Source organism: Streptomyces sp. NBC_01288, from assembly GCF_035982055.1.
Classification (GTDB): domain Bacteria; phylum Actinomycetota; class Actinomycetes; order Streptomycetales; family Streptomycetaceae; genus Streptomyces.
Genome location: NZ_CP108427.1, coordinates 1,774,930 through 1,832,600, shown reverse-complemented (window position 1 = coordinate 1,832,600; position 57,671 = coordinate 1,774,930). Strand labels below are relative to the sequence as shown.

48 protein-coding genes and 2 pseudogenes (2 of these 50 only partly in view) are annotated in these 57,671 nt (G+C 70.5%); 27 read left to right on the top strand and 23 right to left on the bottom strand.

The genetic code is table 11. The features are described from left to right. Window positions 1–775 carry the end of a DUF5107 domain-containing protein gene (locus tag OG194_RS08075; RefSeq protein WP_327400168.1) on the top strand. It extends 1,187 nt beyond the left edge of the window, so 775 of the gene's 1,962 nt are visible here — the last part of the coding sequence; the start codon falls outside the window, past its left edge; the stop codon is at window positions 773–775. 21 nt (window positions 776–796) lie between these two features. On the opposite strand, the gene OG194_RS08070 is transcribed toward OG194_RS08075, so the two are convergent. Both OG194_RS08070 and OG194_RS08065 read right to left on the bottom strand, forming a co-directional pair. Next, a complete protein-coding gene (locus OG194_RS08070) occupies window positions 797–1,144 on the bottom strand; it encodes a VOC family protein (protein WP_327400167.1) in 348 nt (115 codons plus the stop codon). A gap of 33 nt (window positions 1,145–1,177) precedes the next feature. Beyond that, window positions 1,178–2,196, bottom strand: a pseudogene (locus OG194_RS08065) (IS5 family transposase). Window positions 2,197–2,362: 166 nt separating this feature from the next. Between OG194_RS08065 and OG194_RS08060 the strand changes: the two are divergent. Continuing rightward, window positions 2,363–4,210, top strand: coding sequence for a transketolase (locus OG194_RS08060; protein WP_327400166.1), 1,848 nt, complete (start codon window positions 2,363–2,365; stop codon window positions 4,208–4,210). Between the two features lie 95 nt (window positions 4,211–4,305). Here OG194_RS08060 and OG194_RS08055 read toward each other — a convergent pair whose 3' ends face one another. From OG194_RS08055 to OG194_RS08045, 3 genes are all read right to left on the bottom strand, one after another. Then, window positions 4,306–4,476, bottom strand: coding sequence for a hypothetical protein (locus tag OG194_RS08055; RefSeq protein WP_033279348.1), 171 nt, complete (start codon window positions 4,474–4,476; stop codon window positions 4,306–4,308). Window positions 4,477–4,519: 43 nt separating this feature from the next. Further along, on the bottom strand, window positions 4,520–5,341 hold the full coding sequence (locus tag OG194_RS08050) for a class I SAM-dependent methyltransferase (protein WP_327400165.1): 822 nt from the start codon (window positions 5,339–5,341) through the stop codon (window positions 4,520–4,522). A 78-nt stretch (window positions 5,342–5,419) separates the two neighbouring features. Next, entirely contained in the window at window positions 5,420–6,937 is a 1,518-nt protein-coding gene (locus tag OG194_RS08045) for a bifunctional phosphatase PAP2/diacylglycerol kinase family protein (protein WP_327400164.1), read from the bottom strand. Window positions 6,938–7,069: 132 nt separating this feature from the next. On the opposite strand from OG194_RS08045, the gene OG194_RS08040 reads away from it, so the two are divergent. The 7 genes from OG194_RS08040 to OG194_RS08010 all read left to right on the top strand — a co-directional run bounded on the left by OG194_RS08040 (window position 7,070) and on the right by OG194_RS08010 (window position 13,875). Further along, window positions 7,070–7,741, top strand: a complete 672-nt coding sequence (locus OG194_RS08040) for a histidine phosphatase family protein (protein WP_327400163.1) — start codon at window positions 7,070–7,072, stop codon at window positions 7,739–7,741. Between the two features lie 76 nt (window positions 7,742–7,817). Beyond that, window positions 7,818–9,437, top strand: coding sequence for an ABC-F family ATP-binding cassette domain-containing protein (locus OG194_RS08035; RefSeq protein WP_327400162.1), 1,620 nt, complete (start codon window positions 7,818–7,820; stop codon window positions 9,435–9,437). Window positions 9,438–9,547: 110 nt separating this feature from the next. After that, complete coding sequence (locus OG194_RS08030) at window positions 9,548–9,769, top strand: DUF6158 family protein (protein WP_327400161.1); 222 nt, start codon at window positions 9,548–9,550, stop codon at window positions 9,767–9,769. 144 nt (window positions 9,770–9,913) lie between these two features. Next, window positions 9,914–10,735, top strand: coding sequence for an RNA polymerase sigma factor SigF (locus tag OG194_RS08025; RefSeq protein WP_327400160.1), 822 nt, complete (start codon window positions 9,914–9,916; stop codon window positions 10,733–10,735). 190 nt (window positions 10,736–10,925) lie between these two features. Continuing rightward, entirely contained in the window at window positions 10,926–11,513 is a 588-nt protein-coding gene (locus OG194_RS08020) for a hypothetical protein (RefSeq protein WP_327400159.1), read from the top strand. A 53-nt stretch (window positions 11,514–11,566) separates the two neighbouring features. Continuing rightward, window positions 11,567–12,814 (top strand): aminotransferase class I/II-fold pyridoxal phosphate-dependent enzyme, encoded by a 1,248-nt coding sequence (locus tag OG194_RS08015; protein ID WP_327400158.1) that lies wholly within the window; start codon window positions 11,567–11,569, stop codon window positions 12,812–12,814. Further along, on the top strand, window positions 12,811–13,875 hold the full coding sequence (locus tag OG194_RS08010) for an MBL fold metallo-hydrolase (RefSeq protein WP_327400157.1): 1,065 nt from the start codon (window positions 12,811–12,813) through the stop codon (window positions 13,873–13,875). Before OG194_RS08015 ends, OG194_RS08010 begins: the two co-directional genes overlap by 4 nt. Window positions 13,876–13,954: 79 nt before the next feature. On the opposite strand, the gene OG194_RS08005 is transcribed toward OG194_RS08010, so the two are convergent. Beyond that, window positions 13,955–14,575, bottom strand: a complete 621-nt coding sequence (locus tag OG194_RS08005) for a DedA family protein (protein WP_327400156.1) — start codon at window positions 14,573–14,575, stop codon at window positions 13,955–13,957. Further along, a complete protein-coding gene (locus OG194_RS08000; protein WP_327400155.1) occupies window positions 14,572–15,345 on the bottom strand; it encodes an MBL fold metallo-hydrolase in 774 nt (257 codons plus the stop codon). The genes OG194_RS08005 and OG194_RS08000 overlap by 4 nt, the downstream gene beginning before the upstream one ends. A gap of 85 nt (window positions 15,346–15,430) precedes the next feature. Here OG194_RS08000 and OG194_RS07995 point away from each other — a divergent pair, with 85 nt between their 5' ends. The 6 genes from OG194_RS07995 (at window position 15,431) to dnaK (ending at window position 23,462) form a co-directional block, all read left to right on the top strand. After that, the gene (locus OG194_RS07995) at window positions 15,431–15,862 is read left to right on the top strand and encodes a hypothetical protein (RefSeq protein WP_327400154.1); all 432 of its coding nucleotides are present in this window, start codon (window positions 15,431–15,433) and stop codon (window positions 15,860–15,862) included. A 102-nt stretch (window positions 15,863–15,964) separates the two neighbouring features. Continuing rightward, window positions 15,965–18,040, top strand: coding sequence for a phage holin family protein (locus OG194_RS07990; protein ID WP_327400153.1), 2,076 nt, complete (start codon window positions 15,965–15,967; stop codon window positions 18,038–18,040). 79 nt (window positions 18,041–18,119) lie between these two features. Further along, window positions 18,120–19,181, top strand: a complete 1,062-nt coding sequence (locus OG194_RS07985) for an ATP-binding protein (protein ID WP_327400152.1) — start codon at window positions 18,120–18,122, stop codon at window positions 19,179–19,181. Next, window positions 19,178–20,983, top strand: coding sequence for a vWA domain-containing protein (locus OG194_RS07980; protein WP_327400151.1), 1,806 nt, complete (start codon window positions 19,178–19,180; stop codon window positions 20,981–20,983). Before OG194_RS07985 ends, OG194_RS07980 begins: the two co-directional genes overlap by 4 nt. Before the next feature lie 53 nt (window positions 20,984–21,036). After that, window positions 21,037–21,462, top strand: a complete 426-nt coding sequence (locus OG194_RS07975) for an OsmC family peroxiredoxin (RefSeq protein ID WP_318019803.1) — start codon at window positions 21,037–21,039, stop codon at window positions 21,460–21,462. 116 nt (window positions 21,463–21,578) lie between these two features. Further along, entirely contained in the window at window positions 21,579–23,462 is a 1,884-nt protein-coding gene (gene dnaK / locus OG194_RS07970) for a molecular chaperone DnaK (RefSeq protein WP_327400150.1), read from the top strand. Here the strand turns inward: dnaK and narJ are convergent. The 4 genes from narJ to OG194_RS07950 form a co-directional block, all read right to left on the bottom strand. Continuing rightward, a complete protein-coding gene (gene narJ / locus OG194_RS07965) occupies window positions 23,459–23,938 on the bottom strand; it encodes a nitrate reductase molybdenum cofactor assembly chaperone (protein ID WP_327400149.1) in 480 nt (159 codons plus the stop codon). The genes dnaK and narJ overlap by 4 nt on opposite strands. 152 nt (window positions 23,939–24,090) lie before the next feature. Next, the gene (locus OG194_RS07960) at window positions 24,091–24,906 is read right to left on the bottom strand and encodes an SAM-dependent methyltransferase (RefSeq protein WP_327400148.1); all 816 of its coding nucleotides are present in this window, start codon (window positions 24,904–24,906) and stop codon (window positions 24,091–24,093) included. Window positions 24,907–24,957: 51 nt separating this feature from the next. Continuing rightward, window positions 24,958–25,821, bottom strand: a complete 864-nt coding sequence (locus OG194_RS07955) for a helix-turn-helix domain-containing protein (RefSeq protein ID WP_327400147.1) — start codon at window positions 25,819–25,821, stop codon at window positions 24,958–24,960. Between the two features lie 86 nt (window positions 25,822–25,907). Beyond that, window positions 25,908–26,741 carry a helix-turn-helix domain-containing protein gene (locus OG194_RS07950; RefSeq protein ID WP_327400146.1) on the bottom strand — a complete coding sequence of 278 codons (834 nt, stop codon included), beginning with the start codon at window positions 26,739–26,741 and terminating at the stop codon, window positions 25,908–25,910. A 93-nt stretch (window positions 26,742–26,834) separates the two neighbouring features. Between OG194_RS07950 and OG194_RS07945 the strand changes: the two genes are divergently transcribed. The 3 genes from OG194_RS07945 to OG194_RS07935 all read left to right on the top strand — a co-directional run bounded on the left by OG194_RS07945 (window position 26,835) and on the right by OG194_RS07935 (window position 29,100). Further along, window positions 26,835–27,863: an ADP-ribosylglycohydrolase family protein gene (locus tag OG194_RS07945; protein WP_327407004.1), complete on the top strand. Its 1,029-nt coding sequence runs from the start codon at window positions 26,835–26,837 to the stop codon at window positions 27,861–27,863. 135 nt (window positions 27,864–27,998) lie between these two features. Further along, a complete protein-coding gene (locus OG194_RS07940) occupies window positions 27,999–28,304 on the top strand; it encodes a 4a-hydroxytetrahydrobiopterin dehydratase (protein ID WP_327400145.1) in 306 nt (101 codons plus the stop codon). Window positions 28,305–28,350: 46 nt separating this feature from the next. Continuing rightward, complete coding sequence (locus OG194_RS07935) at window positions 28,351–29,100, top strand: class I SAM-dependent methyltransferase (RefSeq protein WP_327400144.1); 750 nt, start codon at window positions 28,351–28,353, stop codon at window positions 29,098–29,100. Here OG194_RS07935 and OG194_RS07930 read toward each other — a convergent pair. Together OG194_RS07930 and OG194_RS07925 are read right to left on the bottom strand one after the other, a co-directional pair. Beyond that, on the bottom strand, window positions 29,078–29,545 hold the full coding sequence (locus OG194_RS07930; RefSeq protein WP_327400143.1) for a hypothetical protein: 468 nt from the start codon (window positions 29,543–29,545) through the stop codon (window positions 29,078–29,080). The genes OG194_RS07935 and OG194_RS07930 overlap by 23 nt on opposite strands. Beyond that, window positions 29,542–30,021 (bottom strand): hypothetical protein, encoded by a 480-nt coding sequence (locus OG194_RS07925; protein WP_327400142.1) that lies wholly within the window; start codon window positions 30,019–30,021, stop codon window positions 29,542–29,544. The genes OG194_RS07930 and OG194_RS07925 overlap by 4 nt, the downstream gene beginning before the upstream one ends. A gap of 39 nt (window positions 30,022–30,060) precedes the next feature. Between OG194_RS07925 and OG194_RS07920 the strand changes: the two are divergent. Together OG194_RS07920 and OG194_RS07915 are read left to right on the top strand one after the other, a co-directional pair. Further along, window positions 30,061–31,024: pseudogene (locus tag OG194_RS07920) on the top strand (helix-turn-helix transcriptional regulator). A gap of 39 nt (window positions 31,025–31,063) precedes the next feature. After that, window positions 31,064–32,974, top strand: coding sequence for a rhamnogalacturonan lyase (locus OG194_RS07915; protein WP_327400141.1), 1,911 nt, complete (start codon window positions 31,064–31,066; stop codon window positions 32,972–32,974). A gap of 46 nt (window positions 32,975–33,020) precedes the next feature. Here OG194_RS07915 and OG194_RS07910 read toward each other — a convergent pair whose 3' ends face one another. Further along, entirely contained in the window at window positions 33,021–35,684 is a 2,664-nt protein-coding gene (locus tag OG194_RS07910) for a cellulose binding domain-containing protein (protein ID WP_327400140.1), read from the bottom strand. A 253-nt stretch (window positions 35,685–35,937) separates the two neighbouring features. After that, window positions 35,938–38,856 carry a glycoside hydrolase family 48 protein gene (locus OG194_RS07905; protein WP_327400139.1) on the bottom strand — a complete coding sequence of 973 codons (2,919 nt, stop codon included), beginning with the start codon at window positions 38,854–38,856 and terminating at the stop codon, window positions 35,938–35,940. 277 nt (window positions 38,857–39,133) lie between these two features. Between OG194_RS07905 and OG194_RS07900 the strand changes: the two genes are divergently transcribed. Further along, entirely contained in the window at window positions 39,134–40,615 is a 1,482-nt protein-coding gene (locus OG194_RS07900) for a cellulase family glycosylhydrolase (RefSeq protein ID WP_327400138.1), read from the top strand. Between the two features lie 87 nt (window positions 40,616–40,702). Beyond that, the gene (locus OG194_RS07895; RefSeq protein ID WP_327400137.1) at window positions 40,703–42,415 is read left to right on the top strand and encodes a glycoside hydrolase family 6 protein; all 1,713 of its coding nucleotides are present in this window, start codon (window positions 40,703–40,705) and stop codon (window positions 42,413–42,415) included. A gap of 97 nt (window positions 42,416–42,512) precedes the next feature. Here the strand turns inward: OG194_RS07895 and OG194_RS07890 are convergent, their stop codons facing one another. After that, the gene (locus OG194_RS07890) at window positions 42,513–43,298 is read right to left on the bottom strand and encodes a phytanoyl-CoA dioxygenase family protein (protein WP_327400136.1); all 786 of its coding nucleotides are present in this window, start codon (window positions 43,296–43,298) and stop codon (window positions 42,513–42,515) included. 123 nt (window positions 43,299–43,421) lie between these two features. Here OG194_RS07890 and OG194_RS07885 point away from each other — a divergent pair, with 123 nt between their 5' ends. Both OG194_RS07885 and OG194_RS07880 read left to right on the top strand, forming a co-directional pair. Next, window positions 43,422–44,360, top strand: coding sequence for a class I SAM-dependent methyltransferase (locus OG194_RS07885; RefSeq protein WP_327400135.1), 939 nt, complete (start codon window positions 43,422–43,424; stop codon window positions 44,358–44,360). A gap of 101 nt (window positions 44,361–44,461) precedes the next feature. Further along, window positions 44,462–45,166 carry an SDR family oxidoreductase gene (locus OG194_RS07880; RefSeq protein ID WP_327400134.1) on the top strand — a complete coding sequence of 235 codons (705 nt, stop codon included), beginning with the start codon at window positions 44,462–44,464 and terminating at the stop codon, window positions 45,164–45,166. A gap of 56 nt (window positions 45,167–45,222) precedes the next feature. Here the strand turns inward: OG194_RS07880 and OG194_RS07875 are convergent, their stop codons facing one another. The 4 genes from OG194_RS07875 to OG194_RS07860 form a co-directional block, all read right to left on the bottom strand. Then, on the bottom strand, window positions 45,223–45,915 hold the full coding sequence (locus OG194_RS07875; RefSeq protein WP_327400133.1) for a glycoside hydrolase family 75 protein: 693 nt from the start codon (window positions 45,913–45,915) through the stop codon (window positions 45,223–45,225). Window positions 45,916–46,113: 198 nt separating this feature from the next. Continuing rightward, complete coding sequence (locus OG194_RS07870) at window positions 46,114–46,950, bottom strand: aldo/keto reductase (protein WP_327400132.1); 837 nt, start codon at window positions 46,948–46,950, stop codon at window positions 46,114–46,116. A 119-nt stretch (window positions 46,951–47,069) separates the two neighbouring features. Continuing rightward, window positions 47,070–48,896: an AMP-dependent synthetase/ligase gene (locus OG194_RS07865; RefSeq protein ID WP_327400131.1), complete on the bottom strand. Its 1,827-nt coding sequence runs from the start codon at window positions 48,894–48,896 to the stop codon at window positions 47,070–47,072. Between the two features lie 240 nt (window positions 48,897–49,136). Further along, window positions 49,137–50,660, bottom strand: coding sequence for an MFS transporter (locus OG194_RS07860; RefSeq protein WP_327400130.1), 1,524 nt, complete (start codon window positions 50,658–50,660; stop codon window positions 49,137–49,139). A 108-nt stretch (window positions 50,661–50,768) separates the two neighbouring features. Here OG194_RS07860 and OG194_RS07855 point away from each other — a divergent pair, with 108 nt between their 5' ends. Both OG194_RS07855 and OG194_RS07850 read left to right on the top strand, forming a co-directional pair. Beyond that, complete coding sequence (locus OG194_RS07855) at window positions 50,769–51,782, top strand: Lrp/AsnC family transcriptional regulator (protein ID WP_327400129.1); 1,014 nt, start codon at window positions 50,769–50,771, stop codon at window positions 51,780–51,782. 209 nt (window positions 51,783–51,991) lie between these two features. Continuing rightward, window positions 51,992–53,161, top strand: coding sequence for a DUF3500 domain-containing protein (locus tag OG194_RS07850; protein ID WP_327400128.1), 1,170 nt, complete (start codon window positions 51,992–51,994; stop codon window positions 53,159–53,161). Between the two features lie 145 nt (window positions 53,162–53,306). Here the strand turns inward: OG194_RS07850 and OG194_RS07845 are convergent, their stop codons facing one another. Next, complete coding sequence (locus OG194_RS07845) at window positions 53,307–54,176, bottom strand: LysR substrate-binding domain-containing protein (RefSeq protein ID WP_327400127.1); 870 nt, start codon at window positions 54,174–54,176, stop codon at window positions 53,307–53,309. Between the two features lie 184 nt (window positions 54,177–54,360). Here OG194_RS07845 and OG194_RS07840 point away from each other — a divergent pair, with 184 nt between their 5' ends. After that, entirely contained in the window at window positions 54,361–55,377 is a 1,017-nt protein-coding gene (locus OG194_RS07840; RefSeq protein ID WP_327400126.1) for a bile acid:sodium symporter family protein, read from the top strand. Here the strand turns inward: OG194_RS07840 and OG194_RS07835 are convergent. Both OG194_RS07835 and OG194_RS07830 read right to left on the bottom strand, forming a co-directional pair. Then, window positions 55,310–56,548: a hypothetical protein gene (locus OG194_RS07835; protein ID WP_327400125.1), complete on the bottom strand. Its 1,239-nt coding sequence runs from the start codon at window positions 56,546–56,548 to the stop codon at window positions 55,310–55,312. The genes OG194_RS07840 and OG194_RS07835 overlap by 68 nt on opposite strands. A 10-nt stretch (window positions 56,549–56,558) precedes the next feature. Further along, window positions 56,559–57,671, bottom strand: partial view of a sialidase family protein gene (locus tag OG194_RS07830; RefSeq protein ID WP_327400124.1) — the 3' portion only. It continues 762 nt past the right edge of the window; only the last 1,113 of its 1,875 coding nucleotides appear in the window; its start codon lies beyond the right edge, outside the window — the gene reads right to left on this strand; its stop codon occupies window positions 56,559–56,561.

Sequence of the window (57,671 nt, the reverse complement as noted above, 5' to 3'; positions counted from 1 at the left end):
CGAACCTGACGAGATACTCGCCACCGGCTCCGGGTGGGGCGCGCTCGAAGTCCTGCGCACGGACTGGAAGTTGCCCGGTACGCCCTTCGAGGAGTCCACGCTCGGCGAGGCACAAGCACCGTGGGCAGAACTCCTGCGGAGCGGAGTCCTGCCCGAGCCGCGCCGGGTCCGGCCGCCCGGGGAGACGCTGGTCGCCTCGCACTGGCGGGACATGCTGGAGACCGCGCCCGCGACCCCGCTCACCGAGTACCACCTCGGCGTCGCGCAGTGGCACGCCGGCGATCGGGCGCAGGCGGTGCGGAGTTGGGAGCGGGCCCTCGAACTCGCCCCGTCCCTCTGGCCGTTGCTGCGCTGTCTCGCCGTAGCGGACCAGGAGGCGGGGAACCATGAGCGGGCCGCGGACCGGTACAACGAGGCCTTCGCCGATCTGTGTCACGAGCGGCGGGACGCGGGGGAGCGGTGGACCGCCGCGACGGCCGCGCTCGGGCGGGAGGCCGTCGAGGCGTTGCTGCGGGTGCGGCGGACCGCCGATGCCCGTGCCGTGTGGGAGATGCTGCACCCCGTGACCCGGGAACGCGGCCGATTCCTGCTGCTCCAGGCCGAGTTGCTGCTCGCGGAAGGGCGGCGCGACGACGCGTGGGCGGTGTTCGCCGACGGCTTCGAGGTCGCCGATCTGCGCGAGGGCGCCGAGTCGATCGGCCGGCTCTGGTCGCGGCTCACCGACGAACCACTGCCGACGCGCTACGACTTCAGGATGCGGCCGGACACGCCCTGAGACGAACTGTGGACCGGCCGGTCAGCCCCGCCGGTCCACGTACTCGTACACCGTCCCGTCCGGATGTACCGCGATCAGATTGCGTCCCACCGGTGTCGCCTGCGGGCCCGCGATGACCCGGGCACCGAGTTCCGTGAGGAGCGTGTGCGCTTCGTCGACGTCCTTGACGGCGATCGTCGCCGCGACCTTGCGCAACACCTCCAACTCCGCCTCGGGCCCGCTCATCAGCAGGAAGAAACCGACCGCGGCCACCGACACCCCGCCGCGCTCGAAACGGAGTGCCGAGGCGCCCGTGAGGCGTTCGTAGAAGGGGACGGCGGTCTCCAGGTCGTCGACGCAGATACGCAGCGTGGCTCCCAGAATGTCCATACGGAAGAGCCTAGGAGCTGTTCGGGGTTCGGATCATGTGGTCGACGTGAGGTGCTTCAGCCACATGATCGAGCCTCGGAGGTGGAGTCCGGCCTCGAAGCTCTCCGGGCTCTTGTCGTAGCGGGTGGCCACCCCGCGCCAGGTCTTGACCTTCTGGAAGCAGCGTTCGACGGTGTTTCTCTGCTTGTAGAGGTCGGTGTCGTGGCTGACGGGCCGGCCGCCCTTACTGCCCTTCCTCCTGCGGTTGGCGGCCTGGTCCCTCTTCTCCGGGATGACGGCCTTGATGCCACGCTTGCGCAGGTACGCCCGGTTGCCCTTGGAGGAGTAGGCCTTGTCGGCGGCGACCGCGTCCGGGCGGGTGCGCGGGCGGCCGACCGGCCCCGGGACCCTGATCTTCTCCAGCACGGCCTTGAACTGCGGACAGTCCGCTGCCTGACCAGGTGTCAGGACGAAGGCCAGCGGCAGCCCGGCCGAGTCGACCGCGGCATGGACCTTGCTGCTCAGGCCACCCCGGGACCTACCGAGTCCGGCGGCCTTCGCACGGGCCTTGCGACGCCGCCGCTCCGTGGCACGATCCGCACCCGCCCGGTGTGCACCGGCCGCGTCCGCCCCGGCTTGTGCTGCACCACCCGCCACACCGGCGGCTGGTACGCCAGCGGAACCCCCTTTTCCTCGGTCAGCGCCTGCTCCAGGGCGTCCAGGGTCTCCCCGGCGACGGCCAGCCCTGCAGAGTCCTGGTGCGCGCGCACCACCGTGGAGTCCACGCTCACCAACTCCAGGCCGACCAGCCCACGCCCGGCCGCCTCCGCGATCAACGCATCCAACAGCCCCTGGAACACCCCGGCCCCGGCCCAACTGCTGAACCGCGAGTACACCGTGGACCAGGGGCCATACCGCTCAGGGACATCACGCCAGCCCGACCCGGTACGAAAACGCCAGATCACCCCGTTGAACCGGTCCCGCACCCGCCGGGGCAACGGCCCCGTGGCCGCCACCGGCAAAAGCGGCTCGATCAGAGCCCACTCGGCATCCGTCACATCAAAACGCGCCACACCCGAGTTCTACCAGCAGCCCACGCGACCAAGAGATCCGAACCCCGAACAGCCCCTAGTTGGGAAGACGGGCCGTGGTGATCCATCCCGACGATCCGGCGGGTGTTTGGGCGGCTTGCTCGGGGGGACGCGGAATGCCTCGCAGGACCACCCCCGAAGGAGCCTCATGGACACCGGTGAACTCGTCGAACTCGGACAGCAACTGCGCGTGGACAGTGTGCGGGCCGCCGACGCGGCGGGATCCGGACACCCGACGTCCTCCATGTCCGCCGCGGACCTGATGGCCGTCCTCCTCGCCCACCACCTCCACTACGACTTCGACCGCCCCGACCACCCCGGCAACGACCGCTTCGTCCTCTCCAAGGGACATGCCTCGCCCCTGCTCTACTCCGCTTACAAGGCCGCCGGCGCGATCGACGACGCCGAACTGCTCACGTTCCGCATGCTGGACAGCCGTCTCGAAGGGCATCCCACCCCGCAGCGGCTCCCGTGGGTCGAGACCGCCACCGGCTCGCTCGGGCAGGGGCTGCCGGTCGGCGTCGGCATCGCCCTGTCCGGCAAGCGGCTGGAGCGCACCGGGTACCGCGTGTGGGTGCTGTGCGGGGACAGCGAGCTGGCCGAGGGCTCGGTGTGGGAGGCCGCCGAGCACGCGGCCTACGAACACCTCGACAACCTCACCCTGATCGTCGACGTCAACCGGCTCGGGCAGCGCGGCCCGACCCGGCACGGCCATGATCTCGACGCGTACGCCCGCCGGTTCCGGGCCTTCGGCTGGCACACGATCGAGGTCGACGGGCATGACGTGGACGCCGTGGACCGCGCCTACAGCGAGGCCGTGTCCACCAGCGGTCAGCCCACCGCGATCCTCGCCCGCACCCTCAAGGGCAAGGGCGTCGCCTCCGTCCAGGACCGCGAGGGCCTGCACGGCAAACCGCTGCCCGACGCGGAGGCGGCGATCGCCGAACTCGGCGGCCGGCGCGACCTCCGCGTCCAGATGCGGGAACCCGTCGACGCCCGCGCGCTGCACTCCGTACGCGCCGACCACCTGGAACTCCCGCGCTACGACCGGGGCGACGACGTCCCCACCCGCGACGCCTTCGGCCAGGCCCTCGCCGCCCTCGGTTCCGCGCGCGGGGATGTCGTAGCGCTCGACGGCGAGGTCGGGGACTCCACGCGCGCGGAGTTCTTCGCCAAGGAACACCCCGACCGGTACTTCGAGTGCTACATCGCCGAGCAGCAACTGGTCGGTGCCGCCGTCGGGTTGGCGGCGCGCGGCTGGGTGCCGTACGCCTCCACGTTCGCGGCGTTCTTCACGCGCGCGTACGACTTCATCCGGATGGCCGCGGTCAGCGGTGCGGGGATCAACCTGGTCGGCTCGCACGCGGGTGTGTCGATCGGGCAGGACGGGCCCTCGCAGATGGGGCTGGAGGACCTGGCGATGATGCGCGCGGTGCACGGTTCGACCGTGCTGTACCCGTGCGACGCCAACCAGACCGCCCGGCTCGTCGCCACGATGGCCGGCCTGGACGGCGTGCGCTATCTGCGGACCTCGCGGGGCGCCGGGCCGGTCGTCTATGGCCCCGACGAGGAGTTCCCGGTCGGCGGCAGCAAGGTGCTGCGCTTCTCCAGCCGGGACCGGCTGACGGTCGTGGCCGCCGGGGTGACCGTGCACGAGGCACTGGCCGCCGCCGACGCGCTGGACCGCGAGGGCATCCAGGTGCGGGTGATCGACCTGTACTCGGTCAAGCCCGTCGATGTCGAGACCCTGCGCCAGGCCGCCGAGGACACCGGCTGTCTGCTCACCGTCGAGGACCACCACCCCGAGGGCGGTATCGGGGACGCGGTCCTGGACGCCTTCCTCGACGGGCGGCCGGTGCCGCGCCTGGTCCGTCTCGCCGTACGCGACATGCCCGGCTCCGCGAGCCCGGCCGAGCAGCTGCACGCGGCCGGCATCGACGCGGAGTCGATCGCGGCGGCCGGGCGGCTGCTGGTGGAGACGGCGATCGTGCGCTGAACGCCGGTCGTGGGCCGAACGCCAGGAGCCCGCGTCACCCCGATTCCTCGGGGTGACGCGGGCTCGACGTCTGTGTGGTTCTGCGGACGCGTCCGCTACCAGCGGTACCAGCGTCCCCGGCCGCCGCCCGCCGAGGTGCCGCGCACCAGGAAGCCGAGCAGCCATACGGCGAGCACGATCAGCGCCACCCACCAGAGGATCTTCACAGCGAATCCGGCACCGAACAGGACCAGCGCCAGCAGTAGGACGATCAGGATCGGAACCATAGTGTGTAACCTCCCGGCCTCCGAGTTCCCCCGATCACGCGGATCAGACCTCCTTGCGGCCGAGGATCTCCCCGTGCAGCACGGCGAACCAGCCGTCCTCCTGCTTCCCCCACTCCCGCCACGCCTCCGCCACGGCGGCCAGCTGCTCGGTGGTCGCATGGCCGCCCTCGGTGGCGACCCCCGCGTACGAGGACGCGACGGTACGGTCCGCCCACAGGCCGCTCCACCAGGCCCGCTCGTCCGGAGTGTGGAACGTCCAGGTGCTGGAGGTGGCCGTGACGTCCGTCAGCCCCGCCCGCAGTGCCCATGATTTGAGACGGCGTCCGGCATCCGGCTCACCGCCGTTGGCGCGGGCCACCCGGCGGTACAGGTCCAGCCAGTCGTCCAGCCCTGCTACTTCCGGGTACCAGGTCATCACCGCGTAGTCCGCGTCGCGGGCGGCGATGAACCCGCCCGGCTTGGTCACCCGGACCATCTCCCGCAGCGCCTGCACCGGGTCGCCCACGTGCTGGAGCACCTGATGGGCGTGGACCACACAGAACGTGTCGTCCGGATAGTCCAGCGCGTGCACGTCGGCGACCGCGAAGTCGACGTTCGTCAGGCCGCGTTGGGCGGCTGTGGCACGGGCCTGGTCCAGGATGCCCGGCGCGTGGTCGACGCCGGTGACATGGCCGTCCGGGACCAGCGCCGCCAGGTCGGCGGTGATGGTGCCGGGGCCGCAGCCGATGTCCAGGATCTTCATGTGGGGCTTGAGCGAACCGAGCAGGTAGGCCGCGGAGTTGGCGGCGGTCCGCTGGGTGTGCGAACGCAGCACGGACTCGTGGTGCCCGTGCGTGTAGACGGCGGTCTCCTGCGGCTTCGGCATGGCTCTACCTACCCCTTCGCGTCTTCTTCGGCGTAGGAGGAACGGTACGCGCGCATGTCGGATGATGAGACCTGCGTTTTACGATGTGGACTGACGGGTGATCAGAGACTCCGTCAGGGGGCGGTACACCGTCAGTGCCTCGGGCTGCTCCTCCAGCGTCAACTCTCCCTTGACATCGGTGACTTCACCGTCGTACGCGAGCAGCGTTCCGGGGGCCAGACCGCTCAGGCGCAGGCGGTGCACCTGGGACGCCGCGTGGGCGGGGGAGCGGGTGAACGGGCCCGCCAGCGCCGCCGCGAGCAGGCGCAGGGCCGGCCTGCGGCCGCCGTGCACGATCCGGATGTCGAGACGCCCGTCCGCCAGGTCGACGCGGCGGCCGGAGGCGACCCCCTTGCGGTGGTAGGTGCCGTTGCCGGCGAACAGCATCCACAACGGGCGGGTACGGCCGCCGACTTCGGCCTCCAGCGGGTGCCGGTCCGCGCGCAGCACCCACAGCGCCGCGAGCACGCCCGCGGGCCAGCCGCCGATCCGGGGCGCCCAGCGCTCCCGCTCGCGCACCAGCTCCGGATAGACGCCCAGGCTCAGGGTGTTGAGGAAGATGCCCCGGGTGGCGCCGGACCTGAACCGGCCGACGTCCACGCGGACGGCGTCGCCCTGCCTGATCGCCTTGCTCAGGTCGCGCGGGCCCTCCACGCCGAGGTCGTAGGCGAAGTGGTTGAGGGTGCCCCCAGGGAGGACGGCGAGGGGCAGGTCGTGGCGCAGCGCGACCCGCGCCGCCGCGTTGACCGTGCCGTCGCCGCCGCACACCCCGAGGACCCGGGCGCGGGTCGCCGCCTTCTCCAACTCGGCGTGTATGTCCGCGGGTTGGCAGGCGATGACCTCCGCGCCGGGCAGGAAGTCCGTCAGCGCGTCCGCCCGGTCCGCGCTGCCCGAGGCCGAGTTGACCACCATGACCAGGCCCTCGCCGTCCTCCAGCGCCGGGACCTCGGCGCGGACACGGGCCGGCGGCACGAACTGCCCGCGGGTCGGCACCATGCCGCGCACCGCGAACGCCGCGCACGCGCCCAGGGCGGCACCCGCCACGACATCGCTCGGGAAGTGGACGCCGGTGTACACGCGGGACATGGCGACCGAGAACGCGATCGGCGCCACGACCGCGCCCCAGGCCGGGGACTCCAGGGCGACGCCGGTGGCGAAGGCAGCCGCCGACGCCGCGTGACCCGACGGGAACGAGGTGGTGATCGGCTGCCGCTTCAGCTGCCGGCCCAGCGGGACGGGGTCCAGGACGGGCCGGGGGCGGCGCACGCTCCGCTTGCCGATCGTGTTGATCGCGAGGGAGGCCAGGGACAGGGAGGCGATGCCCCGAGCGGCGGCCCGGCGGGCGCGCGGCGTACGGCTGGCGGCCACCGCGGCGGCCGTGGCGAACCACAGCACGCCGTGATTGGCACTCCGGCTCAGCCGCGGCAGCACGGGCTCACCCGCGGGCCAGTTCCGGTCGGCGGCCACCTCGAAGAGGCGCGAGTCGAGCGAAAGCAGCCATTCGCGCAGGGCGTGGCGGCCGGGGAGGGGGACCGTGAGGTCGACGTCAGGGCTCATGCCGTGCCGGGTACCCTGAAATGGCCGTTTGCTGCCCGGCGGACCGTCGGAGGACCGTTTCCACCGTCCTCCACCGTCGGCGGACCGCTTCGTTCCGACCGTCGGCGGACCGTTTCATCGGAGGACCCCCGCATGCGCCTGATCCTCATCCGCCACGGCCAGACCACGGCCAACGTGGACTACCGCCTCGACACGGCCATACCCGGCGCGGACCTGACCGACCTGGGCCGCCGCCAGGCCGCAGCCCTCCCCGAGGCCCTCGCCGACGAGGACATCGAGGCCCTCTACGCCTCCACCCTGATCCGCACCCAGCACACCGCGGCCCCGCTGGCCGCCGCCCGCGGCCTCGACGTACGCGTCCGCGACGGCATCCGGGAGCTGACCGCCGGTGACCTGGAGATGCTGCCCGGAGACACCGAGCCCGGCCACGAGTACATGCGGATCGTGTTCGCGTGGGCGGCCGGTGACACGGAGCTGCGGATGCCGGGCGGCGAGAGCGGCACCGAGGCCCTCGCCCGCTACGACGGCGTGATCGCGGAGGCCGCCGACAGCGGCGCCCGCACCGTCGCCATGATCAGCCACGGCGCCGCGATCCGGATGTGGACGTCCGCCCGCGCCGACAACATCGACGTGGACTTCGCCGCCGCCCGCCCCCTCGACAACACCGGCATCGTGATCCTGGACGGCTCCCCGGCCGACGGCTGGAAGGCCCTGTCCTGGGAAGGCGCCCTGGTCGGGGCGGCCGCACCGGACACGGACGGCGGCCCGACCGGACAGCCGCTCGACGAGGACCAGAAGCCCTAGCGAAACCTTGGTGCGGTTTTGGCGGGCACAATAAGGGTTTGCCGGTCCGCGAGGCCGCCCCACAGAATGCGTGGTCATGGGACATCTGGAAGCCGCACACCTTGAGTACTACCTCCCCGACGGGAGGCCGCTGCTCGGCGATGTGTCCTTCCGGGTCGGCGAAGGCGCCGTGGTCGCCCTGGTCGGGCCCAACGGCGCCGGCAAGACGACCCTGCTGCGGCTGATCTCCGGCGAGCTGAAACCGCACGGCGGCACCGTCACCGTGAGCGGCGGCCTGGGCGTGATGCGCCAGTTCGTGGGCTCCGTACGCGACGAGACGACCGTACGGGACCTGCTCGTGTCGGTCGCCCCGCCCCGTATCCGCGAGGTCGCCGCCGAGGTCGACAAGGCCGAGCACGGCATCATGACCGTCGACGACGAGGCGGCCCAACTCGCCTACGCGCAGGCCCTGTCCGACTGGGCCGAGGTGCACGGCTACGAGTTCGAGACCCTGTGGGACATGTGCACCATGGCCGCGCTCGGAGTGCCGTACGACAAGGCGCAGTTCCGGCAGGTCGGCACGCTCTCCGGGGGTGAGCAGAAGCGGCTCGTGCTGGAGGCGCTGCTGCGCGGCAGCGAAGAGGTGCTGCTGCTCGACGAGCCGGACAACTACCTTGACGTGCCCGGAAAGCGGTGGCTTGAGGAGCGGCTCAAGGAGACCCGCAAGACGGTCCTGTTCGTCTCCCACGACCGTGAACTCCTCGCCCGTGCCGCCGAGAAGATCGTCTCCGTGGAGCCCTCGCCGACCGGCGCCGACGCCTGGGTGCACGGCGCCGGCTTCGCCACCTACCACGAGGCCCGGCGCGAACGCTTCGCCCGTTTCGAGGAGTTGCGCCGCCGCTGGGACGAGAAGCACGCCCAGTTGAAGAAGCTCGTCCTGAACCTCCGTCAGGCGGCCTCCATCAGCCACGAGTTGGCGTCCCGCTACGCCGCCGCCCAGACCCGCCTGCGCAAGTTCGAGGAGGCGGGCCCGCCCCCCGAGCCGCCGCGCGAGCAGGACATCAGCATGCGCATCAAGGGCGGCCGCACGGGCGTAAGGGCCGTCACCTGCAAGGGACTTGAACTGACGGGCCTGATGAAGCCCTTCGACCTTGAGGTCTTCTACGGCGAACGCGTCGCCGTCCTCGGCTCCAACGGCTCGGGCAAGTCCCACTTCCTGCGGCTCCTCGCCGGCGAGGAGGTGAAGCACACGGGGGAGTGGAAGCTCGGCGCGCGTGTCGTTCCCGGGCACTTCGCGCAGACCCACGCCCACCCCGAACTCCAGGGCCGCACCCTCCTCGACATCCTGTGGAAGGAGCACGCGCAGGCCCAGGGCCCCGCGATGTCCCGACTGCGCCGCTACGAGCTGACCGGCCAGGCCGAGCAGAGCTTCGACCGGCTGTCCGGGGGGCAGCAGGCGCGTTTCCAGATCCTGTTGCTGGAACTCCAGGGCGTGACGGCCCTGCTTCTCGACGAGCCGACCGACAACCTCGACCTGGAGTCCGCTGAGGCTCTTCAGGAGGGGCTTGAAGCGTTCGACGGGACGGTGCTCTCCGTCACGCACGACCGGTGGTTCGCCCGGTCCTTCGACCGGTATCTGGTCTTCGGCAGCGACGGCAAGGTTCGCGAGACGACCGAGCCGGTGTGGGACGAGCGGCGGGTGGAGCGCGCGCGGTAGGTCGTGCGGGGTGTGACCGCTTGCTTTGGTGCGGAGGCCGCGGGGCCGGAATGCCGGAATGTTCGTAGAGTGGCCTCAAGGACCGTGAGACTCGACGAGCGGGGCACACCATGACCGGAGTCGACCCTGCGCGCCTGGACGATGCTCAGCTCATGAAGGAGCTGGAGACCATCCACCGCACGCGCCACGACACCCTGCTGTACGGCTCGAACGACGCGCTGCGCGCCCACAACGACCGTATGGCCGGACTGGAGGGCGAGTATCTGCGCCGCCATCCGCGTCGCCTCGTGGCCCCCGGCCGTACCCGGCAGGGGGCACGCGAGCGGGAGTGAGCGGGATGTGTTCGCGCCTTGAGATGGTGTGTGTTTGTGCCTTGAGGCCCGGGGCAGGCGAACTCCCAGCGCTGGATCGCGAACGCGTTCCCACCGACGGTGACCGTCCAACCCGGAGCATGCTCAAGGGAGTTGTGACGCACCATGCCTACTCGGACCAATCGGCCTGCCCGCACGAGCACGCGCACGAAACGCCATTCCCATCACGACGCCCCCGACACCGCCGAGGCGTTCCGCACGCTGGCCGCGCTGCCGCCCGGCCCGCGGCACGACACCGTCCGCGAACACATCGTCGAGGCGTGGCTGCCCATGGCCGACCGGCTCGCGGGGCGGTTCCGCAACCGGGGTGAGAGCGCGGAGGACTTACGCCAGGTCGCTGCCCTCGGGCTGGTGAAGGCCGTCGACCGGTACGACCCCGAGCGCGGGAACGCGTTCGAGAGCTATGCCGTGCCGACGATCACCGGGGAGATCAAACGGCACTTCCGGGATCACATGTGGACCTTGCATGTGCCTCGGCGGGTGCAGGATCTTCGGAACCGGGTGCGGGTTGCCGGGCAGGAGCTTGCCCAGACCATGCAGGGGCGGCGGCCTACCGTGGCGGAGATCGCCGCGCATGCGGGTCTCTCCGAGGAGGAGGTGCGGGTGGGGCTTGAGGCGTTGGAGAGTTTCAGTGTGTTGTCCCTCGACGCGGTTGCCTCCGGCGGTTCGGACGGGTATTCGCTGAGCGACGTTCTCGGGGCCGCTGATCCGGCGCTGGACGTCGTCGTAGATAGGGAGGCCGTGAAGCCTCGGCTTGCCGCGTTGCCCCAGCGGGATCGGGAGATCTTGTACCTGCGGTTCTTCGGGGACATGACGCAGAGCCGGATCGCTGAGCGGTTCGGGATTTCGCAGATGCATGTGTCCCGGTTGATCAGTCGGTGTTGTCTTCGGATCCGGCAGCAGGTTCTGGAGGATGCGGCCGCTTAGAGGTCGTGTTTCGGGTGCGGGTCCGTGGGGGCTGGTCGCGCAGTTCCCCGCGCCGCTAAAAGCTCCGGCCGGGCTGTGTTCACTCGCTCGGGCTCTCTCCTTAACCCCAATGGGGTCTGGCCGCGCGCGTCTCCGAATGGACCGGGCTTCGATGGTGTTGCCGTCGTCCTCGGTCTAAGGAGACCCGCTCATGCGTCGCACCGCCCTTGCTCTGTCCGTCGTCGCCCTTGTCGGCGCCGCCGGGCCCGCTCTGGCCGCCGATCCGGGTGCCGAGGTCAGTCCGAGCACCGTGCGGGCGGGTGGGAACGTCACCGTCTCCGTCACCTGCGAGGCGATCGGGGGGACCGTGGCCGAGACCATCGACGCCACGTCCCAGGGGTTCGACGACGGGACCGTCCAGCTGCAACGGGTGCCCGGCAACGACGACCGGGCCGCCGGAGCCGCATATCGGGGGACCGCGCGGATCTCCGACGGCGAAGGGGGCGAGCGGGACTCCGCGTGGACCGTCGACGGGACCTGTCCCGCGCCGCCCGGGGGACAGGGCAGGCCCTGGAGCGCGACCTTCAGCATCGAGCGCGGGGGTGGGCAGCCGCCGTGTCAGGAGCCCCGGGGTGATGCCTGCGGTGGTGTGCCCGCCGCGATTCAGCGCGGGGTGCAGGCGGGGGAGGGCGGTACCTTCACCGACTCCGTTCCGGCTCTGGTCGCCGGTGGTGTACTGATCGCCGGTGCCTTCGGCGGTGCCGTGTACCGGCTGCGCCGGCGGACGCCGAGGCACTGAGCGCGCGAGCGGGACACGGCACGGCACTGCACGAGGGACTGCGCGGAGGCACCATGCGGCAGGCGGACGCGGTAGGCCAGGGGCCTGTGCGTTACGGTCCGGTGTTTCCCGATGACGGGCTCCCGGTATTGCCGGAACTGGCCGCCGTGCTCGCCGCCGCCGCGTCCCGTACCGAGGAACAGCCGGTGGGCGGAGCTCCCGTACTGCTGGACGCCGCTTGCGGTTACTTCGAACGCCGTGGCCTGCCCGCCGACCCCGCCCGCGTGGCCGCCGCCCCGGGTGCCCCCGCGCTGCTGGTCGCGCTGACCGCCGCGCTCGGCGGTGACGTACTCGTCCCCAGACCCTGCGCCGCCTGGTGGGCGCCGTACGCGCGGCTGTTGGGCAGATCCGTGTTCCATGTGGGCACCCCGGCCGAGTGCGGCGGGGTGCCCGATCCGTACGCGCTGCTGGAGACCGTGCGCCGGGTCCGGGACGAGGGCGGTGACCCGCGGCTGCTCGTCCTCTCGGTGGCCGACGACCCGACCGCGACCGTGGCGCCGCCCGAGGTCATGCACGAGACCGTCGAGGCCGCCGCGGCCGAGGGGCTGCACCTGGTCAGCGACGAGACCTGGCGCGACACCCTGCACACACCGCGCGACACCATGTTGCTCAGCCCCGCCGAGATGCTGCCCGACAAGGTCACCGTCGTCACCGACCTGGCCGGCGCGCTCCTCCCGTCCGGCTGGCCCGCCGCCGTCGCCCGCTTCCCCGAAGGTCGTGCCGGGCAGGCGCTACGCGCGCGCGTGCTCGACGTCCTCACCGCACTCGGCGCCCGCGTCGCAGCGCCGGTCGCCGCCGCGGCCGGCCACGCCCTCGGCGAACCCCCGCCCGTCCTCGCCCGCCGCGACAGCGCCGTACGCCTGCACGCGCGCGTGGCCGCCGCCGTCCACGCCGGCGTCACCGGGGCGGGCGCCTTCTCCAGGCCGCCGCAGGCGGGACGTCATCTGTACGTCGACCTCGGGCCGTTGCGCCATGCGCTGACCCCGCAGGGAGTGGGCGACGCGCAGGACCTGGAGGAGTTCCTCACCGCCCGGCTCGGCATGCCCGCGCCGGGCGGCCACCGGTTCGGCGACGACCTGGGCGCGCTGCGGGTACGGCTGTCCACCGGGCCACTGCTGGGCCGAACCGACGCGGAACGCGCGGAATGTCTCACGTCACCCTTGCCGTTGGAACTGCCACACGTGCAACGCGCGTTGATGTCCTTGAGGTCGATCTTCGACGATCTCCGCGACGACGCTCAGCGATGGGAGCCTCCTCGATGACGCAGCAGTCCGAGTCGACCACCGACAGCAGTACGGCCATGCGCGAAGCGGCCGCTCCGACGTCCCCGTTCACCCCCTCGTCCCCGCCCCTCGCCGAGCCCCGCCCCCTCGGTGAGCGACGCGTATGGCCCCGCACCTTCCACGACCGGCTCACCGCCCCGCTCCCCGGCCTCAACGCCTACGCCCGCTTCGCCCGCGAGGGTTCGGTGCGACCCCGCCCGGAGGGCCTCGCCGACATCCCCCAACTCCCGTTCGCCCCCGAGCCGTTGCCCCAGGTGGACGCCCTGACCGTCGCCGTCACCTGGGCGGGGCACGCCAGTTGGGTGGTACAGATCGGCGGCCTGACCATCCTCACCGACCCGGTCTGGTCCCGCCGCATCCTCGGCACCCCGGCCCGGATCACCCCCGTAGGCGTCGCCTGGGAAGCACTCCCGCCCATCGACGCCGTCGTCATCAGCCACAACCACTACGACCACCTCGACGCCCCCACCCTGCGCCGACTCCCGCGCCACACCCCGGTGTTCGCACCGGCGGGCCTCGGCAGCTGGTTCAGACGCCGCAGATTCACGCACGTCACCGAGCTCGACTGGTGGGAAGCGGCCCAACTCGACGGCGTCCGCCTCGACTTCGTCCCCGCCCACCACTGGTCCAAGCGCAGCCTCACCGACACCTGCCGTTCCCTGTGGGGCGGTTGGGTCCTGACAGCACCCGACGGCCAACGCGTCTACTTCGCCGGCGACACGGGCTACGGCCACTGGTTCTCCCGAATCGGCCACCGCTACCCGGGAATCGACCTGGCCCTCCTCCCCATCGGCGCCTACGACCCCCGCTGGTGGCTCAGCGACGTCCACTGCGACCCCGAGGAGGCGGTGCGGGCGGTGCAGGATCTGGGGGCGCAACGGATGGCCCCCATGCACTGGGGCACCTTCGTCCTGTCGGCGGAACCGGTCCTGGAACCCCTGACGCGGGTCAGGGCGGCCTGGGAGAAGGCCGAGCTGGCCCGCGAAGACCTGTGGGACTTGCCGGTGGGAGCTTCAAGAGTGCTGGACCAGATGCCTTAGGGGCGCGGGGCTGTGTCGATGTGCGGCTCCGCCGCGGGGCGCGCCCAGCCACAACGAGCGCGCACCCCGCAACGACACATCAACTGGCAGCCCGAACCCGCCGCCACAAACTAGGCGCCACACTGATCACCACAGTCAACACAACCGCCGCCACCACACCCTCCCAAGGCTCGGGGAACAGTGAGCCACCAAGGATGCCGATCAGCTGGTACGTCACCGCCCACGCCAGACACGCGGGCGCATTCCCCCGGGCGAACCGGCGGATCGGCCACTCCGCCATGAGGCAGGCCAACATCACCGGAATACGCCCGGCCGGCACCAGCCGGGACAACACCAGCACGGCCACCCCATGGTCGGCCAACTTCGCCTGCGCCTGCGCGAGCCGCTCCTCCGGCGCCCGCCGCCGGATCGCCTCCAGCCACCGCGACCCGTTCTTCGACCCCATCCCCCGCCGCCCCAGCCAGTACAGCGCGACGTCCCCGAGAAACGCGGCGAGCGAAGCCGTAACAAACACCAGCGCCATCGCGAACGGCGCCGTCTGGTGAAACGCGACCACGGCCGCCGAACTCACCAGCGCCCCCGTCGGAATCACCGGCACCAGCGCTCCGAACAGCACCAGCAGGAACAACGTCGGGTAACCGATGGCCTGTTGAGCGGATTCGGGCGATGTCGTGGCCGTAGCGGCCGCGATCCAGCTCACCGGGCGACCTCCGGCCGCACGCTCTCCCCGTGCCCGAGCCGGTGCACCGCGACGGAGGGCGCGAGTTGGGCGGCGATCCGCACGAACTCGTCGCCCGGCGTGTGGAATTCGTGCGGGCGCACCGCGTCCATCCCGATCGGCCAGTACGTGCCGTAGTGCACCGGCACCGCACTGCGCGGCGCGAGCCGGGCGAGGGCCTGGGCCGCGCGGCCCGCGTCGAGATGCCCCTCGCCGAGATACGGGCCCCAGCCGCCCACCGGCAGCAGGGCCACGTCGACCGGCCCGACCTCCTTGGCCATGTCGTCGAAGAGCCCGGTGTCCCCGGCGAAGTAGGTGCGCGCCTCGCCCTCGACGACGTAGCCCAGTGCGGGGGAGCGGTGCGGTCCGACCGGCAGCCGGCGTCCGTCGTGCCTCGCGGGCACGGCCCGTACGACCAGGTCACCGACCATCGTCTGGTCGCCGGGGGACACCTCGTCGATCCGCAGCCGCCGGAGCCGGCGCAGTCCGGGCACCGCGCGGAGTGCGCCCCGGGGCACGAGCAGGCGCGTGCCCGGGGCGAGGGCGGCGAGCGAGGGAAGGTGCAGGTGGTCGGCGTGGAGGTGGGAGACGAGCGCCAGGTCCGCGCGATGGGCCTCGGGCGGCGGCACCGCGCCCCGACGGCGTCGTAGGTGCGCGAGGCGGCGCGCGAACAGGGGGTCGGTGAGGACGCGCGTGTCCGAGTCCTCGATCGTGCAGGTGGCGTGACCCCACCAGGTGATCTCCACCGGCACCTTCTTTGCCTCCTTCGCGCGACTCCCCCGAAGCCTACGGGCAGGAGTAGGGTCGGCGGCGAAACCCGGAGGTGAGGGGGACGCCATGGGACAGGTACGCGGTGCCTCGGGTATGCGCTCGCGGCTGCGGGTCACGGCGATCGCCAGCCTGACGCCGCTGGAGGAGCTGGACGACGACCCCTTCCTGGTCGACTCCCGCAGCCAGCACGCGATGTGCGCCCGCTGGGCCGCCGACCACGGCTATGTGATCGCCCGCGAGCTCCTGGTGCGCGGGCTGCGCCCCGACCACACCGCCCTGTGGGACGGCGTCCGCCCGGGCCTCGACCTGTTCGTCGCCCCCAGCCGCCGGGTCCTGGAGAGCGCGCTGTCCTCCGTCGAGGAGTTCACCGACGAGTGCGCGCGACGCGGGGTGCGCATCGAGACGGTCGGCCGCGCGGAACCCTGCTACGACGCCCAGATGAAGGCCAGCGTGCACCGACGGCTGTCCATGCCGACGGCGGGCTACGACGGCCGCTAGCTCCGGGGCCCCGCTTCTCGCTCCGGGGTCCCCGCGTCCCGTATGACAGGCTGGGCACAGGCCCGCCAGGTCGTCGGGCCAGGGACGTGAGGTGTACGGGGCGTGGGTGGAGCGCGTTGGCGGCGGCTCGCCAGTCAGGTCGGGCGCAGTGTCGCGGTGTGGGCGGTCTCCACGGTCACCATGCTGGTGCTCGCCGGGATCCTGCCGGACTTCAAGCTCCAGTCGGCGGACGGCGACAGCGCCACCCGGATCGGGGTCACGGCCGCGTTCGGCGCCGGTGCCTTCGGTCTGCTGTCGGCACTCGTCTGGCCGCTGCTGGTACGGCTGTTGCTGCTGGTGCCCGCGCTCGTCCTCGGGCTCCTCGTGTTCGTGCTCAACGGGTCGCTGCTGCTGATCGCCCTGCGGATCAATCCGGACGGCGGGCTGCGCGGCCAGGTCGCCCCCGAGACCGCCGTCGTCGTGGCCGCCGTGATGTCCGCCGTCGCCTCCGCCACCGGCGGTGCCCTCGCCGTGCGCGACGACGACGCCTACCGCCGCCGCCTCTACCGCCTCGCCGACCGCCGCCGAAGAGCCATGCCGCCCGGCCCGTCCTCGCCCGGCACCGTCTTCCTCCAGCTCGACGGCGTCGGCCACGACGTCCTGCTCGGCGCGGTGGCCAAGGGCCTGATGCCGACCGTCGCGAAGCTCCTCGGCGGCGACCGCCCCACCCACCGCCTCACCTCCTGGCGCACCGACTGGTCCAGCCAGACCGGCGCCAGCCAGCTCGGCATCCTGCACGGCTCCAACCACGACATCCCCGCGTTCCGCTGGTACGAGAAGGACACCGGCGAGGTGATGGTCTGCAACCGCCCGACCAGTGCCGCCGAACTCCAGCGCCGCGCCGTCGAGTTCACCGGCGACGGCGGTCTCCTCACGCTCGACGGCGCCAGCCGCGGCAACCTGTTCAGCGGCGGCGCCGACGAACAGGCCCTCGTCCTGTCCATCGCCATTCGCCGCCGGGGCCGCGAGAACCGTTCCCGCGCCGGCTACTTCGCCTACTTCTCCGACCCGGCCAACGCCGTCCGCACCGCCATGTCCTTCGTCGCCGAGGTCGGCCGCGAGATCGGCCAGTCGACCCGCAGCCGCCTCACCAAGCAGCGCCCCCGGATCAAGCGCGGCGGCCTCTACCCCCTCGTCCGCGCCTTCGCGACCGTCGTCGAACGGGACGTCGTCGTCGCGGCCGTCATGGGCGACATGCTCGCGGGCCGCACCGCCATCTACGCCGACCTCGTGGCCTACGACGAGGTCGCCCACCACTCCGGACCGCGCAGCCGCGACGCCGCCAAGGTCCTCCAACGCTTGGACCGTTCCATCGCGTTGATCGAGAACGTCGCCGAGCACGCCCCGCGCCCGTACCGCATCGTCGTCCTCTCCGACCACGGCCAGAGCCCCGGCGAGACCTTCCAGGGCCGCTACGGTCTCACCCTCGGCGACCTGGTCCGCGCGGGCTGCGGGCTGCCCGTGCCGCGCCGGGCCCGGCGCACCCACAGCGGTGCCGAGGCCCGCGCCGCCGTCCGCGCCGCGCTGCGTCGGCCGGTCGAGGAGAAGGACGGGCAGCACCGCCACCCCGGCCGCCACTCCGAGCCGGTCGTGCTCGCCTCCGGCAACCTCGGCCTGGTCTCCTTCCCGGACGTGCCGCACCGCATGACCAAGGAGGAGATCGACGCCCGGCATCCGGCGCTGCTCACGACCCTCGCCAACCACCCCGGCGTCGGCTTCGTCCTCGTCCGCAGCGAGGAGCACGGCGGGGTCGTCCTGGGAGCGCACGGTGCCGAACTCCCGGTGGCCGAACTCGACGACAAGCAGGGCCCGTTGGCGGACTTCGGCCCCGGTGTCGCGGACGCGGTCCGGCGCACCCACTCCTTCCCGCACACCGCCGACATCATGGTCAACTCCTGGTACGACCCCGCCGAGGGCGAAGTCCTCGCCTTCGAGGAGCAGATCGGCTCGCACGGCGGCCTCGGCGGCGCCCAGGCCGAGCCGTTCCTGCTCTCCCCGCACACCTTCTCCGCACCGGTCGACGACGGCGAGGACCTCGTCGGCGCCGAGCATGTGCACCGGGTTCTGCGGCGGTGGCTGCGCGAGTGCGACGGACCCCAAGTGCCGCTGACGGACGAGCAGTCGGAGCGGGCCGCCTGAAAATCGGCTGCGGTGGGTCGGCCGTAGGCACACACTGTTGGAGTCTCCCCGCCTCGAACCTCCTTCAGGAGCTGCTGCTTTGCAGGCTGCCGTCACTGTCACCCCCGCTCGCATACCGGAGTTGCTGCTCGGGCTCGCGACCGTGCGGCCCGTGTTCATCTGGGGTGCGCCCGGCATCGGAAAGTCGTCCCTGGTAAGGGAGTTCGCCGAGTCGCTGGGGCTTGAGTGCGTGAGTCTGCTCGGTACGCAGCTCGCGCCCGAGGACCTGATCGGGGTGCCGCAGATCCGGGACGGGCGGTCGGTGTTCTGTCCGCCGGAGGCGATCGCGCGGGACGAGCCGTACTGCCTGTTCCTCGACGAACTCAACGCGGCCACACCGGATGTGCAGAAGGCGTTCTACTCGCTGATCCTGGACCGCCGTATCGGCACCTACGAACTCCCCAAGGGGTCGATCGTCATCGGCGCGGGGAACCGGGCGACCGACAACGCGCTGGCCCGGCCGATCTCGTCCGCGCTGATCAACCGGCTCACGCACGTCCACCTGGAGGCGTCGACCAAGGACTGGCTCAACTGGGCCGCCGTCAACGGGATTCACCCGTGGATCCTGGACCACCTCACCGACCGGCCCGACCACCTGTGGTCCAAGCCGCCGAAGACCGAGGAGGCCTTCTCCACGCCCCGGTCCTGGCACATGCTCTCCGACGCGCTGGGCTCCTTCGGGCCCGACCTCGACGAGGACACCCTGAAGGTCATCGCGCACGGCACGCTGACCCCGGCCCACGCGGTCGCGTTCTGCGGGTACGTCAAGATCGTGCGCAGCCGGTTCGGCATCGAGGCGATCATCAAGGGGGACGCCCGCTGGCCGCACCGCCCCGAGGACCGCGACCTGTTGTACTACCTCGCCGAGTCCTTCCGGGGCCGACTGGTGAAGGAACTCCCGGTCAGCAAGGAGCACTTGTCGGCGAACGGGTTGCAGACCGCGTACCGCGCCAAGTCGTTGCTCGTACAGCTCGCCGAGATCTCCGTGGAGGTCGCGCAGAGCGTCATCGCCCCGGACACCGACGGCAATCCGCTGCTGCCCGCCTGGTTCCTGGTCGAGGCGGCCCGTGACATGCCCCGGTTGGTCGAGGCCCGGCAGTGAGCCGCCCCCAGGGCAAGGGGAAGCCGAAGAAGAAGGATCTCGCCGCCGAGGCCTTCGAGGAGGGGCTGCGGCTGGTGCGGGCCAACCGCGCGCTCGCCGCCATCGGCTTCAGCACCTGCCGCCGGGACGACTGCCCCCACACGCCCGACTCCGGCCTGGTACGCGTCGATTCCGACGGCGTGCTGCACGTCCACCCCACCCGCCGGGCCGAGCCCGCCGAGTGGGCCTGGGCCATCGCGCACTGCATCATCCACCTGGGCTTCGGCCATGTCCCGGCCGCGCCGAAGCTCCGCGTCCAGCCCGACGGCCCCGCCCTCGCGGCCAACTGCGCCGTGGTCAACCGCTTCCTGCTCGGCTTCCCCATCGGTGTCACCCCCGCGGACCTGCCCGCCGCCTACCCGGGCGGCGACGAGGACCAACTCGCCGCCCGCTGGCGCCGCGACGGCATCCCGCCTCTGTACGAGCGCTGCGGTACGGCGGGCGGCGAGCCGGACCAGCTGCTGGTGCCGTGGGACACCTGGCGGGGCGGCAAGGCCCCCGACTGGCAGCTCAACTTCGCGAACGCCCTCACCCGCACCGTGGCCATGGCGATGGACGTGGCGGGCGGCCGGCGTGCCTCGATGCGCGGCGGACCCACCCGACTCCAGCCCTGGGAACGGGCGTTGAGCTGGTTCGTCTCCTCCTACCCGCTCCTCGGCGGCATCGCGGCCGGCATCACCCTCGTCGCCGACGCCGAACTCGCCCGCGCCCACGGCATCTCCGTCGCCGCCGTCGACACCGGCGCCGCCGAGATCTACGTCAACCCGCTGCGCCGACTGGACGACGAGGAATGGCGGTTCGTCCTCGCCCACGAGATGCTGCACGCCGCCCTGCGCCACGGCGACCGCCGCGGCGTCCGCGACCCGTTCCTCTTCAACATCGCCGCCGACTACGTCATCAACGGCTGGCTGTGCGAGATGGACGTCGGCCGGATGCCCGAAGGCCTGCTGTACGACCCGGAGTTGAAGGACCTCTCCGCCGAGGAGGTCTACGACCGGATCGCCGGCGACCTGCGCCGGATGCGCCGCCTGGCCACCCTGCGCGGCAAGGGCGTCGGCGACATTCTCGGCGGCCCGCTCGGCAGCCCGCGCGACTACGTGGACCTCGACGAGTTCTACCGGCGCGGCCTCGCCCACGGCCTCGACCTGCACCAGCAGCACCAACGCGGCTTCCTGCCGGGCGGGTTGGTCGAGGAGATCCGCGCCCTGAGTCATCCGCCGCTGCCGTGGGACGCGCAACTCGCCCGCTGGTTCGACGAGTTCGTGCCACGCCCCGAGCCCGTACGGTCGTACGCCCGCCCCTCGCGCCGCCAGTCCTCCACACCCGACATCCCGCGCGCGGGCCACTGGTTCCCGCCCGAAGAGATCGCCCGCTGCACCTTCGGCGTCGTCCTCGACACCTCCGGCTCCATGGACCGCGCCCTCCTCGGCAAGGCGCTGGGCGCGATCGCGTCGTACGCCGAGGCCCGTGACGTACCGGCCGCCCGGGTCGTGTTCTGCGACGCGGCCCCGCACGACGCGGGCTATGTGTCGGTCACCGACATCGCCGGCCGGGTCCGGGTGCACGGGCGCGGCGGTACGGTCCTGCAACCCGGGATCGATCTGCTGCACCGCGCGGACGACTTCCCGCCGGGCGCGCCGATCCTCGTCATCACGGACGGCATGTGCGACACCCTGCGCGTGCGGCGCGAACACGCCTATCTGATCCCGCCGAACGCTCGCCTGCCGTTCACCGCCCGTGGGCCGGTCTTCCGGGTGAGCTGAAGCGGAATGTGATCGGATGGGTTCGAAAGACATCCGCGTCGAAAGGAAACACCGTGGCAACCACGCGCACCGCACACACCGTCTGGGAAGGCGAACTCATCAAGGGCAGCGGCGAGGTCACCTTCGACTCGTCAGGCATCGGTGTGCAGCCGGTGACGTGGGCGTCGCGCGCCGAGCAGGCCAACGGCAAGACCAGCCCCGAGGAACTGATCGCCGCCGCCCACTCCAGCTGCTTCTCCATGGCGCTGTCGCACGGCCTGACCGGCGCGGGCACCCCGCCCACCCGCCTGGAGACCAAGGCCGACGTCACCTTCCAGCCCGGCGAGGGCATCACCGGCATCCACCTCACCGTCCGCGGCGAGGTCCCCGGCCTGGACGAGGCCGGTTTCGCCGCCGCCGCCGAGGACGCCAAGAAGAACTGCCCGGTCAGCCAGGCCCTCGCGGGTACGACGATCACGCTGACGGTGGAATCCGCCTGACCCCCGCTTCCCCTCCCGTCTCGATGCCGCGCCCGGAAAAACGGGTGCGGCATTGACATTCCCGCACTCAAGTTCTCAGCTGGAGATCGGGCAGCGCCTGGCGGAAGGGGACGGCGATGGGACGTGCGGTCGGGATCGATCTGGGGACCACGAACTCGGTGGTCGCGGTGCTGGAGGGCGGCGAGGCCACGGTGGTGGCCAACGCCGAGGGGGCGAGGACCACACCCTCGGTCGTGGCCTTCGCCAAGAACGGCGAGGTGCTCGTCGGCGAGGTCGCCAAACGGCAGGCCGTGACGAACATCGAGCGCACCGCGCGCTCGGTCAAACGGCATATGGGCGACACGAGTTGGCGTTTCCCGGACACGGGCGCCATCGACGGAAAGCGGTACAGCGCCCAGGAGTTGTCCGCGCGCGTGCTCCAGAAACTGAAACGGGACGCGGAGGCCTACCTCGGCGAGGACGTCACCGACGCCGTGATCACCGTCCCCGCCTACTTCGACGACTCCCAGCGCCAGGCCACCAAGGAGGCCGGCGAGATCGCGGGCCTCAAGGTGCTGCGGATCATCAACGAACCGACCGCCGCCGCGCTCGCCTACGGCCTGGACCGGGGCGAGGAGCAGACCGTGCTGGTCTTCGACCTCGGCGGCGGCACCTTCGACGTGTCGCTGCTGGAGATCGGCGACGGCGTCATCGAGGTCAAGGCCACCAACGGCGACACCCATCTCGGCGGCGACGACTGGGACCAGCGGGTCGTCGACCATCTCGTCAAGAAGTTCCAGGGGCAGTACGGCATCGACCTCGGCAAGGACAAGATGGCGCTCCAACGCCTGCGCGAGGGCGCGGAGAAGGCGAAGATCGAGCTGTCCTCGTCCTCCGAGACGACGATCAACCTGCCCTACATCACCGCCTCCGCCGAAGGCCCGCTGCACCTCGACGAGAAGCTGACCCGTGCCGGGTTCCAGGAACTCACCGCCGACCTCTTGGACCGCTGCAAGAACCCCTTCCACCAGGCGGTCAAGGACGCGGGCATCAAGCTCTCCGCGGTCGACCACGTCATCCTCGTCGGCGGCTCGACCCGGATGCCCGCCGTCACCGACCTCGTCAAGGAACTCACCGGCAAGGACCCGCACAAGGGCGTCAACCCCGACGAGGTCGTGGCGCTCGGCGCCGCCCTCCAGGCCGGGGTCATCCGCGGCGACGTCAAGGACGTCCTCCTCCTCGACGTCACCCCGCTGTCCCTGGGCATCGAGACCAAGGGCGGCATCATGACGACGCTCATCGAACGCAACACGACCATCCCGACCCGGCGTTCGGAGATCTTCACCACCGCCACGGACAACCAGCCCTCGGTCGGCATCCAGGTCTACCAAGGTGAGCGTGAAATCGCCGCGTACAACAAGAAGTTGGGCGTCTTCGACCTCACCGGGCTGCCGCCGTCCCCGCGCGGGGTGCCGCAGATCGAGGTCGCCTTCGACATCGACGCGAACGGCATCATGCATGTCTCGGCGAAGGACCTGGCGACCGGCCGCGAACAGAAGATGACCGTCACCGGCGGCTCGGCGCTGGCCAAGGACGACATCGACCGGATGATGCGGGAGGCCGAGCAGTACGCGGACGAGGACCGCAAGCGCCGCGAGGCGGCCGAGACCCGCAACCAGGCCGAGCAACTCGTCTACCAGACCGAGAAGTTCATCCACGAGAACGAGGAACGCGTCCCGGGCGACATCCGATCCGAGGTCGAGGCGACGGCAGCGGAGGTGAAGTCCCTGCTGGAACAGAACGCCGATACGGCCGAGTTGCGCACCGGCGTGGAGAAACTCGCCACCGTCAGCCAGCGGATGGGGCAGGCGATGTACGCGCAGGCGGCGCAGCAGGCACCCACGGAGCAGGCGGAGAACACCGAGGAGCCCGACTCCGCGCGGCAGCACGACGAGGAGGAAGGCGTCGTCGACGCGGAGATCGTCGACGACGAACGTGACATGAAGGGCGGCGCCGCCTAACTCCCGGTCGGCAGGGTGGCGCAGACCGCGTCCAGGACGGAGGCGTACGGGGTGCCGAACTCGGCCAGGCGGGAGCGGAGTTGGGCCAGGGCTGTGCGGTGCTCGGCCAGGAGATCGAGGTCGCCGGTGCGGGACGTGAACTCCAGGACCGCGGGGAGGAAGTCGGGCAGTTCCTCGCCGGTGAACTCCAGGCCGTGGGCGCGGTAGAGATCCTTGAAGTGGGCCAGGGACCTACCGCGCCGCCGGGTGTCGTCGTCGTGCCGGCGGCTCAGATACAGGCTGTGCCGGTTCTCGGAGTCGAAGACCTCGACATAGTGCGCGGCCAGGTCCCGCGCCGGGGTGAGGGCCGCGTGGTCGACGAACTCCCGTAGCTGCGGGGCGGCTTCGCGCAGCAAGGGGAGCCGGGCGCGGAAGTCGTCGTCGGGGTAGGTCAGGCAGAGCGCGGCCGCCTGGTACAGCACGGCGTCGGAGGGCATCAGGCGTCCCTCGCGCCGTGGGGCGCCGGAACACCCCGGCCCAGTGCCTCTCCTGGCGTTCTCGTCTCCGTCACCTGCGCTCCCTCGCTCGCCCGTGGTGTCGAACCTAGGGCGGGGCGGGGGAGCGCACCCGTTCACCGCAGCCGTACGGGTCAGGGCTTGCGGGCGACACCGCCGTAGACCGGGACGATGCCCTCCGCCTGAGCGGCCACATCCTCCGGGGCCGGACGCCAGCCGTACACCGGGATGACGCCCGGGCCGAGCAGGTCGAGGCCGTCGAAGAAGCGGGAGAACTCGGCCAGGGTGCGCGGGAAGAAGGGGGTGCCGCTGCGCTGGAAGTGTTCGGCGGCCTTCGCGATGGCGGCGGGGCTGAGGTCGGGGGTGACCTGCGACATCACCAGATAGCTGCCCGGGACGAGCACGTCGACGTACCGCTCGATCAGGCCGTACACGTCGTCGCCGTCCGGATCCGCGCTCAGGTAGTGGGTGAGCGCGACCAGCGACAGCGCGACCGGCTGGGTGAAGTCCAGGGTCTCGCCGGCCAGCCGCAGGATCGTGTCCGGGTCGCGGACGTCGGCGTGCACGTACTCGGTGCTGCCCTCGGCCTCACCGTGCAGCAGCGCCTCCGCGTGCCGCAGCACGATCGGGTCGTTGTCCGCGTACACGACCTTGGCGTCCGGGGCGACGCTCTGCGCCACCTGGTGGAGGTTCGGCTCGGTGGGGATGCCGGTGCCGATGTCCAGGAACTGGCGTATCCCGGCCTCGGCGGCGGTCCGGGTCGCCCGGTGCATGAACCGGCGGTTGGCCCGCGCCCCGCGCACCGCGGCGCTGTCCGTGGCGAGGATCCTGCGCGCCAGCTCCTCGTCCACCGGGTAGTTGTCCTTGCCGCCGAGCCACCAGTCGTACACCCGCGCCGGATGCGGCCGGCTGGTGTCGATACGGGCGGGCGCGGCGTCGGATCCGGTCATGCGGTGTCGTCTCCTCGGGAGTTCGCGTGGTGGTGCCCGGGCCGTGCTTGCTCAGAAGGTCTCGCGGTAGTCCCGCAGGATCTTCTTGGTGCGCTGTGCGGACGCGGCGTGCGCCGTCATGTGGTCGAGGACCTCCAGATGCGCGGAGACCTCCGTACGGGAGTCCAGGTACAGGGCGCCGGTCAGGTACTCGGTGAACACCATGTCGGGCAGCTCCGGTTCGGTGAAACGGAACAGCGAGAAGGGCGCGTACGTCCCCGGGTGCGGGCCGTTGTCGAACTCGGCGACCTGGAGCGTGACCCGGTCGCGCTCGCCGAACTCCAGGAGTCTGTCGAGCTGTTCGCGCATCACCTCGCCGCGCATGCTCACCGGCCGGCGCAGCACGGTCTCGTCCATGATGACCCACAGGTGCGGCGGATTGTCCCGTTCCAACAGCCCCTGCCGGGCCATCCGCAGCGACACGTGCCGCTCGATGGTCTCCGGCCCGGTCTGCCCGATCGTCCCGGCCTCCAGCACGGCGCGCGCGTAGTCCTCGGTCTGCAACAGGCCCGGCACGAAGTGCGGTTCGTACGAACGGATCAGCCCGGCGGCGCCCTCCAGGCTCACGTACAGGCTGAACCACTCCGGCAGCACGTCGTGGAACCGCTGCCACCAACCCGGCTGGTTCGCCTCCTCGGTGAGCGCGACGAACGCGTCCGTCTCCTCCTCGGGCACCCCGTACGTCGTCAACAGCACCTGGACGTACGGCACTTTCAGCGCGACCTCGGCCATCTCCATGCGCCGTACGGTCGCCGGGGCCACCCGCAGGACCTGCGCGGCCTCCTCGCGCTTGATGCCGGCCGCCTCACGCAGCTCCTGCAACCTTCTGCCCAGCACCACTTGACCCACCGTGGGCGCGGGCCGTCGTTCACTCACAGCCACGCCTCCCCATACGCGCCGAAGTCTGGGGGCAGTGTGCCATGTTCCGGCCACTCTCTCAGCGGTTCGGAGGTGATCATTCGTCAGTCTCCCAGCGCGTGCAGGTACTTGGCGGTCGCCGGGTCGGCCGGGAGGAACGTCTCGATCGCCAGCTCCGAGACCGTCACGTCCATCGGTGTGTTGAACGTGGCGATCGAGGAGACGAAGGACAGCACCCGGCCGTCGTGCTCGATCCGCATCGGCAGCGCGAAGTGCGGGACGGGCGCGGGTTGTTCGTCCTCCCTGTCGGCCGTCTCGGGTGCCGGGTACGCTGCGACCTCCTCGTACAGCGCCCGCAGCGGCTCGGAGCGGTGCAGGGCGATCTGCCGTTCCATCTGCGCGAGGAGATGCCCGCGCCACTCACCCAGATTGCGGATGCGCGGGGCCATCCCCTGCGGGTGGAGCGTCAACCGCATGGCGTTGAGCGGGGGTTGGAGGAGGGACTCCGGTACGCCGTCCAGGAGCATGGTGATGCCCCGGTTCGCCGCGACCACGTCGTAGACGGCGTCGACCACCAGCGCCGGGTACGGCTCGTAGCCCTGAATCAGCCGCTCAAGCCCCTCGCGCAACGCGTCCAACGCCGGGTCGTCCAGCGGTGTTTCCGGATAGTACGGGGCGTAACCGGCCGCCAGGAGAAGGGAGTTGCGCTCCCGCACGGGCACGTCCAGGTGCTCGGCGAGCCGCAGGACCATCTCCTCGCTCGGCCGGGACCGTCCCGTCTCGACGAAGCTGATGTGCCGCGCCGAGGAGTCGGCCCGCAACGCCAGCTCCAGCTGACTGACCCGCCGCCGCTCCCGCCAGGCGCGCAGCAAGGGGCCGACGCCCTTGCCGGCCGGGGCGGCGGCAGCGCTGTCGGTGCCGGTCGGGACAATGGTCATACACACGACCGTAGTCGAAGGAGCGCGCACGTGAACGAGTCGACGATCCCGTCCGGGCAGGCCGCCGGGAACTCCCTGGGGGAGGCCACGGCGATGTACCGGGCCCGAGTCCGCGGCTGCCTCCTCGGCGGCGCGGTCGGCGACGCCCTCGGGTACGCGATCGAGTTCACCTCCCTCGACCGCATCCGCGCGACCCACGGACGGCACGGGGTGACGGGATACACGCCCGGCGCCCACGGCGCCCTGGGCCTGATCAGCGACGACACCCAGATGACCCTGTTCACCGTCGAGGCGCTCATCACGGCCCACGCGCGGGAGCGGGAGAAGGGGATCGGCGGCGCCTGGTCCACGCTGCTGCGCGAGGCCTACGAGCGCTGGCTGGAGACCCAGTCCAAGCCGGAGCCGGGCGACAACGCCACGTCCGGCCTGCTCGCCGAGCGCTGGCTGTACGCCCGCCGCGCCCCCGGCAACGCCTGCCTGTCCGGGGTCGCCCAGATGTACGCGCCCGACCCGTGGCTCCCCCTCGACGGCACGCCCGGCCGCGTCAACCCCGACTCCAAGGGCTGCGGCACGGTGATGCGCTCGGCCCCCTTCGGCCTGGTCAACACCGCCGACGGAGCCTTCGCCATGGCGGCCCGCGGCGCCCAGATCACCCACGGCCACCCCACCGGCTACTACGCGGCGGGCGCCCTCGCCGCGATCGTCGCGCACCTGGTCGCGGGGGAGTCCCTGGAGGGTTCGGTCCTGCGCGCGCTACGACTCCTGGAGCGCCACCCGGCCCACGAGGAGACCTCGGCCGCCCTCCGCGAGGCTCTCGACCTGGCCGCCGAGGGCTCGCCCACCGCCGAGAAGGTCGAGTCGCTCGGCGCGGGCTGGGTCGCGGAGGAGGCCCTCGCGATCGGCGTCTACAGCGCGCTGGTGGCGAGCGACGTGAAGGCCGCCCTGCTCCTCGCCGTCAACCACTCCGGCGACAGTGACTCCACCGGTTCCATCTGCGGCAACCTCCTCGGCGCGCGGTACGGCGACCACGGCCTGCCGCACAGCTGGGTCCAGCAGGTCGAGGGCCGCGCCACGATCGCCGCCCTCGCCGACGATCTCGCGGCGGAATGCGTAGCGGACTGACCTCCGGGCACCCGTCTGACCAGGGGCGCGACCACCTGCCTGGGGCGCGCGGCCTGTGGCACGCTGAAGAGCAGCCTGACCGGAAGCCCCACCGAAGCCCGATCTGAATCCCGACCCCGAGGAAGGAGCGAGGCGATGCCCGTCGTACCGCTGTCGCAGAAGGAGATCGAGGACCGCCTCGCGGACCTCCCCGGCTGGTCCGTCGACACCGACCGCCTCACCCGTGCCTACCGCCTCGCCTCGCACTTCGCGGCCACGGCGATGGTCGTCCACATCGCCCAGGTCCAGGAGGAACTCGACCACCACTCCGACCTGACCCTCGGCTACAACACCGTCACCCTCACCGTGAACACCCACAGCGTCGGCGGCGCGATCACCGAGCTGGACTTCCAACTCGCCCGCAGGGTCGAGGACTTGGCCCCGGGACACGGCGCGACCTGAGCGGAGACCGAAGAGGAGAGGCGGGGAGAGACGGGGGCAGAGGCGCGTGCTCGACTACGACAAGGAAGCCGACGCGTACGACGCGACGCGCGGCGGTGAGCCCCGGGCCGCCGCCGCTGCCGAAGCGGTGCTCGGCTTCGTCCCGCAGGACGCCCGAGGCCTGCTGGACGTGGCCTGCGGCACGGGCATCGTCACCCGCCGCCTGGCCGCGGCCCGCCCCGGCCTCCGGGTGACGGGCCTCGACGCCGCACCGGCCATGGCCCGCAGAGCGTCGGCGAGGTTACCGGGCGCCGTACTCCTCGCGGACAGCCGCCAACTCCCGTTCCCGGACGGGGTGTTCGACGCGGTCACGACCGTATGGCTGCTGCACCTGGTGGACGGTCCGGAGGACGCCAGGGCGATCATCGCGGAGTGTGCGCGGGTCCTGCGACCCGGCGGCGTGTACATCACCACGGTCGACAAGGCCGCCGCCCACGACGTCGGCAGCGACCTCGACGCCGTCCTCGCGCCGCGTCCACGCCGCCCCGCCCAGGACCGCCCCGACCAAGTCGCCGCGTACGCAGGAGAGTTCGGCCTCCGTCCGGTCGGCACCGCCCGCTTCCGGGGCCACGGTCAGGGCCGCAGCCCCCGCAGCACCACGGCGGACCTGCGACGCGGTTGGTTCACCATGCTGCCGCCCGGCGAACCACTCACCGAACGGTTCGCCGCCGAGCTGGAGTCACTCCCGGACCAGGAACGGCCCCGCGCGGACCCCGAGTTCACGATCCTGGCCTTCAGGAAGCCTTCGGCCGAGTGAAGTCCATCGTCCAGTTGGTCACCCAGCTCGCCCCGTCGTCCACCGAGAACGCCTGCTCCCAGCGCGCGCCGCTCGCGAAGACCCCCGACCACACGAACCGCACCCGCACGTCCTTCCCGTCGTGCGTGTCGACGCCGTAGAACTCGCCCCGGCCGTCCTCGAACCGCCCGGTCACCGGCGGGAACAGCTTTCCGGTGCCGCTCGACGACCAGTTGAGGGACCACAGTCGGGTGTCTTGGTCGAAGAGGCGCAGGGTCAGGCCCTTCGACCCCAGGTACGGCATGTCGATCTCGTCGACGTTCGCGGCGCCGTCGAAGAACGGCAGGCAGTGGCTCGCGCCCGCGAACTCCTCCCAGCCGCTGCCGGGTTGGAGGAAGTCGGTGAGCCGACGGTTCGCGACCTCCCACTCGCCGTGGAGGAAGTCGAAGTCGTGCGGGCTGCTCATGTGCGGTCTCCAGTGGTTCCGGCGGGCAGGGAGTCGGTCAAGTAGGCGTCGAGGTCCGGGACTTCGGGCGCGAGCAGGTGCCGTACCCAGGCGTCCCGTTCGTGCAGGATCGGCGGCAGCTCCCAGACACAGCCGATCCACGGCAGGTCGGGAGTGACGAAGCGGGTCGGGTCGAGGTCCGGACAGCCGAGCACCGGCTGGCCCGCAGACGCGCCCCGGAAGTACAGGACGTTGTCCCACACCCAGCTGTACGCGTTCAGATAGGCACCGTCGTCACCGCCCCGATGCAGCACGACGAACGTCGCCGGGGGAGTGCCGTCCGGCTCGGGCAGCAGCTCCGGCAGGATCGCGTACGCCGCCTTCTCCACCTCGGGTGCGATCCCCGCGGGGTCGGCGGTGACGTGGTAGCGCTTGATGTACCGCCCGGCCACCTCGATCGGCGGTGGCACGGTCAGCAGCTTCTCCGTGAAGGGCATGGCAGGACGCTAGGACGACTTCACTGCCACCATGTGTCAGTGAAGTCCAGCCGACTCGTCTCGATCCTCCTGCTGCTCCAGACCCGGGGCCGGATGACCGCCGCCCAGCTCGCCGGGGCCCTGGAGGTCTCGGTCCGCACGGTCTACCGGGACGTCGAGGCCCTGAACACGGCGGGCGTCCCGCTGTACGGCGACGCGGGCCACGCCGGCGGCTACCGCCTCCTCGACGGCTACCGCACCCGCCTGACCGGCCTCACCACGGACGAGGCCGAGGCCCTGTTCCTCGCGGGCGCACCGGGACCGGCCGCCGAACTGGGCCTCGGCCCGGTCCTGGCCGCCGCCCAGCTGAAGGTGCGCGCGGCCCTGCCGGCCGAACTGCGCGAGCACGTCGACCGGATCAGCGGCCGGTTCCACCTGGACGCGCCGGGCTGGTACGCGGACGCCGACGAGACACCGTTCCTGCATACAGTCGCCGACGCCGTATGGAACAACCGCGTTCTGTATGCGATCTACCGTCGCTGGCGTGAGCCGACCGACGTGGAGCGCAGGGCTGGAGCCGTACGGGCTCGTACTGAAGGCGGGCCGCTGGTACGTCGTCGCCGGTCCCGGACCGCGCACCTTCCGTGTCGACCAGATCCTGGAACTCACCCCTTCCGCCTCCGGCGAGGAGTTCACCCGCCCGGAGGACTTCGACCTGGCCGCCTACTGGACGGCCCACCAACAGGACTTCCACGACCGCCTGTACCGCAGCGAGGCGGTGGTCCGACTGGCACCGGGAGCGACGCTCGCCCGGGCGGTCCCCGTCAACGGCCGGACGGAGCAGGACGGTTGGACCCTGATGTCGGTCCCGATCGAGTCCGTGGACCACGCACACGGCGAGTTCCTACGGCTGGGCACCGACATCGAGGTCCTGGCCCCGCCCGAACTGCGCGACCGCATCGCCCACACGGTGGCCGAACTGACCGAGAGATACGGCAACTTGCTCACGGGCGGCGGCGACTGAGGGTACGCAACCCGTCCGTCCTCCGAGGAGGTACGTCACGTGAGCCACCCGCATCCGCACCCGCGAGTACACGCACACCCGCCCCAACACCCCCGCAGACGAAGGGCCTTACTCTCCGCGCTGACCGCCGTCGCGGCCCTGATCGCCGCCGCACTCACCACAGTCACCACGGGCGGCATCGCCGAGGCCGCCACCGCCCGCCAGGTCGAGGCCCTCGACCGGGGCGTCGTCAGCGTCCACACGGACAGCGGCAACCTGGTCGGCTGGCGCTGGCTGGGCACCGACCCCGACGACGTCTCCTTCAACGTCTACCGCGCCGGTACGAAGGTCAACCCGTCCCCGATCACCGGCTCCACGAACTACTTCCACGCCGGCGCACCCGCTCAGGCCGACTACACGGTCCGCGCGATCGTCGGCGGCGTGGAACAGCCCGACTCGGTCCACGCGATCCAGTTCCGCACCGGCTACAAGGACGTCCCGATCAGCCCGCCCGCCGGTGGTACGACCCCCGACGGCGTCGCGTACACCTACGAGGCCAACGACGCCTCCGTCGGCGACCTCGACGGTGACGGCCGGCTCGACTTCGTCCTCAAGTGGCAGCCCACGAACGCCAAGGACAACTCCCAGTCCGGCTACACCGGGAACACGATCCTCGACGGGATCACCCTCGACGGCACCCGCCTGTGGCGCGTCGACCTGGGCCGCAACATCCGCTCCGGCGCGCACTACACACAGTTCCAGGTGTACGACTACGACGGTGACGGCAAGGCCGAGGTCGCCATGAAGACGGCCGACGCCACGGTCGACGGGGCAGGCACGGTCATCGGCGACTCGGCGGCGGACTACCGCAATTCGAGCGGCTACGTGTTGTCAGGACCCGAGTACCTGACGATGTTCAACGGCCAGACCGGCAAGGCGATGAGCACCGTCGACTACGTCCCGGCACGCGGCACGGTCTCCTCCTGGGGCGACTCGTACGGCAACCGGGTCGACCGATTCCTCGCCGGTACCGCCTACTTGGACGGCAGCCGCCCCTCCCTGATCATGGCGCGCGGCTACTACACGCGCACGGTGATCGCCGCCTGGGACTGGCGGAACGGCGCCTTCACCCGCCGCTGGACCTTCGACACCAACTCCTCGACCAACACCGGCAAGGGCTACGACGCCCAGGGCAACCACCAGTTGGCGATCGCGGACGTCGACGGGGACGGCAAGGACGAGATCGTCTACGGCTCGATGGCCGTCGACGACAACGGCTCCGGCCTGTGGACCACGAAGAACGGCCACGGAGACGCCCTGCACGTAGGCGACTTGGACCCCTCCCGCCCGGGCCTGGAGGAGTTCAAGGTCGACGAGGACTCCTCGAAACCGTCCTCGTGGATGGCGGACGCGAAGACCGGCACGGTCATCTGGTCCACACCGGCCAACGGCGACAACGGCCGCGGTGTCTCCGGGGACATCTGGGCGGGCAGCGCGGGCGCCGAGTCCTGGTCGGCGTCGGAGAGCGGCGTCCGCGACCCGAAGGGCACGGTGGTGTCGAGCCGCAAGCCCTCCAGCACCAACTTCCTTGCCTGGTGGGACGGCGACCCGGTGCGCGAACTCCTCGACGCCACCCACATCGACAAGTACGGCCCGACCGCCGACACCCGCCTCCTGACCGCCGCCGACGTCCACTCCGACAACGGCACCAAGGCGACCCCGTCCCTGTCCGGAGACATCCTCGGCGACTGGCGCGAGGAGGCCGTCTGGCCCACCACGGACAACACGGCCCTACGGATCTACTCGACCCCGTACGAGACGACCACCAGGATCACGACCCTCCTCCACGACACCCAGTACCGCACAGCCCTGGCCTGGCAAAATACTGCATACAACCAACCGCCCCACCCGAGCTTCTTCATCGGCGACGGGAAGACGACGGCGCCTCGGCCGACCGTATACACACCGTGAGACAGGCGGCTGCGCGCGCCGAGGTGCGCGCAGCCGCCCTCCGCGTTCAGCCCACCGCGCAGCTCTGATCGCCCATCTTGAACGCGCCCGGCTTCGTGTTCGCCCCCGTCCAACTCCCCGTGAACCCGAAGCCCACCGAAGACCCCGCCGCCACCGTCCCGTTCCAGCTCACGTTCCTCGCCGTCACCGCCGCGCCCGACTGGGTGTAGTCGGCGTTCCACAGCTGGCCGATCTGCTGCCCGTCGGCGAAGGACCAGCCAAGTGCCCAGCCGCTCCAGGCGGTTGAGCCGGAGTTCGTCAGCTGCACATCGGCCTGGAAGCCGCCCGTCCACTGATTGGTGATCCTGTACGTCACCACGCAGGCGCCGGTCGGCGTCGGATCAGTACCGCCCCCGCCCCCGCTCCCTCCGTCGCCGGCGTCGGAGGAGTCGCCGTAGACGACCCCGCGGCCGTTCGTCGACACATACACGCGGCCGTAGACCCTGGGGTCACCGGTGATCGCCGCACCCGTCCAACCCCATTGATGCGCATCGTCGTTGATCCGCGTCCAGGTCGCGCCCTTGTCCGTCGAACGGAAGATGCCGCGTACGCCACCGATCCTCGCGCTGGTGTAGAGCGTCTGGTACGACGCACCGGTCGCCGCCTTGCCGAAGCCGATGGTGTCGGCCTGGTCGACGTTCGCGAGCTTGGCGAAGGTGGCGCCGGCGTCCGTGGAGTGCCACAGCCCGTACGCCCCGTCGCTCGCCCCGCCCGCCAGCCAGACGTCCCCCTTCGTGCCGGGCAGCGCCTTGAAGCGCACGCTGTCACCGGTGGGGAGGCCGGCCGCGGTCGACGTGGTGAAGGTCGCCCCGCCGTCCGAACTGACGTAGAAATGACCGGACTTGAAGCCGTAGAAGGTCTTCGCGTCCACCCGGTCCGACTCGACGATCGCACCCGCCGGGATACCGCTCGACGCGGCCCAGGACGAGCCGAAGCCCGTCGTGTACTGCACGCCCGCACCCGCCGGACTCCACACGAACCGACTGCCGTCAGACGCAGCGGCGACGGTCCCGCCCCCGCTGACACCCGAAGGGTCGGTCCCCGCGAACCAGTTGGCGCCGTTGTCCGTCGAGAACGCGATGTGCGCCCCCGTGTCCACATTGCCCACGCGCACAACGGTGTTGGGGTCGGTCTCCGCGAAGTCGAGGCTCGTGGTCGTCGTGAAGGTCGGCGAAGTGAACATCATCGAGGGGACCTTGGTCGGATCCGTGTGCCGGAACCCGCCGATGTCGCCCAGCGCGCTGAGGAGTTGGGCCCCGCCGGACGGGGGAGCGGCGAGGTCGTTCACGGCCGTCTCCTCCAGCCCCCGCACCATCGGCTTCACGGTGAACTGGCCGCCGCTGTCCCAGTTCGTCAGGTTCTCCGTGCCGTAGAGCGTCGCACCCGTGCCGTACATCATGCGGTTCGAGTCGAACGGGTCGATCTCCAGCGACTCGGTCATCCACCCGAGTTTCGGGGCCTGTTCGGGCGGCGACGGGTTAGCGCCGAAGGTCAGCCAGGGCGAGGACGACACGTCCATGGTGTAGCGGTTCGCACGGTTGGGATACGACGTGTAGTCCCAGGCCTTCGTCCAGGTGCCGCCGCTGTCCGTGGAGCGGAAGATCTGCGTGTCCGGCCACCAGGAGCTGTACGCCGTCGCCATCACGGTCCCGGGATGCTGCCGGTCGACGGTCAGACCACTGAAGCCGTAGTAGGTGTCGGCCTCCGCGACCGGGCTGATGTCCGTCCACGTGCCGGTAGCGGTCGCGTACCGCCACAACCGCCCTTTGCCCCCGTCGTAGGGCCCGCCCTTGTCGCTGTATGCGATGTACAGATAACCGTTGACCGCATCCAGTACACCCTTGTGTGCCAGATAGCCGGTGGGCTGCCCGGCCACCCGCGACCACGTGGCCCCCGCGTCCGTCGACCGGTACACGGCGTTGGCCTGGTCGGCGACCCCGACATAGATCGTCTTCGTCGCGCTGCCGGCCGTCCCCGTCGACTCGTCGAAGGTGACCCACACGATGCCCTGGTTGTCGTTGGCGTAGCCGCTCGTGTCGGTCGGATCCTGCACGTAGTTCCCGACGTTCGGGAAGTTCGTCACCTGCGACCAGGTGACCCCGGAGTCGGTGGACCGCCACAGCCCCTTCCCACTCGGCGCACCCAGATACAGCACGCTGTCCTTGTTGGGATCGACGGCCAGCCGCTCACCCATACCGCGCCCCGGCATGTTCCCGCCGAGCTTGAACGGCAGATCGGTCTCCTGCCAACTCCCGCCCCGGTCACGCGACCTGAGCACGGCCCCGTTCGTCGGATCCCAACTGTTCGTGTACGTACCGACAGCCGCGTACACCTTGTCCGGATCGACGGAGTCGGACGCGAGACTCACCACCCCGGTGTGCCCCCACGCGTCCCACCCGACCGAGTCGAGCAACGGCGTCCAGATCTTCGTCGACTCCTGCCACCGATAGGCCCCGCCGATGTCCGTACGGGCGTAGGCGAGGTTCTTCTCGCTCCGGTTGAAGACGACACCGGGCACGAACCCGCCACCGTCGATCCGGGCGTTGTGCCATGTGTAGGTGTCGGCCGCGAGCGTCGCTCTGGGCGCGTTCGCGGCGAGGGCGGACGGACTGCCCACCAACAGGCCTGCGGCGAGGGTAAGTACGGCCGTGAGGATTCGGGTTCTTCGCACGAGGGGTCCTCTCGTGAGGAGGGGTTCAAGACACGAGCGCCGGGCGACCCCCAGTGCGGGTGGGGGCCGCCCGGCCGGTAGGCCCCGCCGTCAGGTGACGGGACCACGCACGCGGAACTTCGGGCACTCTCCGAGAAACGGCGCTGTCCAACGCCCCGGCTTTTGCTTTTAGGGGCGCGGGGAACTGCGCGACCAGCCACAACGGACCGGCAGCCAAACGACCACCCAACCCGCGGAGCGCCCGCCCAGGGGCCTATTCAAGAAGCTCCGCATACGCCCCCATGGCCAAGGCGACATCCGCCTGAGCCCAGAACCGGTGATACGTGAAGACAGGCGCAGCCCCACCCGCCAGATAGCTCTGGATCTTCGACCACGCCGGATCGTTCTTGTAGAAGGACCGCAACGAGGCGAACGTAGAAGCGGAGTTGACCGCGTCCCCGTTCGGCATCGTCCCGCTCCACCCACTCGGCACATACACACTGTCGTCGAACCGGTTGTAGTCCGCGCGAGTCTCCGGAACGGCGACACCCAGGCTGTCCTGGTAGTTGCCCCACATCCCGTCGAGCAGCGCCTTCGCGGTCGTCCTCGCCGCCGTGGAACCGGACTTCGCGGCGTAGTACGTCAGCGTCTTGGCATACGCGGCGGCCACACCCACGTCATTGGTGTAGTCGGCCACGGTGACATGAAGTCCCGTGTTGGCACCGGGACTTGACGCGCTCCACGTGTCCGGCTGCCCCGACCACTGCAACGTCGAGGGAATCAGATACGTACCGTCCGGATTGATCGTGGTCTTGGACAACGCCCACGCCACCCACTTGTCGAGGACCGCCTTCGCGCTCGCGTTCCCCGTCTGCTGGTAGTACTCGGCGACCCGCTCCATCGACCACGCCTGGAACCCGAACCACTGGTTGGACGGCGGGTCGTGATAGACGGGCTGCTGGTCGTAGTACATGCCGTAGAACGTCGACGTCCCGGCCGGCGGACTCGCGTACCGCCCCTGCCAACTGTTCGTCGCCCCACCGGCGATGGCACCCTCGCTCGACTGGAGCCAGCGGTAGAACTCCAGCTGCCGCGACAGCGAGGTACCCCAATCCGCCGCGCCCGTAGTGGACTTGGGCTTCAGATCGGCATACGAACTCAACGCGTAAGCGGCCAACGGGTTTTGATAACCCCCGTGCACATGACTCGACCCGATGCGCCACGCCCAACCCGCGCTGGTGTCGTTCGCACCGCCCCACGCGTAGTACCAGGACAGCAGATAGTCCGAGGCGTCCTTGCCGGTACCGGCCGGGCAGGTGGACGGTCCGACGCAGTTGCCGATTTTCTTGAAGTACTTGTCGTACATGGCGTAGCGCAGATAGTCGCCCATCTTCGCCGCCTTGCCGACGGTCGTGGAGACGTCGGTGCCCTTGCCCTGCTCCTTGGCCCACACGTCGGCCCAGTACGCGGCCTGCACGGCCCGCGCGTCGGCGTCCGGCGCGTCGGTGTACTTCCACTGCTTGGCGTACGAGGAGTCACCGGTGAAGAGGTCCAAGTACCCGTTCGTACCGCCGTACTTGAAGGCGTCGCAGGTCGGTTGCGGCACGGTCTCCCACACCGATTCCTGCGCTCCGCGCTGGAAGGTGTTGATGTACGACGGCCCGCTCGCCGTCGGCCCGGCCTCGCACCCGCCGCCCGGCGTGTCGCCGTAGCCGTAGGTGTTGTCGACGTCCTCCAGCCAGTGCATACCGTAGACATCGTCCGTACCGTATGCGGTCTTCAGTTCACCGGCGATCGGATCCGATCCCACCGGCACCGAGGTGTCGAGCTTCGCCGGATACTCGTTCGGGGTGTCCAGTTCGGGAGCGTACGTCGCCGGCTTCGAGGCGTTGTAGAACGAGTTGGTCGGCTGGTCGGCGTGGGTCGGGATCATGTACTTCTCCATGAGATCCCAGGCACCGTTGAACTTGGACCAGTCGCCCGTCACCTTGCCGTACATCGCCTGGAGCCACAGCAGATAGCTGTACGCCTCCGACGTGGTCTCGTGCCCCTGGTCCGGCGCCTCGACGATCAGGGTCTCCACCGAGTGGTAGGGGATGCCCTGGGGCGAGAAGTAGCCGTTCGCCGGGTTGGTGATCTTGCCGTAGAGGTCCAGGAAGCGGGCGTCGTACGCGTTCGCCGCCGCCAGCTCCGTCACCGTGACCGTCGCCTTGGTGAAACCCGTCGCCGTCGACTCGAAGGACGCCGAACCGGTGCCCGACGCGTCGGCCGTGAGAGTCACCGTCTGCGCGGTGTTCCAGTTCGACGGCGTGAAGGTGAGCGACGCGCCGCCGGTGACCGACAGCCCCGTGTTGCCGCTCGCGCGGGCCGTCGTGACGGTCACGTTCGACGACGGCTGCGTGGACAGCGACACCGCGTACGTGCCCGACTTGCCCTGCTGGACGCCCAGTTGGGCGGGTGATGCCACCACCGCGGGTCCCGAGGCGACCGTGATACCGACCGGCGTCGACTCCCCGGACGCGCCCAGGCTGTCGTAGGCCTTCGCCACCAACGAGTGACTGCCCACGGTCAACCCGGAGGGCGAAAGAGAGTACGGCGAGCTCGTGTCCGTGCCGAGCAGCGTGGTGTCGTCGTAGAACTCCACCTTGCTGATCGTCGCGTTGTCGGCCGCCGCCGCGGTCGCCGCGAGCGGGATCGCCGCCCCCTGTGTGTAGATCGCGCCCGCGCTCGGGCTGGTCAGCACGGTGATCGGCGGCTGGTGCGCCCCGGTACAGGCGGTGCCGTTGACCGCGAACGAGGTGGGCGCGGTGTTGGTGCCGCTGTAGCCGAACTGCGCGCCGGTCGAGACGGCCGCGCCCGCGGCGATCGTCCCGTTGTACGACGCGTTCGTCACCGAGACCGTGCTGCCGGACTGGGACCAGGTGCCGTTCCAGCCGTTGCTGAGCTTCTGGTTGCCGGCGTAGCCGTACGTCAGGGTCCAGCCGTTGATCGCGTCCGTACCGCGGTTGGTGAGGGTCAGATCCGCGGTGAAGCCGGAGCCCCAGTCGTTGGTCTTGTAGTCCACGCTGCACTGAACTGTCGCCGCCTGAGCGGGAGTTGTACCGGTCGCGAGCATCGAGACCGGAAGAGCGAGGGCCGCCACGACAGCGGTCCAGAGTCTCCGCGTCACGCGGCGTCTCCTTCTGGGGTGCATGTGCTGGTTCCTCCTTGCGGCTCGGAGAAGTGGGGGCGGAGCAGCAACAAGCCTTGAACCAGTGGGAGCGCTCCCATCGTGCGGACGGGGGTGTGAGCCGTCAAGGTGCTTACGGAGTCGAAAAAATTCGACGAGCGCGGGTTGGGGGAAAGTCAGCGAAAGTCTGTGACTCCCCTGTCCTTTACCGTCACTTGGCGCTACCTTCCTGGACACCAGTGGGAGCGAATCCGTCAGTCGACGCGTCCGTGCGACGCGTCCGAGCTGCAAGGACTCGCTCATGCGACACCCCCCGCGTTCAATGCTTTTAGCCGTCGCCGGCGCGACCGCCCTTGTCGGGGCATTGGTCGTTCCGGTGGTCACGGCGTCCGGCGCCACTCCCGCGTGCACGGTGGAGTACTCGGTCACCGGCCAGTGGGACACCGGCTTCCAAGGTGCAGTGCGGATCACCAACAACATGGCACCGGTGAGCAGTTGGAGCCTGAGCTTCGACTTCGCCGGCGGCCAGAAGGTCACCCAGGGCTGGAACGCCAAGTGGTCCCAGTCCGGCACGACGGTCACCGCGGCCAACGAGAGCTGGAACGGCTCGCTCGGCACCGGCGCGAGCGTCAGCGCCGGGTTCCTCGCCAACTGGGCCGGGAGCAACGCCGTACCGTCCGCGTTCAAGCTCAACGGCACGACCTGCAACGTCGATGCGGAGCCGACACCACCCACGTCGCCGCCTCCGACCTCACCACCGACCGACGGCACCGCACCCGCACTGCACGTCTCCGGGAACAAGCTCGTGGACGCCGACGGCACCGACCGCCGTCTGCTCGGCGTCAACCGGTCCGGCGGCGAGTTCATGTGCGTGCAGGGCTACGGCATCTGGGACGGACCGGTGGACGACGCGGCCGTCGCGGCGATCGCCGACTGGAAGGCGAACACGGTCCGCATTCCGCTCAACGAGGAGTGCTGGCTGGGCCTTTCGAACATCAAGCCCGAGTACGCGGGCGCCAACTACATCGCCGCCGTCAAGGACCTGGTGGCGAAGGTCGAGGCGCACGGCATGACACCGATCGTCGAACTGCACTGGACCTACGGCCAGTACACCGGCAACTCGGCGGGCTGCTCCGACGTGCACGCCACCTGCCAGAAGCCGATGCCGGACGCGCAGTACACACCGTCGTTCTGGTCCTCGGTCGCCAGCACCTTCAAGGGCGACCAGGCCGTCGCGTTCGACCTGTTCAACGAGCCCTACCCGGACCGCGCCACCTCCACGACCACCCAGGCGTGGGAGTGTTGGCGGGACGGCGGCACCTGCCCCGGTATCGGGTATGAAGTCGCCGGTATGCAGGATCTCGTCGACGCCGTACGGTCCACCGGCGCCACGAATGTGATCATGGCCGGCGGGCTCGCGTACTCGAACGACCTGAGCCAGTGGCTGGCCTACAAGCCCAGCGATCCGACGGGCAATCTCGTCGCCGCGTACCACGTGTACAACTTCAACACCTGCGCGACCGAGAGCTGCTGGAACTCCACACTCGCCCCCGTCGCGGCCCAAGTGCCGCTGGTGGCAGGGGAGATCGGCGAGAACACCTGCTCGCACGCCTTCGTCGACCAGGTCATGAAGTGGTTCGACGACCGCGGGCTCTCGTATCTCGGCTGGACCTGGAACACCTGGGACTGTTCCGCGGGTCCGTCACTGATCTCCGACTACGACGGTACGCCCACCGCGTACGGCATCGGGCTGCGCGACCATCTGCGCGCCCTCAACGGATAGGCGCCCCCAGCCAAACCCGACAGCACCCGCAACCAAACCGACAGCACCCGCAACCAACTTCCTTCACAGACAAGGAAACCCGCACTCATGAGCCGTACCAGAACAGCGTTGCTCGCTGCCTTGGTGCTCGTCGCCGGGGCCTCGGGGACGGCGGTCGCCGCCGCTCCCTCGGCGGACACCGGCATCGCCGCGATCCCGTGCAGCGTCGACTACAAGGTGCAGAACCAGTGGGACACCGGCTTCACCGCCGCCGTCACGATCACCAACAACGGCGCCGCCAAGTCGAGTTGGGCCGCGAAGTGGTCGTACGCCGGTAACCAGCAGATCACCAGCGGCTGGAACGCGAAGATCAGCCAGAGCGGGACCGCCGTCACGGCGGCCAACGAGACCTACAACGGGAGCCTGGGGACCGGGAGTTCGGTCAGCTTCGGCTTCAACGCCTCCTACAGCGGCACCAACGCGCTCCCGACGACCTTCACTCTCGACGGCGTGACCTGCAACGTCGACGACGGCAGCGGTGGGGGAGGGGGCGGCGGCACCGATCCCGGCACACGGGTCGACAACCCGTACGCGGGCGCCAAGGTGTACGTGAACCCGGAGTGGTCCGCGAAGGCCGCCGCCGAGACCGGTGGCAGCCGGGTCTCCAGCCAGCCCACCGGCGTCTGGCTCGACCGCATCGCCGCCATCGCCGGTGTCAACGGCGGGATGGGCCTGCGCGCCCACCTCGACGCGGCGCTCGCCCAGAAGGGCACCGGCGAAGAGGTCGTCCAGCTCGTCGTCTACGACCTGCCCGGGCGCGACTGCGCGGCCCTCGCCTCCAACGGCGAACTCGGCCCGACCGAAATCGGGCGCTACGAAAGCGAGTTCATCGACCCGATCGCCGCGATCCTCGCCGACAGCAAGTACGCCGCGCTGCGGATCGTCACCACGATCGAGATCGACTCGCTGCCCAACCTCGTGACCAACACCGGCAGCAAGGCCACCGCCACCCCGCAGTGCGACACGATGCTCGCCAACGGCAACTACGTGAAGGGCGTCGGCTACGCGCTGAACAAGCTCGGCGCGATCCCCAACGTCTACAACTACATCGACGCCGGACACCACGGCTGGCTCGGCTGGGACGACAACTTCGCCCCCTCCGCGAACCTCTTCTACCAGGCCGCGAACGCCGAGGGCGCGACCGTGAACGACGTGGCCGGCTTCATCACCAACACGGCCAACTACAGTGCCCTGAAGGAGAACAACTTCACCATCAACGACAGCGTCAACGGTGTCTCCGTGCGCCAGTCCAAGTGGGTCGACTGGAACCGGTACGTGGACGAGCAGTCGTACGCCCAGGCGTTCCGCAGTGAGTTGGTGTCGGTGGGCTTCAACTCCGGTATCGGCATGCTGATCGACACGTCGCGGAACGGGTGGGGTGGCTCTGCTCGGCCCACCGGTCCGGGGGCAACCACCAGTGTGGACACGTACGTTGACGGTGGGCGCTACGACCGGCGGATCCAGGTCGGGAACTGGTGCAACCAGTCCGGTGCGGGTCTGGGGGAGCGGCCGCAGGCTGCTCCCGCCACCGGGATCGACGCGTATGTGTGGATGAAGCCGCCGGGGGAGTCGGACGGGTCCAGTACGGCGATCGCCAACGACGAGGGCAAGGGGTTTGACCGGATGTGCGATCCGACGTACACGGGGAACGCGCGTAACGGGAACAACCTGTCGGGTGCGCTGGCGAATGCGCCGTTGTCCGGGCACTGGTTCTCGGCTCAGTTCCAGCAGCTGATGGCGAACGCGTACCCGCCTCTGTAGGTCTGCTTTTGGCTGACGGCCGGTGGGGGCTGGTCGCGCCCACGCGGCGGAGCCGCAAATCGATACGGCCCCGCGCCCCTGAAGAGGGGCGTGGGGGTCAGCCCTCGTTCGACAGGCCTCGGCGGATCGCGGACTCCACCGCTGAATAGTTGCCGTTGGACCGGTCCAGCTCGTAGGGCGCCGCCGGCATCAGCGGCGGCTGCCCCATGAAGCGGGGGCGGTCGCCGTGGTGGGGCTGGGCCGCGTGGACCAGGAAGGGGTGGCAGAGGTAGACGTCACCGGGGTGACCGGTGGCGTAGGCGATGGGGCGCCCGGCGGATGCCTCGGCCACCTTCGGGCCGAGGGCCAGTGAGGAGGCGCCCTTCTCGCCGTACGGTTCGAGGACGCGCGGGACGTCGAGGTGGGAGCCGACCCGGATGCGGGTCGGCGCGTTCTCCTCGGTGACTTCGGTGTAGAGCATCAGCATGAGTAGAGCCCGGCCGCGCGAGGCCAGATTCGCGTACGGCCACTCGTTCTCCGCGCCCTCCGCGACATAGCTGCCCTCGATGTGCCAGCCGGCGTCGTCCGGTTCCGTCGGGTGCGGGAAGCGCAGCGGGAAACTGCCCACCGAGTACCGGGACTGCCAGCGGCCGGCGCCCACCAGCAGGTCGAACGCCTCATGCAGGGCAGGGGAGTTGACCGAGGCGGCGAACGGTCCCTGGGCCATGTCGCTCACCCACACCACGGGGTCCTGCCACGTGCCGGGGTCCTCCGGGTCGTAGCCCGTCTCCCGCCAGAGCAGCCGAGCGCAGTGCTCGGCGACCCGCGGCGGGAAGGCCCCCTCGATCTTCACGAACCCGTCTTCGAGGAAGCGTTCCACCATCACGTCGGCCGTGTCGTCCATACGGGCATGCTCGGCGACGGACGACCTGTTCCGCACCTCATTTTTGCCGCTTCGGCAACGCGACTGGCCGTCGAACGGTGCGTCGGCGCAGGCTGGCGGCACGCGGACGAGAGGGTGACCACCATGGCGCACGAGCACGATCATGAGCACAAGCACGTCCACAGGCAGGGCGAGGAGCACGACCACAAGCCCGGCAAGGATCGTCATCACCACGACCACACCGACCTCGACTGGGCCGTCATGGGCCCCCTGCTGGAGACCCAGGCGGAGCTGTTCTCGCCTTTGTACGAGCGGGCGATGGCGTGGCTCGCGAAGGAGCGGACCGATCCGGGGCTGATCGTCGACGTGGGCAGTGGGCCCGGTGTGGTCGCGTGTCTGTTCGCGGAGACGTTTCCGGGGGCCCGGGTCGTCGCGGTGGACGGTTCCGAGCCGCTCCTGGAACGGGCCCGTGCCCGTGCCGACCGGCAGGGCTTCGGCGATCGTTTCAGCACGCTGACCGGTGAACTGCCCGAGGTCCTGGGGCAGTTGGAGTACCCGGCCGACCTCCTTTGGGCCAGCCGCAGTCTGCATCACCTCGGTGACCAGCGGGCCGGTCTCGCCGCGTTCGCGGAGCGGCTCGCGCCCGGCGGCACCCTCGCGATCATGGAGGGTGGCCTGCCCTCGCGGTTCCTGCCCCGCGACTTCGGTATCGGCCGCCCGGGACTGGAGGCGCGGATCGACGCGATCGAGGCCGAGTGGTTCGCGCAGATGCGTGCCGACCTTCCGGGCGCCGTCACCGAGACCGAGGACTGGCCCGCCCTCCTGGCCTCGGTCGGCCTGAAGCACACCGGCAGCCGCAGCTTCCTCCTCGATCTGCCCGCCCCGGCCCCGGATCGCGTCCGCGCCTACGTCGCGACCTGGCTGACCCGGGTGCGTGACACCTACGGCGAGGCGATGGACGCCGAGGACCGGGTCGCCCTCGGCCGGCTCGTCGACCCGGAGGACCCGGCGAGCGTGCATCAGCGCGCCGACGTGTTCGTGCTCGCCGCGCACACGGTGCACAGGGCGGTGCGGACCGACTGAACGGGCCCGTGATCTCGGCGGCTTGACTTCGAGCCTGCTCAAGGTGATGAACTGCCCCTCCGACTGCGCGGAGTTCACCGACCCACGGGGGGACCACCACCATGAACGACAACTCTCACGTCGCGCTCATAACCGGCGGCGGCAGCGGGATCGGCGCTGCCGTCGCCCGTCAACTCCTCAGCGCCGGGGGCCGGGTGGCCGTCACCGGCCGCAGCGAGCAGCGCCTGTATGATTTCGCCGCCCAACTGGGTAACCCCGAGGGCCTGTTGACGATCCCCGGGAGTGCCGCCGAGTACTCCGAGGTACAGGCTGCCGTCGAGACGACGCTCAAACAGTTCGGGCGGCTCGACGCGGTCGTCGCCAACGCCGGTGTGGCCACGCACGATTCGGTCGCCGAGGGTGACCCGACCGGGTGGACCGAGATGGTGCTGACCAACGTTCTCGGTCCGGCCCTGCTGATCCGGGCGTCCGTCGATGCGTTGAAGCAGACGCACGGCCGGATCGTGCTGATCGGCAGCGTCGCCGGGTTCGTGCACACTCCCGGCAACATCTACGGCGCGACCAAGTGGGCGATGACCGGTCTCGCCGAGAACACCCGGCGCGAGGTCACGGAGTTCGGCATCGGCGTGACGCTGGTCGCCCCGGGCCGGGTGGAGACCCCGTTCTGGGACGGCAACGGCAGCCTGCCGCCCGGCCATCTCCTCACCGCCGACCAGATCGCCGACACGATCCTCTGGGCGATCCGCCAGCCAGCCGGCGTCGACATCAACACCGTCGTCGTACGACCGATCGGGCAGCCCAACTGACAGGCATATGGGGCCCGTTGCCGCTGGGGAAAGCGGCAACGGGCCCCATTCGTACGTCAGTTGCTCGCCAGGAACTGCTTCGCCAGCTGGTCGCCCAGGGAGACCGCCGCGCTGTGGCTCTCGATGGGGGAGACCGTCGAGTTCTTGAACAGGATGTACGTCACGCCGGAGTCGGCGCCGCCGGTCGCCGGGTCGGGGTCGATGCCGAGGGCGCTGGCCGTGGCGTACGAGGCCTCGCCGATGATGTTGGTGGGGCCGGTGTCGCCGACGACCGCGTACTCGACCTTGTTGTTGTAGACGACGGCGACCACGCCGCCGCCCTTGATGCCGTAGCTGGAGTACTTCCAGATGCTGCTGGAGCTGGGCACCACGATGTACGGCAGTGAATCCGCCTTCAGAGGCTGGCCGTTGGACTGGTGGAACGCCGTGTCGTCCTGGTACCAGGGGTCGGCGTTCTCGTTGCACTTCGTGGTGCGCTGGCCGTCGCAGTCGATGTCCATGTCGGCCTTCCAGAACACGGCGCCGTTCTTGCCGCAGACCGGGATGGTGGCCGAAGTCTCGTCGTCCGTGCGGTACTTGCCGCTCGATATCTGCGAGCAGGACGTCACCTTGGAGAGCAGGTCGGCCGCGCTGACCGAGCCCTCTTGAGCCGACTTGGGGGTGGCGCCGGAGGCGCTCGCGGGGAGCACTCCGGCGGCGAGCAGGGCGGCAGCCGAGGCCGCGGCGAGGGTCAGTGTTCGCATGCGCACTGTGGGGGACCCTTCTGTTAGGAAAGTTTCCTTACCGGGTGCGCAACAAGGTGCCCCGTCATCATGCCCGCGTCAAGACCCTGGTACGAACCAAGTGGGTCGGCGGCACGGGAAGCGGCACGGGAAAACGATGCGCCCCGGAGCCAGAAGGCTCCGGGGCGCTCGCACTACCTGCGGTTCAGGCCATGTGCCCGGATTTCAGGCCGCGTTGAACGTCGACGGGTCGGGACCCAGCCGCCGGTCCTCGTTCAGCGCGCTGATGGCCGCGAGGTCCTCGGTGTCCAGGCTGAAGTCGAAGACCTCGATGTTCTCCTTGATCCGCGACGGCGTCACGGACTTGGGGATCACCACGTTGCCGAGCTGGATGTGCCAGCGCAGCACGACCTGGGCCGGGGTGCGCCCGTGCTTCTGGGCGATGGCGACGATCGCCGGGACCTCCAGGAGGCCCTTGCCCGAACCGAGCGGCGACCACGCTTCGGTCGCGATGCCCTGCTCCGCCTGGTACTCGCGCCCGGCGCGCTGCTGGAACTGCGGGTGCAGTTCGATCTGGTCGACCGCCGGAATGACCGAGGTGCCCTCGATCAGCCGGGCCAGGTGGTCGGGTTCGAAGTTGGAGACGCCGATGGCCCGCACGCGGCCGTCCGCGTACAGCTTCTCGAACGCCTTGTAGCTGTCGAGGTACTTGTCCCGGGCCGGGGTCGGCCAGTGGATCAGATACAGATCCAGGTACTCCAGGCCGAGCTTCTCCAGCGACACGTCGAACGCGCGCAGGGTGGCGTCGTACCCCTGGTCGGCGTTCCAGAGCTTGGTGGTGACGAAGAGGTCCTCGCGCGGGACGCCGGACGCGGCGATGGCCTTTCCGGTGCCCTCTTCGTTGCCGTAGATCGCAGCGGTGTCGATGCTGCGGTACCCGGCCTCCAGCGCCGTGGCCACCGCCCGCTCCGCCTCGTCGTCCGGCACCTGCCAGACGCCGAAGCCCAGCTGGGGCATCTCGACACCGTTGTTGAGGATGATCGGGGGGACCTTGCTGCTCACGAGCTCTCGATCCTTCAGTCGTCGGGTGGTACTCACATCGTCAACGATCACGGGCCGTGCCGCATTCCTGACCGCGAGATCCGGCTTGAACCGTGCCCGCTCCCGGAGGGTCTACCCGCTCAGGCCCGGTACAGCGCCTCGACCTCGTTCGCGTACGTGTTCTCGATGGCCTTGCGCTTCAGCTTCAGGGACGGGGTCAGCAGACCGTGTTCCTCGGTGAACGGCTGGGCCAGTATCCGGAAGGTGCGGATCGACTCGGCCTGCGAGACCAGGGTGTTCGCGGCGACGACCGCGCGCCGCACCTCGGTCTCCAGGTCGGCGTCCCGCACCAGCTGCGCCGGGGTCATCTGCGGCTTGCCGCGCATGGTGAGCCAGTGCTCGACCGCCTCGTGGTCGAGGGTGACCAGCGCGGCGATGTAGGGGCGGTCGTTGCCGACGACGATGCACTGCGAGACCAGCGGATGGTCCCGCACCCGCTCCTCAAGGAGCCCGGGCGCGACGCTCTTGCCGCCGGAGGTCACCAGGATCTCCTTCTTGCGCCCGGTGATGGTGAGATAGCCGTCCTCGTCGAGGGAGCCCAGGTCACCGGTGGCGAGCCAGCCGTCGTGCAGGGTCTCGTCGGTGGCCTTCTGGTTGTTGAGGTAGCCCTGGAAGACGTTGGGGCCGTTGAGCCAGATCTCGCCGTCGTCCGCGATGTGCACGGTGACACCGGGGATGGCCTGGCCGACCGTGCCGTAGCGGGTGCGGTCGGGCGGGTTGGCGGTCGCGGCGGCCGTCGACTCGGTGAGGCCGTAGCCCTCGTAGATCTGGACGCCCGCGCCCGCGAAGAACAGTCCGAGGCGCCGGTCCATGGCCGACCCGCCGGACATGGCGTTGCGGATCCGGCCGCCCATGGCGGCCCGCACCTTGGAGTAGACGAGTTTGTCGAAGAGCTGGTGCTGCATGCGCAGGCCCGCGGAGGGGCCGGGGCCGATGCCCCAGGCCTTCGCCTCGATCGCGTCCGCGTACTTCACCGCGATCTCGACGGCCTTCTCGAACGGCCCGGCCTTGCCGTCCTTCTCCGCCTTGCGGCGGGCCGCGTTGAAGACCTTCTCGAAGATGTACGGCACGGCGAGGATGAACGTCGGCTTGAACGCGACCAGGTCGGGCAGCAGGGCGGCCGCGTTCAGCTGCGGCTGGTGGCCGAAACGGACCCCGCCGCGGATCGCCGCGACCTCCACCATCCGCCCGAAGACGTGCGCGAGCGGCAGGAACAGCAGGGTCGCCACCTCCTCGCCCCGCTTCGAGTGGAAGACGGACTCCCAGGTGTCGATGACCGTGTCCGCCTCGTACATGAAGTTGCCGTGCGAGATGACACAGCCCTTGGGTCTGCCCGTGGTGCCCGAGGTGTAGATGATCGTCGCGGTCGAGTCCGGGGTGACGGCCTGGCGGTGCCGGTGCACCACCTCGTCCTCGATGTGCGCGCCGGCGTCGTACAGCGCCTGCACGGCGCCCGTGTCGAGCTGCCACAGCTGGTGCAGCGTGGGGAGCCGGTCGATGACGGTGGCGATGGTCATCGCGTGGTCCTCGTGCTCGACCATCGCCGCCGAGACCTGCGCGTCGTGCAGCATCCAGAAGCACTGCTCGGCCGACGACGTGGGGTAGATCGGCACCACCTGGGCGCCGATCGTCCACAGCGCGAAGTCGAACAGCGTCCACTCGTAGCGGGTGCGGGACATGATCGCGACCCGGTCGCCGAAGCGGATGCCCTGGGCGAGCAGGCCCTTGGCGAGGGCGAGGACCTCGTCGCGGAACTCGGCGGCGGTCACGTCCCGCCACTCGTCCTGCTCGTCCTTGCGGCCGAGGGAGACATGGAGGGGGTCGTTCTGGGCACGCTCGAAGACGGCGTCGGCCAGACCGCCCACCGGCGGTGCCAACGCCAACGGAGGGTTGTTGTACTCGCGCAAACCCCGCTCCCCGCTCCTGTTGGCACTCCCCTACAGCGCCGTGAAAGCTACCCCACCGGGCGGAAGGGCGGGAGGGGGTGGGAAATCGAGCGGTGTTCACGTCCGCACTGGTCAGCGACGGAAAATGCCCTCACAAGGGGAAGGGTCGGACAGAAATCCTTACGGTTCCGTAGGTTTCGGGCCCGTAATCTCCACTGAATCTGTACGACCCGCTTACCCCTGGCGTCCGGTCACACGACGTCACCGGGGCGACGCCGTGTCCTCCCCGGCCGACGTCCGCGCGGCGGTCCCCGGCACTCCCGCCGCCGTGCCCGCGGTCCCGCCGGTCCGCTCCGCGCGACCCGCCCTGACCAGGGCGAGCACCAGCGCGCCCGCCGCCGTCCCGACGAAGCCGGCCGTCACGAGCGCCGAGTCGAGCCCCGTCGCGAACGCGGCCCGCAGCGCGTGTTCGGAGAACGTCCCGCGCAGTGCCCCGGCCCCGCCGCCCGCCAGCGTGTGCGCCGCGTCGTGCGGGAGCGTGTCCCGCATCCGCGAGGTGAGTACGGTCCCCGACACAGCGACGCCGAGTGCATACCCCAACTGGCGTACGGTATTCACGGCGCCGCCCGCCATGCCCGCGCGCTCGGCCGGCACCGCCGCGAGAGCCGCCCCCGCGATCCCCGGCGCCACCAGACCCGTGCCGACGCCCACCAGGACGAGCCCCGGCACCAGCGTCGTCCAGTCCGAACCGGCGCCGAGGACGGCCTGGCAGAAGCAGCCCGTGCCGATCAGCAGCAGCCCGCCGCCGATGGTCAGCCGGGCCGGTACCCCGTGCAGCAGCTTCCCGGCGAGGACCGACACCACGACCGCCGCACCCGTCAGCGGCAGCAGCGTCAGCCCGCCGCGCACCGGGCTCATCCCCAGCAGCGTCTGTAACCAGATCGACAGATACGGCATCCCGCCGAACGCCACCCCGTTGAAGGCGAGCGCCCCCGCCATCACCCCCACGAAGGCGGGCTTGCGCAGCAGCGACAGATCGAGCAGCGGATGGGCCACCCGCCGCTCCACCAGCACGAAGCAGACCAGCGCGAGGACCGCGACCGCGAACGACCCGAGCGTCACCGACGCACCCCAGCCGTCCTCACCGGCCCGCACCACGGCATACGTCACTCCGCCCGCGAACCCCGCGAACGTGACCGTGCCGAGCCAGTCGATCCGCATCCCGCGCGGCCCCTTCGACTCCGGCACCACCCGCAGCGTCAGCCACACCGCGACCACGCTCACCGGCAGGTTCACGAAGAAGATCCACCGCCACCCCGGCCCTTCGGTGAGCACCCCGCCCAGCACCGGCCCGACCGCCGCGGCCCCACCGCTGACCGCACCCCACACCCCGAGCGCCACCGACCGCTGCCGCCCCTGGTAGACGGAGCCGAGCAACGGCAACGTCGTCGCCAGCATCGCGGCCGCCCCCACCCCCTGAACGGCCCGCGCGGCCACGAGCGCACCGGGCCCGCCCGCGAGACCGCACAACAACGACGCCACCGCGAACAGCACGACCCCCACCACATGCACCCGCCGCCGCCCCAGAATGTCGGCGGCGGCCCCAACTCCCAACAACAGCGCGGCCAATGCCAGCGCGTACCCGTCGACCACCCACTGCAGATCACTCAACGACGCGTGCAACGACCGCGCCACGTCCGGCAGCGCGACGACCACGATCGTCACGTCCAGCAACAACATGAACGTGCCCAGGCACACCGCCGTGAGCGGCCCCCATGTACGCATGTCCTCAACTCCCCTGTCCGGGTTGTGCAGTTCTCCGTACGATGGGCTCTACCCGGACGATCAACACGGAGTCGGACACCTCACCGCCGGAATCCGACAGGAGCAGCCATGCTGGAGATGGAATCCGACACCTTCGACCGTCTCGACCTGCACCTGCTGACCGCCCTGGAGCTCAACGGCCGGGCCTCCTTCAGCCGCCTCGGCACCGTCCTCGGCGTCTCCGACCAGACCATCGCCCGCCGCTTCCGCAGACTCACCGCCGAGGCCGGCCTGCGGGTCGTCGCGATCCGGGACGCCGAACGCCTGGGCCAGGACCAGTGGATGCTCCGTCTGCGCAGCGCCCCCGACAACGCCCTCAACATCGCCGACGCCCTCGCCAAGCGCCCCGACACCGCCTGGATCGGCCTCGCCTCGGGCGGCACCGAGATCGTCTGCCTGACCCGCCCCCGCAGCCCCGGCGACCACGACGACCTCCTGCTCGGCAAACTCCCGCGCACCCCCAGCGTCCTGGACATCCGCGCCCACCAACTCCTCCACCGCTTCTACGGCGGCCCCACGGGCTGGCTGCGCCGCTTCAAGGTGCTCGCCGACGACCAGATCGCCGCCCTGCTCCCCGAACCGGCGCCCGCACCGGGCCCCGCCCGCATCGAGCCCGAGGACGAGGCCCTGATCGCCGTCCTCGAACGCGACGGCCGCGCCGGCTACCCCGAACTCCAGCGCGCCACCGGCCGCTCCGAGTCCGCCGTCAAACGCCGGCTCGCCTCGCTGATCGGCTCGGGGGCGGTGTACATCGACGTCGAATACGACTCGGAGGTGTTCGGGTACGCGCGTGCGGCGGTTCTGTGGATCACGGCGACCCCGGCCGCGCTGCACTCGGTCGGCGAGGCGCTGGCCACCCACGACGAGGTCGCCTACGCCTCCGCGACGGCCGGCCCGTCCAACATCGTCGTGACCGCGGTCGTGAAGGACACGGCGGGACTGTACGACTACCTCAGTGGGCCTCTGGGACAGCTCGACGGGATCCGGCATGTGGAGGCGAGCCCGTTCCTGCGCAGGGTCAAACAGCTGACGTATCGGACGCTCCCCCTCAACTCGCCCTCCCTCAAAGTAAGTTCAAGATAAATCATGCGAGAAACCAAGCACCCGGAGATGGGAATCACAGTGTTCGGCGATCGACTGTGGCTCGTCCAAACCGATGCCGCAGGGATTTCCCGAAAGATCTTTTGGAAATAGTCTTCGGAAGTCCTTCCGGTGAGCCCCGTGAAGGGAATATCGAATTGAAGACCCAAAACGCTCACCGCAGGTCGCTGGGTCGCCGCAGGAAGGTGGTCATGGCCTTAGCGGCGGCGACGACCCTCCTCGGCGGCGCGATGTACGCCAACGCGAACGCCGCGTCCGTCACCCCCGACCCGTCCACCAGCGCGTCCCCGACCACCCCCGGATCCGCGTCCCCGACCACTCCCGGATCGACGTCCCCGACGAGCCCCGGATCCACCTCCCCGTCCACGCCGGCCTCCGCGTCCGCCCCCGAACCCACGGGCACGGCCGGCACGGGCTCGTCCGTCTCGGACGTGGTCGACGCCGCCAACGCGTTCCTGAAGACCCTGGACGACGACCAACAGGCCGACGTACTCCTCGACTTCACGCAGGCGAACGCCGTCGCCTGGTCGAACGAGGCGTGCGGTGCGGACTGCCGGGTCGGCATCGAGCTGAGCACGCTCAGCGACACCCAACTCGCCGCCGCCCAGGCGGTGGTCGAGGCGGCCACGGGTACCGGGACCGACACCGGCTACGACCAGATCAGCCAGATCCTGGCGGCCGACGACGTCCTCGGCGAGACCGACAGCAGCTACGGCAGCGGCAACTACTACCTCGCCTTCCTGGGCACCCCGAGCACGACCGGCACCTGGCAACTGCACTTCGGCGGCGACCAGTTGGCCGTCAACCTCACCTACAAGGACGGGGAGGTCGTGGGCACCACCCCGTACTTCGTCGGGGTGGAACCCGCGACCTGGACCGACGACGACACCACCTACGCACCCCTGTCCGGGATGCACGACGGCATGGAGTCGATGCTCGAAGGCCTGAGCGACGACGAGCTGTCGGAGGCGAAGCTCTCCGACTCCACCACCGACGTGGTGCTCGGCCCGGACGAGGACGGCGACTTCCCCGACACCAAGGAGGGCCTCGCGGTCAGCGAACTGACCGACGACCAGCAGCAGTCGGTGCTCGACGCCATCACGCCGTGGGTCGAGGCCGCGGACGACACGACCGCCGCGTCCACCCTGAGCACCTACAAGTCCGAGCTCGACGACACCTACATCTCGTACTCCGGCAGCACCGCACTGGACACCGCGGGCGACTACGTCCGCATCGACGGACCCGGCGTCTGGATCGAGTTCTCGGTCAAGGACGGCGTGGTCGACACCAGTCAGCTCAACTACAGCTCCGTGTACCGCGATCACGACACCGATTACGGAGGAGAGTTCTCGTTCTCCTAGACCGCCCGCCGGCGACACAATGGGCGGCGCTGCTTCCGGCAGCGCCGCCCGCTGTCGCGAATTCCCGCACGGCCGGCCGAGGAATTCATGGACGTCGGAATTCTTGTAGAAGCTGGCTTGCATTTTCCGTAGTGAAAAACCGGGACTATGGACCGCGCCGGTGCAATCGATCCCCACCCGCCAGAATCGCCGCGGCCAACGCATCCGCCGCCCCCTGGGCCGACATCCGCCGCCGCCCGTGCACCAGCACGAAATCGACCTCGCCCAGCTCCGGCAACCCCGCCCGTTCCGGCATCCGCACCAACCCCGGCGGCACCAGCCCCCGCGAATGGGCCATCACCCCCAGCCCCGCCCGGGCCGCGGCGATCAGCCCGTTCAGGCTCCCGCTCGTGCAGGCGATGCGCCACGCCCGCCCCTGCCGCTCCAGCGCCTCCAGCGCGAGCGCCCGCGTGATGCCCGGCGGCGGATAGACGATCAGCGGCACCGGCCGATCCGCGTCCAGGCGGAGCCGCTCCGCGCCGATCCACACGAGCTTGTCGTGCCAGACCAGTTCGCCCCGCGGATCCTCGGCGCGGCGCTTGGCGAGCACCAGGTCCAGCTTCCCTGCGGCCAGTTGTTCGTGCAGCGTGCCGGACAGCTCGACCGTCAGCTCCAGGTCCACCTCGGGATGGTCGTAGCGGAAGCCCTCCAGGATCTCGGGCAGCCGGGTGAGGACGAAGTCCTCGGACGCGCCGAAACGCAGGCGGCCGCGCAACCGCGTGCCGGTGAAGAACGCCGACGCCTGTTCCTGCACCTCCAGGATGCGGCGGGCGAAGCCGAGCATCGCCTCGCCGTCCTCCGTCAGCTCCACGGAGTGCGTGTCCCGGGTGAACAGCTGCCGTCCCGTCGCGTCCTCCAGCCGCCGCACGTGCTGGCTCACCGTGGACTGGCGCAGCCCGAGCCGACGGGCGGCCTGCGTGAAGCTCAGGGTCTGGGACACCGCGAGGAAGGTCCGCAGGTGGGAGAGGTCGTACATGGCATACACCGTAACCGGTTATCGCGAAACGTGATGGCAGTCAGAGCGGTATGACGGATTCCCGATCAAGAGTCCGGAGAGGAGGATGGGGAGGGCACAAGGCCGCGCCGGACGACGGAGCGGACGTACAGCGAGACGCGCGAGACAGTGGAGCACAGTGAAACGCCTGCGATGGCCGAGTCGGATGCCGGTCGACCCCTACATCCTGCTGATCCTCGGGACGGTGGGCCTCGCCGCACTCCTCCCCGCGAGAGGCACCGGCGCCGACGTCGCCTCGGGCGCCTCCACGGCCGCGATCGCCTTCCTCTTCTTCCTCTACGGCGCCCGGCTGTCGACGCGTGAGGCACTGGACGGGCTCAAGCACTGGCGGCTGCACACCACGGTCCTGGCCTGCACCTTCGTCGTCTTCCCGCTGCTCGGCCTGGCCGCCCGCGGTCTCGTCCCGGTGATCCTGACCCAACCCCTCTACCAAGGGCTGCTGTTCCTCACCCTCGTCCCGTCGACCGTCCAGTCGTCGATCGCGTTCACCTCGATCGCGCGCGGCAACGTACCCGCCGCGATCTGCGCGGGCTCTTTCTCCTCACTCGCCGGCATCGTCGTCACCCCGCTGCTCGCGGCGGCGCTGCTCGGAAGCAACGCCGGTGGTTTCTCCGCCGATTCACTTCTCAAGATCGTGCTGCAACTCCTGGTGCCGTTCCTGGCGGGCCAGTTGCTGCGGCGCTGGATCGGCGGGTTCATCACCCGGCACAAGAAGATCCTCGGCTACGTCGACCGCGGCTCGATCCTCCTCGTCGTCTACACGGCGTTCAGCGAGGGCATGGTCCAGGGCATCTGGCACCAGGTCAGCGCGGTCCGCCTCGCCGGACTGCTCGCCGTCGAGGCCGTCGTGCTCGCCGTGATGCTCGCCCTGACCTGGTACGGCGGCAAGGCGCTGCGCTTCGACCGGGAGGACCGGATCGCCATCCAGTTCGCCGGCTCGAAGAAGTCCCTCGCCGCCGGACTGCCCATGGCCAGCGTCCTGTTCGGCGCCCACGCCTCGCTGGCCGTGCTGCCGCTGATGCTCTTCCACCAGATGCAGCTGATGGTGTGCGCGGTCATCGCCAAACGCCGCGCCCGCGATCCGCTGCCCGAGGTCACCGGGTCGGCGGCCCCAACCGCAGGGTCACGAACCGCGGTCGGTACAGCGACACGTTCCGGCTGAGGTTCAGGGCGGCCGAAGTGGCCGTCGCGTCCAGCCAGTTGACGTCGTAGCTGAGGACGAGCCGGTCGTCGTCGCCCAACTCCGTGTGCACCTGCGGGTTGTACGCGGCGACCTGGCCCGGCGGCAGCGGCGGACTGAAACCCCGTGTCGGCCCGTGCCACGGTCCGGCGGGCGAACAGGCCCAGTACGAGGTGACGGTGGTGAGCCCCCGGGTGCCCGCGGCCATCGTGAACAGGACGTACGTCCCGCCGTCCCGCACCACCGAGAACGCGCTGCCCACACCCGTGTGTCGACCGTCCCCGAGCACCGACCGCGGCCCCGCTCGGGCCGTCCACGCCGACCCGTCCCAGTACTCCCAGGCACCCGGCTCCCCGAGCCGTCCCTCCGGCACCCGTGCCACATACGCCGAGGAGGTCGGCCGGGCCGCGGCCTGGGCGTCGTTCCCGCCGAAGACGTACGTCCACCCGCCCACCGCGACCGATGTCGTCCCGAACTGCACACGCCGGGACGGGTCTTGGACCAACTCCTGGCCGAAGACCTTCACGATCGACTCCACCCGCAGATCCGGTAGCGACAGCGTGGCGACCTCGGTCGCCATCGGAACGCCGTAGATCCACGGGTACGACCCCGCTGTCCGCGTCCACAGCAGCACGCGTACGACCGACTCGGGCGAGCCGGGGGAGCGGGGCTCGACGCGGGCCGCCACCGGCCAACGCCACTCGTTCGGGGCCGGGTCGGGGAACAGCGGGGCGGGGAGCGTGAGTTGGGGTCGGCCGTCGCGCATCACCACCGCCGAGTTGCGGACCAGGGGTGCGCTGGTGTCCCGCCAGGCGTACGACTCGCCGACCGGGTTGGGCGGGGCGTACACCTGGCCGAGGTAGGTGTCGGAGAACAGCCACAGCACCCGGCCGTCCGGCAGCCGCACCGAGTGGGTGCCGTCGCCGCCGGTCCAGTCGTCGGCACGGGACTCGTCGTCGCCGTACGCGGCAAAGGAGTTGGTGAGCCTCGTGTCCGGCGACCAGGAGCGCACCGTACGGGCCGTGCACGCGGCGCCGCCCTCCCGGTCGTGGTGCCTGGGGAGGGCGGTGAGCAGCACGGCGGCGAGAACCAGGGTCAGCAGCAGGCCGACCCCGGCTCCCCAACGCTGTCGTGCTCGTCGGTCGTCGGGCACGCCCGGGACGTTAGTGGCTGCCGCTCACATGGTCCATGGGCAGCCACAGCACGGTCCCGGCGGTGGACGGGTGTTGCGCGGCCAGTTCGTCGTCCGTCAACAGCCGGTCCCAGACGTGGACTTCGTCGATCGACCCGGTGAAGTACTGCATGCTGTCCATGCGTTGGCCGATATGCACACCGAACGGCGAGTTGCGGCTGACCGAGCCCACGATGTCCGCCGTGCTCACCGTCGTCCCGTCGACGGACAGCGTCAACTGCCCGCCGCCGCGCCGCAGGACGGCCCGGTGCCACTGGCCGTCGTTGTAGGCGCCGGTGGTCACCACGGAGGCGGTGTGGACGGTCGTCGCGCCGACCCGGGTGGTGATCAGCGCCCGGACGTGGTTGCCCGCGGGCTCGCCGCGCAGCCAGACCTGCGGCTCGGTGGTGCCGACCCCACCCATCCACAGGAACGGCTGATCACCGGTCGTGGCGGTGTAGCGGAACCAGAGGGACACCGTGAAGTCCGCTGTCCCCAGCGGGAGTCGGTCGCTGTACGGCAGGCGCACGGCGTCGTCGACGCCGTCGAAGGACAGGGCGCCACCGGACACGCCGTCCGTCTCCTGGGCGCCGCCGAGCACCAACGCCCGCTTGGCGTAAGGGGCGAGGTCGGCGGTCGTGGGGTCCGGGCCCCGACGCGGTTGCAGCCAGGCATCGTTGAAGCGGGCGAAGCGGATCTCGTCGGTCGCGGTCACGGCGCCGCCCTCGTAGAGCAGGCCCACCGTGTCGCCGTCGATGCGCGCCATGTCGGAGTAGCCCGACCAGTCCTTCGTCACGACCGTGCCCCGGTCCACGCTGTCCCAGGTGCGGCCGCCGTCGTAGGAGGAGCGGATCATCATCGTGCGACGGCGGTCAGGATCGGCGTCGCAGGCCAGCAGGATGCGCGAGCCGACACCGAGCGTCGAGCACTGGACCTGCGGCGCGTACAGGTCGGGCAGGGCGCGGAAGGGCGCGGTGAAGCTGTCGCCGCCGTCGCGGCTGACCGCCTGGGTGCGCTGCCCGAGGTCGGTGCCGTCCTGCTCACGGCCGCTCACCAGGATCGAACCGTCGGTGCGCTCGGTCAGCGTCACCTCGGACGGCTTCTG

What these genes read in the sequence shown, in the direction of transcription:
- OG194_RS08030 (WP_327400161.1), top strand. Translation starts at nt 9,548, where the DNA reads ATGACCGGAGTCGACCCTGCGCGCCTGGACGATGCTCAGCTCATGAAG.
- OG194_RS07995 (WP_327400154.1), top strand. Translation starts at nt 15,431, where the DNA reads ATGGGACAGGTACGCGGTGCCTCGGGTATGCGCTCGCGGCTGCGGGTC.
- OG194_RS08070 (WP_327400167.1), bottom strand. Translation starts at nt 1,144, where the DNA reads ATGGACATTCTGGGAGCCACGCTGCGTATCTGCGTCGACGACCTGGAG.
- OG194_RS07930 (WP_327400143.1), bottom strand. Translation starts at nt 29,545, where the DNA reads ATGAGCAGCCCGCACGACTTCGACTTCCTCCACGGCGAGTGGGAGGTC.
- OG194_RS08010 (WP_327400157.1), top strand. Translation starts at nt 12,811, where the DNA reads ATGACGCAGCAGTCCGAGTCGACCACCGACAGCAGTACGGCCATGCGC.
- OG194_RS08020 (WP_327400159.1), top strand. Translation starts at nt 10,926, where the DNA reads ATGCGTCGCACCGCCCTTGCTCTGTCCGTCGTCGCCCTTGTCGGCGCC.
- OG194_RS07880 (WP_327400134.1), top strand. Translation starts at nt 44,462, where the DNA reads ATGAACGACAACTCTCACGTCGCGCTCATAACCGGCGGCGGCAGCGGG.
- OG194_RS07940 (WP_327400145.1), top strand. Translation starts at nt 27,999, where the DNA reads ATGCCCGTCGTACCGCTGTCGCAGAAGGAGATCGAGGACCGCCTCGCG.
- OG194_RS08050 (WP_327400165.1), bottom strand. Translation starts at nt 5,341, where the DNA reads ATGCCGAAGCCGCAGGAGACCGCCGTCTACACGCACGGGCACCACGAG.
- OG194_RS07850 (WP_327400128.1), top strand. Translation starts at nt 51,992, where the DNA reads ATGGCCTTAGCGGCGGCGACGACCCTCCTCGGCGGCGCGATGTACGCC.
- OG194_RS07855 (WP_327400129.1), top strand. Translation starts at nt 50,769, where the DNA reads ATGCTGGAGATGGAATCCGACACCTTCGACCGTCTCGACCTGCACCTG.
- OG194_RS08015 (WP_327400158.1), top strand. Translation starts at nt 11,567, where the DNA reads ATGCGGCAGGCGGACGCGGTAGGCCAGGGGCCTGTGCGTTACGGTCCG.
- OG194_RS07885 (WP_327400135.1), top strand. Translation starts at nt 43,422, where the DNA reads ATGGCGCACGAGCACGATCATGAGCACAAGCACGTCCACAGGCAGGGC.
- OG194_RS07890 (WP_327400136.1), bottom strand. Translation starts at nt 43,298, where the DNA reads ATGGACGACACGGCCGACGTGATGGTGGAACGCTTCCTCGAAGACGGG.
- OG194_RS08055 (WP_033279348.1), bottom strand. Translation starts at nt 4,476, where the DNA reads ATGGTTCCGATCCTGATCGTCCTACTGCTGGCGCTGGTCCTGTTCGGT.
- OG194_RS07840 (WP_327400126.1), top strand. Translation starts at nt 54,361, where the DNA reads ATGCCGGTCGACCCCTACATCCTGCTGATCCTCGGGACGGTGGGCCTC.
- OG194_RS08060 (WP_327400166.1), top strand. Translation starts at nt 2,363, where the DNA reads ATGGACACCGGTGAACTCGTCGAACTCGGACAGCAACTGCGCGTGGAC.
- OG194_RS07925 (WP_327400142.1), bottom strand. Translation starts at nt 30,021, where the DNA reads ATGCCCTTCACGGAGAAGCTGCTGACCGTGCCACCGCCGATCGAGGTG.
- OG194_RS08040 (WP_327400163.1), top strand. Translation starts at nt 7,070, where the DNA reads ATGCGCCTGATCCTCATCCGCCACGGCCAGACCACGGCCAACGTGGAC.
- OG194_RS07945 (WP_327407004.1), top strand. Translation starts at nt 26,835, where the DNA reads ATGTACCGGGCCCGAGTCCGCGGCTGCCTCCTCGGCGGCGCGGTCGGC.
- OG194_RS08035 (WP_327400162.1), top strand. Translation starts at nt 7,818, where the DNA reads ATGGGACATCTGGAAGCCGCACACCTTGAGTACTACCTCCCCGACGGG.
- dnaK (WP_327400150.1), top strand. Translation starts at nt 21,579, where the DNA reads ATGGGACGTGCGGTCGGGATCGATCTGGGGACCACGAACTCGGTGGTC.
- OG194_RS07905 (WP_327400139.1), bottom strand. Translation starts at nt 38,856, where the DNA reads ATGCACCCCAGAAGGAGACGCCGCGTGACGCGGAGACTCTGGACCGCT.
- narJ (WP_327400149.1), bottom strand. Translation starts at nt 23,938, where the DNA reads ATGCCCTCCGACGCCGTGCTGTACCAGGCGGCCGCGCTCTGCCTGACC.
- OG194_RS07960 (WP_327400148.1), bottom strand. Translation starts at nt 24,906, where the DNA reads ATGACCGGATCCGACGCCGCGCCCGCCCGTATCGACACCAGCCGGCCG.
- OG194_RS08025 (WP_327400160.1), top strand. Translation starts at nt 9,914, where the DNA reads ATGCCTACTCGGACCAATCGGCCTGCCCGCACGAGCACGCGCACGAAA.
- OG194_RS08045 (WP_327400164.1), bottom strand. Translation starts at nt 6,937, where the DNA reads ATGAGCCCTGACGTCGACCTCACGGTCCCCCTCCCCGGCCGCCACGCC.
- OG194_RS07895 (WP_327400137.1), top strand. Translation starts at nt 40,703, where the DNA reads ATGAGCCGTACCAGAACAGCGTTGCTCGCTGCCTTGGTGCTCGTCGCC.
- OG194_RS07950 (WP_327400146.1), bottom strand. Translation starts at nt 26,741, where the DNA reads ATGACCATTGTCCCGACCGGCACCGACAGCGCTGCCGCCGCCCCGGCC.
- OG194_RS07845 (WP_327400127.1), bottom strand. Translation starts at nt 54,176, where the DNA reads ATGTACGACCTCTCCCACCTGCGGACCTTCCTCGCGGTGTCCCAGACC.
- OG194_RS07860 (WP_327400130.1), bottom strand. Translation starts at nt 50,660, where the DNA reads ATGCGTACATGGGGGCCGCTCACGGCGGTGTGCCTGGGCACGTTCATG.
- OG194_RS07900 (WP_327400138.1), top strand. Translation starts at nt 39,134, where the DNA reads ATGCGACACCCCCCGCGTTCAATGCTTTTAGCCGTCGCCGGCGCGACC.